This window comes from Methanomicrobium antiquum, assembly GCF_029633915.1.
In the GTDB taxonomy this organism is placed as follows: domain Archaea; phylum Halobacteriota; class Methanomicrobia; order Methanomicrobiales; family Methanomicrobiaceae; genus Methanomicrobium; species Methanomicrobium antiquum.
The window spans coordinates 920,745-978,415 of the sequence record NZ_CP091092.1 but is presented as its reverse complement, the minus strand read 5'-3'; the positions used below and the strand labels follow the sequence as shown (position 1 = coordinate 978,415).

Below are 57,671 nucleotides of genomic sequence, written 5' to 3'. Positions count from 1 at the left end.
TCGAAATTTTAATTAATTCTACTTAAACTGGAGAAATATCTGATTTGAAAAAAATAAATTCTACCAATTAGAAGTGTAAATCCAATCAGGAAATTTTTTAAAAAGTCTAAAAAAATATTCAGATAATAAATCTGAAAGCGACCCACGCAATAGCCATCATGATAATAGAATATTTCAATCCGGCAACAGCTCTGCCTTCACCCATCTGACCTGCCACAAGACCTGAGAAGAACCCCTGAATTAATGATGCATGTGTAAATATACGTCTATATAAGTCCATATCCAGATTCCCTCCAAAAGAAAGAGACTGACCTGAACTGCCTGAGCCCTGGACAGCAGAACCTGCATTTGCCATTGTTTCAAGAAAAGTGCTTGTCATAATTGCAATTACACCCATAAAGACAAGAAATGACACCAGTACAATCACCACATAAATCATCATATTGTTTCTTCGTTCATCTGCCAGATTGATGAACTCATAAGAATCGTTTGCAGCGGCTTTTAAGACTTCGCTCACATTTCCTCCGGCTAAACTTGCCTTTGCAACAAGATCAACACTCCTTTTTGCAAGAGGTGTTCCAAGACTCTCACCAAATCTGAAAATTGCCTCAATAAAAGGAATATTCCATGAAATTTCATTATTCATTTTTTTGATATATGAAGTGAGTTTTCCATAATCCCCGTTTGAGACTGTGCTGATTGCATTTGGAAGAGTCATCCCGCTCTCATTCATTCCTGCAACATCTCTGAAAAAATTTGGAAGAGCAGTCTCAATACTTCTTCTGCGCATTGCTTCTTTTAAATCCAGAATTGTGAAGGGCAAAAGTGCAATGATAAGTGCAAATACAAATAAATCATCAATAAATGTAGATTTTATTAGAGAGATTAACCCGTACTGCATTACTGTGGTTGTAACTCCTCCTAAAAAGAATAAAAGAGCAAGTGGAATTGACACGAGAAGAATATTCTCCGGTTTTTCAGTTAAAACCAAAAAAGGGTGCTCAAATATCCGGTTAAAACCTTCGCTCTTTTTTCTCCTGACTTCTATTTTCTCAAGAATTTCTTCCTGTTGCTCATCATCTTTACTTTTTATATTCTTATCTTCTCCAGTGTCTTTTTTCTTAAAAATACTCATAAAATCAGGCCTCCGGAGTCATCGAATCAATTAATATCACAAACATTATACTGCCAAGAGGAATTATCCCGTATATAACGGCATATAAGAAAACGGGATTTGAATCACCGCTGATTGATGACATAATTGACTGAAGAATTATTAAAAATAAAGTTCCTGCTACAAGTGCAGTCACATATGATTCTGAAATAAGTCCGAGAGTTTCCAGAAAAGTTTTCTGCTCAAGTCTGTTTTCACGGGTGTACTGCTCGGACTTATTTCTAAAGTATTCTGTTAGGTTACTGCCGCTTGAGATACTTGCAACACAACCCTGCAAAAAATCCCTCATCCTGTCACTGGGAGTGTATTGTCCTGCTGTTCTTAAGGCCTCAAGAAGATCTTTTCCAAATATTTCAACCTCTCTTGTGATATAGCGTGCCTCAACCGCACTTTCCCCATAAATTTCACTTTCACCAAGAAGTTTGAAAACCTCTGCCGGAGTGATTCCGGCAGTTGACATTGCAGTAATATAGTTAATTGCATACGGAAGTGTTGCATCAATATTTCGTTTTCTGTCGCTTGAAAGAATGCTCGGATAAACCAGAAATATTGCATATGTAATGCCTCCAAAGATAATCAGAGATATTATTATTGTTAAAATTGTTCCGATTATAAGACTGAACTGACTTAATTCGTAAAAAATATCAGGTAAATTTCCTCTGTAAACAATAAGTTCAGGAAGTCTGAAGATAAAAGTAATCATACCAATTATTGCCGCCATAAAAAATCCGGCAAAAACTGAACTTACATATGCTGTTGAAAGATATGCTTCAAATGAAATTTTCATTCTGGCTTTAAGCATTTCATTCCGAAGAGAACTATAGTCATCTCTTTTTTTTTGTACTCTTTCACCAAGAAGATTAAAGCAGAACCGTTCGTAACTATTCATACAAATCCTCTCTTACAAGTTTGATCACAGCCTCTGAATCGCGATAATAAGACATCAGTACTTTTCCGACATCTTTATAGTTTCTAAGCTTTTTAATTCTCATCCATTCAAGAATTTCCTGGCGTCTTTTAAGCTCTTCTACCATTCTTGTTTCATCCCAGCCGCGTGATTCCATTATATCTTCTAAAATGTATGATTTTCCTGAATACCTTATTTCATCAGTTGACTGATGCCATTTGAAAACTTCATTTGTTATAAGTTCCTTTGTCCTTGGATCGATATCCAGTATTTCAATTAACTGCTTGTTTCTTCTTATTCTCTGACCTCCTATTCTTGCCTGAACCTGAACGCTCATAAGATTTAATGAGCTTAACATATTTCTGGGAACATTAAGAGGCGGATTTTCGATTCGATGAACTGCACTTGCAACTGAATCTGCATGCATTGTTGCATATGTAACATGGCCTGTACTCATTGCCTGGAAAAGTGTCTGTGCCTCTGCACCTCTTACCTCACCGACAAGAATATACTCAGGTCTTTGACGAAGTGCGGCTCTTAAAAGTTCATACATATCAATAGAGCCTTTTCCATCCTTGTCAAATGATTCTCTGGTAACACTTGGAATCCAGTTTAAATGTGGCAGTTTTAATTCTCTGGTATCTTCAAGTGTCACAATCTTTGCAAGCGGCGGGATAAACAGGGATATTGCATTAAGCGATGTTGTTTTCCCAGACGCTGTACCACCGGCAAATATACATGACTTTCCTGCTTCTACTGCAAGCCAGATGTATGCAATAGAAAGAGGAGAAAAAGTGCCCCATTCTGTAAGATCTGTTGGAGTTATTGGCTCATCTTTAAATTTACGTATTGTAAATGTTGAACCATGAGCTGTAACTTCGGTTCCCAAAGTCATCTGGATACGTGATCCGTCAGACATTGTTGCATCAAGCATGGGTTCAGCAATTGAGATGTATTTTCCGGCTTTCTGAGCCAGTTTTGTAACAAATGAATCAAGACCTGTAGTGTCTTTGTATAATAAATTGGTCTGTAATGATTCATAATTTGAGTGGAATACAAATATAGGTGTATTTAGACCATCGCAGGATATATCTTCAATATACTTGTCATGCATGACTGCGTCAATTAATCCGTCACCTAAAAATTCCCTGTGGATATGATATACGAGTTTTGCCTTTTCAGCAGGATTTAATTTGATTCCATAATCCAAAATGATTTCATCAACAGAATCTTTCAGGATTTCGCCTGCTTTCTCTTTTGTTAATTCTTTAGTATTAACATCAAGAGTTTCAAAAAGACGCTGTTCGATTTCCCTGTAAAATTTTTTTTCTGCCGGATTTAAGACAGGCTCAAGTACTTTATAGATGTATTCGTTCGTGTTTTTGTCAAAAACTATTCTGACATATGCGTATGGTTCATTTACAGGATATAAATCAACCTCCTCAACACCTTCCGCCTCATTAAAAGTCAGATCAACTACAGGACCATGAACAGAAGGGTTATATTCAATTTTTTCAGATTTATCAGTCTTTGTTTTCTTAAAAAATCCTTTCTTTTCTTTCGGCTTTTTTTCAGTTATTTCAGTTAAATCAAGCTTATTTAATTGTTCAAGGTCAATAGGTGGAAAATATTCTGAATAAATTTTATTTATTTTTGAGAGAATCAATTCGTGATCTTCAGAATCAATTCCATCTTTTAATGTTTTTGCTCTGAACTCTTCAATTTCAAAGGTTGCACCTTCAGGGAGAATTAGTCCGGAATAGCTGTTATCAATCTCATTTACAGATTTAACTCCTGCTTGTTTTTCATCAATTTCCAAATCGCCATCAGACCAGATTGTTTTTTTGGCAGGATATGAAGGTTTAGTCTGATTGGAATTAATTTCTGGATCATCTGTTGATTCTAAAATATCATCTTCTTCTTTTTCCGGCTGTGACCATTGTGTCTTTTTGGCGTTGTATTTTTTTACAGAATATTTTTCATTTGAGGATTCGTTCTCTCTTTCTGATTCTGAAAAAGTAACTTCAGGCAAATCTTGTTCAGATTTGTTTGTTGCCGAAACATTACTTTGTCGATCTTTTTCATTTTGACCATTTTGGTCATTTGCCTCATCTAATTCTTTTGATTTCTCAAAAGTTATTGAAGATTCAAATTGTGAGCTATCATCCGGTTCTTCAGCCTGATTGTCAGATGAGTGGGTTGAATCAGTTCTTCTTGTTTGAATAATCTGCTCATCAGCATTTTTTTCCTCATTAATTTTTTCTTTCGAAATTTCAAGATTATCTTCTTTGGATTTTAAAATCTCATCTTTCCTGGGAATTTCTATATTATCAGTCTGATTATTTTTATCAGGAATAACCGAAATTTCAGGGATATTGTCTTTTCTTTTCTCAGCATTTTTTATTCTCCCTAATATTCGTTTCAGGTCTGATCCGGATTCTGTATTTTCTGTATTTTCCCCATTTTCAATATCCTCAGTGTTTTTATTGTATTGATTATATTGATCATTATGATTTATTCCATTTTTATATGAAGACATATTTTCAGGATTTTCCAGTCTATCCTCAATATTCTCAGTCTTTTTTATTCTTGACAAAATATTAGACAGGTCAGAATTTGATATTGCAGAGTGTGAAATTTCTTTATTCTTCAAATCTTTTCTTAGTTCATTTTGTTCATTATTCTTCAGCTCAGTATCAACAATATTTAGTTCAGCATCTGTTATGTTTAATTCAGTATCAGCTATAGGCTCAAATTCAGTTATTTCCTCGAAGGTTTCCGGATATTTAATTATTTTTTTAGAATCAGATTCTTCTTTTTTTATGTCCTTTTTAATATCTGATCTTATAAATTCCCCGCTTGTTTTTTGTGATTGCAGTTTATTAATGAGATCTGTTAAATCACCGTTTTGTGAATTGTTCTTATTCTTTAAAAAAAAACCTGTTTTATCTTCTAAATCATCTTTTTCATCACTAATTCTTTCATTACTTATAAGAGAATTAGTTTCAAAATTTATGAAATCCGTTTCTTTCTTATCTTTTTTTAAAAAATTTTTAAATCCTCTTTTTTTCTCCTTCAAATTAAACACACTCCGATAATTATAATTTAATTGTTATTTCTGTGCTTTTCCCTTCAAGTTTTATATGATATGAATGTTCAGTTTCCTCATTTTCAATAATAGTGCACAGGTAATCTCCGCCCTGCAAAACAAAACCACAACTTCCATCAAAAGAGGTATAATCATATGTGCCGGGGGCATTGTCTTTTTTTAATATTACTTTGACACCTGTCAGTGGTTTTTCATCCTTTATAACAATGAATTTTATTTTTGACGGTTTAGTACTAAAGCTTTTGATATCCTGTAAATCTGATGAAAATTTTTCAGGTTTGAGATACTTTTTATCAAAAATCCTTGTTCTTGCAGCAAGAGAATCAGCTAAATTTTTCTCAGTGGTATAAAGTTTAAATGTCCCTGACTTATCCAGACTATAAATTACCTTATCACCGTAAAGCATACCATAATCATCAATTTGTGCCGCACCTGCTGCTTCACCGTCAACAAAAATAAGAATTATACTTCCTTTTTTATTGTCATTTGTGGCAACAGCATTTAAATTTTTATCATCAATATAATCCAGGAGTTTGCCGTATTCAAAATCCCCTAAATATTTTGAGTTGGTTATTGCTTTTTCAAAAAGCTCTGCCATTTGCATAACTGCTCATATGTCTCCTGTGCAATTTATTAAAAATAAAAATGTATTGATGAATTTTGGAGAAATAAGATAATCATCATAAATTGTATTATTATTTCAATATGTTTTTATCCAATACATCACATTTGAAGATATCTATTCCAATAATTTTTTTCAAAAACATTCATGAAATGAATAATTCATGCACTATTTCATCCAGATCACAATCATGTTTTACATTATAAACAGAAATTCTGATAAATATACTGCAATGAGTGAACGAAAAACATCACCACCACAATCCTTTCAAACTGTCAAATCATCGTCAGACATAAAAAGTGTGGCATACAATGTTAAATATTCATGATAGAACCGCTTCTTATTTCATCCGCAGCGATAATAATCACATTATTATATGCATCATTACTTGATTTAAGAGAAAGGAGAGTTCCTTTTAAGACCTGGTACCCAATGCTTTTAATTGGTATTCCAATGTCATGCTGGGTTTATGCAGTTCTCCTTTTGGAAGATTTACGAATTGCTTTTGGATATCTGTTTCTCACGGCAATGCTGTGTGTTATGTTTTACATATCATCTGCATACCTTCATCTTTTTGGAGGTGCTGATGCATGGGCATTTATTTTTATTACAGCACTTGTCCCGTTATATCCTCTTGAACCAATATTTGGCTATCCTGTAATTGCGTTTTTTCCGCTTTCAGTTTTGATAAATGCTGTGATTTTAAATCTGGCCGCACCATTAGGGATATTTTTGTTTAATCTTTCAAAAGGAAATAAGGCTCCACTCTTCAATATGTTTGTCGGATTTCCTGTTGATGGAAAAAAAATTACCGACTCTTTCGGATTTATTATGGAAGAATTTGCAGATACAGAAAATGGTGTTCAAAGAAATTTTATTTCCTTTAAAGCATCTGTAAAGAGAATGATTTCTGGAAAAAGAAGAATGTATACGCAGGATTTAAAAAGAAATCCGGATGAATACAAAAAAGAACTGGATATATATACACGTTCAGGAAAAGTCTGGATTTCTTACGGCCTTCCCTTTATAATTCCAATAACTTTTGGTTATATTACTGCCTTATTTGCAGGAGACTTGCTATATGAAATTATGAAATTTATCATGGGAGTGATTTGAATGGATAAAAAACTGGATATAAATTACGACAAAAACGGACTTGTTACCGTTGTTGTCCAGGATAACAAAACAGGAAAGATACTGATGGTTGCATGGAGTAATAAAGAGGCCGTAGAATTAACTATCAAAACCGGATATGCGCATTATTTTTCGCGCAGTAGAAAAAAAATCTGGAAAAAAGGAGAAGAGAGCGGTCATGTCCAAAAAATAACAGAAATTTTAATAGACTGTGATTGTGATGCGCTTTTGTATAAAGTGCATCAGGAAGGCGGTGCCTGCCATACCGGATATGACAGTTGTTTTTACAGAACAGTTGATGGAAAAATTGTCGGGAACAAAATTTTTGATCCTGATAAGGTATATGCTAATTAGGTATTGAATACATTATTTTAAAGGGAGGTTTTCAATGAAACTTATACCTGATACAAGCGTCGTTATTGATGGACGCATCACCTCGATGATACAGGAATCTGGTGAATATAAAGGGGCCACAATAATTGTTCCGGAGGCCGTAATAGCAGAACTTGAAGCACAGGCCAACCAGGGACGTGAAATAGGTTTTAGCGGCCTGACAGAGCTTCAGGAGCTCTCAAAACTTGCAGACGAAGGGATAATTAAGATAGAATATGTTGGTGAAAGACCAAGTCTTGACCAGGTTAAACTTGCAAGCGGCGGAGAAATTGATGCTCTAATAAGAAGAGTTGCTCTTGATTATGATGATGCAAAATTCATAACAAGCGATGTCGTTCAATCAGAAGTTGCCAAAGCTAAAGGGCTTGACGTTATTTATTTAAAGCCACAAATAGGCGATTTCTCGCCTTTGATGATTGACAACTATTTCGATGAAAATACACTTGCAGTTTTTTTAAAAGAGCGCGCGAAACCCGTTGCCAAAAAAGGAACCTTAAAAGAGAGCAAAAATGTGGTCTTATCGGATGACTCAATATCCGAATATGAGTTAAAGCACATCGCCCAGGAGATCCTTGAACGTGCAAAACGCGATCCTGACGGATTCATCGAACTTGAAAAACGTGGAATTACAATTGTTCAGATTGGCTCTATGAGAATATCAATTGCAAGAAGACCTTTTTCAGATGGTATGGAAATTACGGCAGTAAGACCAATAGTAAACAGAAATATTGACGATTATAATAAAGCAGATGTTGTTAAAAACAGATTACTGGCCGGCAGAAAAGGCATTATAATTACCGGAACTCCGGGTATTGGAAAAACGACTCTTGCCCAGAGTATTGCAATATATCTCTCAGAAAAAGAGTATTCTGTAAAAACTATGGAAGCTCCCCGTGATATCCAGGTGCCTGATCATATAACTCAATACACAGCACTTGAGGGAAGTATGGAAAATACATCCGAAGTAATGCTTCTGATGAGACCGGACTTTGTTATCTTTGATGAACTCAGAAAATCATCAGATTTTGGTGTATTTGCAGATATGCGACTTGCAGGAATTGGCATGGTTGGCGTTGTACATGCAAATGACGCTCATGATGCACTTCAGAGATTTATTGGAAAGACAGAGTTTGGTATTATTCCACAGATTATAGACACTATCATCTCAATAAAAGACGGGGATATTTCAAAGATATATGATGTTTCATTTGAATTCAAAGTACCTGAAAGCATTCCTGATGAGGATGATGATATTGCATCAAGACCTGTCATTTCTGTTGTAAATAGCGATAACAAAGAGAGAGAATCAGAAATTTTCTGCTATGATGGTGCAACTATTGTCCTTAAATTCCCTGTTGCAGATGAACCTGAAACTTCCGAAGTATTAAGCATCACCCTTCCGGATGAAGATATCTCTTTAAAACTTGTAGAAAGAGAAATTCAAAGAGAAATTGGACGATTTACTGACGGTTCAGTTGAAGTGAAAATGCAGAATGAAAACAAGGCAGTTGTTTATATTGATGACAAGGATGTTCCTGCGGCAATTGGAAAAGGCGGCAAAAATGTTGCAGCGATTGTAAACAAATTAAGCATTGGAATAGACATCCGTCCAAGAAGCGAACTTTCAAGAACCAACAATACAGAGCAGGTTGTGGAAAAAACATCATCGCTTGAACCTGAACTTCCCTCATCCTCTGCTAACAGCAACGGAATTGAGATAAAAGTTGACAAAAAATTTTTGTCAATTATGGCAAAAGAGCATAAAGGAAAAATTGTTGATGTTTTTGGCGGAAAAGAATACCTTTTTACAGCAACAGTAAACGATCAGGGTGAAATTCATATGTCCAAAAACAACAGCATAGCGATGGAAATGATTCGCCGATATAATGATGGAGAAGAAATCAGACTCAGACCTGTCTAAAAACAATTTTTTTTTCAAAAAACTACGGAGTGATACAGATTGAGTAAATATGATATGAAAAATTATGAAAATAAATGTCTTGAATCATGGAAACAGGATTTTGAGGTCGATCCTAACGATTCAGAGAAATTTTACCTGAATGTTGCCTATCCTTATCCAAGCGGTGCTATGCATGTCGGTCACGGGCGAACATATATCGTGCCGGATGTTATTGCACGGTACAAGAGGATGCAGGGGAAACATGTTCTTTTTCCTATGGCATTTCATGTAACAGGCTCTCCTGTTATTGGAATCTCGAAAAGGATTGCAAACGGCGATGAAAAAACAACCAGGCTTTATCGGGAATTGTACCGCGTTCCTGAGGATATTTTAAATAAATTTGTTGACCCGATGGAGATTGTAAAGTACTTCAGCAATGAGTATGAAAGAGTCATGAGCTCATGCGGACTTTCAATTGACTGGAGACGCAGGTTCACAACAGTATATCCGCAGTACAGCAAATTTATTGAGTGGCAGTATCTGCATTTAATGGAGCAAAACAGGGTTATTCGAGGTGCACATCCTGTCAAGTACTGCCCCCAGTGTGATAATCCTGTAGGAGATCATGATCTTTTAGAGGGTGAAAAAGCTGAAATTGTAAAATTCACTCTTGTGATGTTTAACTGGGGAGAATACAAAATTCCATGTGCAACTCTTCGGCCTGAAACAACATATGGTGTTACAAACCTCTGGATAAATCCTGATGTCACCTATAAAAAAGTAACACTTGATGGTTTAAAATGGATTTTATCACCGGAAGCGGCATTAAAACTTTCACTTCAGGAACATGAAATAACAGAAGAAGGCGAAATATCAGGAAGAAGCCTTATTGATGAAACTGTATCACATCCGTTCTGTGGGAATGTTAAAATTCTGCCTGCTGAATTTGTTGATCCTGATATGGCAACAGGTATTGTAATGAGTGTTCCTGCCCATGCTCCTTTTGATTATATTGCACTCCGTGATCTTCAAAATCAGGGAAAATATACTGAAATTAAACCAATTTCACTTATCACTGTTCCTGGATACGGGGAATTTCCGGCAATGGATGCTGTTGAAAAATCCGGTATAACAGATCAAAATGATCCCGGAATGGAAACACTTACTCAGGAAATTTACAGTGCCGAATTTTCAGGCGGAAAAATGCTTCCACAGTACGGCGGAAAACCTGTCAAATTTGCACGTGATGAATTTGCGGCAATTATGCTGGAGCAGTACGGTTCTCTTGTTATGTATGACTTCGACAACAGAGATGTTATGTGCAGGTGCGGAAGCCGTGTTTTTGTCAGAATTTTAAAAGATCAGTGGTTCCTGCAGTACAGCGATCAGGAATGGAAAAAACAGATTCATGAACAGCTTGATAAAATAGATCTTGTTCCTTCAGAGGTCAGAACAGAGTTTGAGAGAACAATTGACTGGTTAAAAGACTGGGCATGTACAAGAAAGGTTGGCCTTGGAACACATCTTCCATGGGACAAAAACTGGCTTGTTGAACCACTCTCTGACTCTACTATTTACATGGCGTTTTATACAATCGCTCATAAGCTCCTGAAGATTGAGGCTGAAAAATTAACGCCGGAGGTATTTGATTATGTCTTTAAAGGTGAAGGAGATTCAGAATCACTACCTCTTCCAAAAGAGACAGTGGAAGACTTAAGAAAAGAATTCTTATACTGGTATCCCTACGATTTCCGCTTCTCTGCAAAAGACTTGATCTCTAATCACTTAACATTCCAGTTATTCCATCACAATGCAATTTTTTCAGAAGATTTACAGCCAAAAGGTATGGTAGTCTTTGGAATGGGTCTTTTAGAGGGAGCAAAGATGTCCTCATCCAAAGGAAACGTGATTCTTCTTGAGGATGCAGTCAATGATGTTGGCGCTGATACTGTTCGTATGTTCCTTGTCGGCAGTGCCGAACCATGGCAGGACTTTGACTGGAGAAGTGAACTTGTATCATCGACCAGAAAACAAATAGACAGATTCTGGAATACAATTCATGATTCCTTAGAATTTAAAGATGAATATCCGATTGACAACTGGCTTTTATCAAGGATGCAGGAGCGTATTACAAATACAACCGATGCACTTTCATCTTTCCAGACAAGGCAGGCTCTTCAGGAAGCATATTTTGGTGTTGAAACAGACCTGAAATGGTATCGCCGCCGCCTTCCGGAAGGTGTTAAAGGCTCATCTGTTCTTAAAGATATCAATAATATATGGATAAGGCTTCTTGCACCATTCATTCCTTTCACATGCCAGAGGCTCTGGGAGATATCCGGCAATAATGGAAATATTGCATTTGCTAACTGGCCTGTATGTGAGAGTAATAAAGTGGATGTTGGGATTGAACTTTCAGAAGAGCTTCTGACAAGAACGGTTGAAGATATTGAATCAATCCTGAAACTCATCCAGATAGATTCATCTTCAATTACTCTCTTTGTATCATCTAATTGGAAATATGATGTCTTTAAGACAATTGCACAAACTTCTGATAGAAACAGGGTCATACAGGAAATTATGAAAGATGAGTCCATGAAGAAACGCGGCAAAGAGACAACAGATGCTGTAAAGCAGATTACAAATTTAATTCACAAACTGCCGCCCAAACTTGTAACCAGAATTGTTGAATCTGGTATTGATGAAAAGGCAGTTTTTGAGTCAACAAAGGAATTTATTGAGAGAGAATACAATCTTCCTGTAAATATTGTAAATTCTGATGAAAGCACTCATCAAAAAGCGCGTATGGCACTGCCATTTAAGCCGGCAATTCTTATTGAGTAAAAACCAAAAAAAAAACTCAATTTCTTTTTTTCTGATTTTCATAAAAAATGTTCATGAAATTCTATTTCAATCAACAATTTCATGTAAATTACGAAGTAACTTTCATGTGAAACATTCATGATGAGCGTTTTTCATCACATAAAAAATGATGAAAGTCTATCAGGGATTTTTGACTTTCATAGCAAATAGTTTCTTAAAAATAAATTTTCTAAAACAGTTTTTGTAAATTAAATTCTCCAAAAAAAAGATTAATAACAAAATTTAATGCAAATCAGGGATTATTTATTTTTTACAGCATCGGCCGCTTTCTTTTTCCTTTCTTTTGTATTGTAACCTGTAACATATTCAAGGTACTTTCTGAATCTTTTGTTTGTGTCAAGAACAATTTTGTCTGCTTCTTCCTCTGAATATTTATCATAAATTTCAACGTTTGAAACAGTATCTACAATAAGAAGGTTTTCCTTGTCATTTAACCATGCCTCCAGAATATTGAATGAGCCATAGCTAATTTTACAATGCCCCTGATTTTCTTCAGGTTCTATGTCAAAATTTTTTACAAGTCCGTCTTTTAATCTTTCATAAAGACCGTCTTTAAAACCTCTTTTAATTGAATATTCCTGCATGGTTATTTATTTATTATGCCTTTGCATTAATCCTTTTTGGATTTTTAAAAAAGATCACTTTTTTTTGGTTATGTTATTTGTCACATAACTTAAAAAAATTCCATAAGTAGTAATTCAATATGTGCTATGATAAACAAAAATTCCAAAAAATTCTTTCATTGTTTTTGTTTTATGAAATATATGTGCTAAAAACCGCCTGTCATGCGGGTTTTTTATAAAAACGTTCATGAAATTATTATTTGATGCACTATTTCATGTAAGTTACGAAGTAACTTTCATGTAACATTTATGAATTAATGAATTATAATAATATAATTAATTACAACCTTATTTTCATAAATAAATCCAAATTGCAGGTCTTATTGCATCTCAAATATGAAAAAATCTTATTACTCACCGATAATACTATATGCAGAGTAAATAAATTGGTATTCTATGGCATATTTTAAAAATTATCCTGGGGATATTGGAGGTTTTTACTAAATGGGAGACATAAAGGTTATATCTGAAGCTCCAAAAGGGGAAGAGATTACCGCTTTAATGGGATTTCCGGGAAGCGGTCTTGTAGGTAGCATTTCAACACAATATCTTGTTGACAATGGAGGTTTTGAATATATTGGAAGCATTACAAGCAAATATTTTCCACCTGTTGCAATGATGGTGGATGGTGTTATAAATGCTCCAATTAGAATTTACAGTAAAGATTCATATGTAGCTTTTGTATCAGACATTCCAATTCACACCTCTATTTGCTATGAAGTAACAACAGGTATTCTTGAGTGGCTTAACGGTCATAAATTAAAGCAGGTTGTTATTCTCGCAGGAATTATTACAAATACATTTGAAAAACGTGTTTTTGGTGTTGCATCAGAGCCCGCCTATCTTGAGACATTAAAAGATAAAACAGAAATTCTTCCAATGGGAAGCATTTCAGGAATGCCTGGAAGTCTTCTTACGGAGTGCAAAACTCTTGGAATTCCTGCAATTGGCTTTTTGGGTGAAACCATAAATGCTCCAGATCCAAGATCATCTGTTTCTGTATTGAATGTATTAAATGACGTTTTCCATTTCAATGTTGATGTTGAACCTCTTCTTGAACAGGCAGAAGAGATTGAGGCATCAATGCAGAAGATGGCAGAACAGGTCCGTCAGAGTGAAAATCAGCAGGATGTTCCCAAAAAAGAGCATCTTCCTATGTACGGGTGATTCCAGTGAAGATTAATGCAATAACAGGTATATCTCATGCAATAATTGAAGAGTTGAAAAAATCAAAGCCCAGAACAATTGAACTTCAGAGCGCTCACAACATAATTACTCTGACTGATGTTCTTCCAGGGGATCACATATTCCTGACAGAAATTGATTTGGATGATCTCTCGCTTGGAGATCAGGGTATTATTGTTGAAGTACTCGGAATTACAATCAATATGAAAAGAATGGTTGAATATATTCACCCATATTACTGTGAAGAACGTGAAAGAATGTCGGCACGTCTAAAAGTAAAATACGTTGATCAGACTTTTGCAAAAAGTGTTGACGGAAAAGACTGGGTCAAACCAACAAGGGTAGATGTAATCTGTTCCTGCATGTTCAATGCAGGTTGATCCAGAATAGCTTCTCTTTTTTTTCAGGAATCATTTGCAAACAATTAATATCTAAAATGTCTAACATTATAGAGCACAATTTTAATACTGCAAAGGGATCTGTGGCTTAGCCAGGATATAGCGCCGGGCTTCTAACCCGGACGTCGGGGGTTCGAATCCCTCCAGGTCCGCTTTTTCTAAAAAACGTTCATAAAACAAATTTTCATCCTACATTTCATGTTTTATGAAAATCAGGATTTAGTTTTCATGGCAAAATGAACTAAATAAAATAATAAACTGAATGAAAATGAAAAAAAAAGTTCATGAATGTTTATTTCATCATAATTTGCATGCAAATTACTTTTCAGGTTTTTAGAGAATCTTTGTCCCCGGAGCAACCTTCAATTTTGTTGTTAAAAGCGCGGCTTCCTCTCCGGCCGCCAGAATCATACCATTTGACTCAACACCGAAAAGCTTTGCCGGCTTTAAATTTGTTACAACAACCACTTCTTCTCCTGCAAGCTCTTCATAATTATAAAACTGTGCAATACCTGAAACAATCTGTCTCTTTTCATCTCCCAGATCAACCTGTATTTTAAGAAGTTTTTTTGAGCCCTCTATTGGTTCTGCCTCAATAATCGTTGCGGTTTTAAGTTCTACTTTTGCAAATTCGTCAATTGTTATCATATTTTCTTCCTCTTTTCTTGTATTGTCTATAACTTTTGAATTTTCTTTTAATTTAGCCTCATTCACTCTCATATTCAGAGTCTGTTCATATTTTTCAACATCTTCATCCTCAATTTTCTTAAAGATTATCTCAGGTGCCAGAAGCTTAACTGACTCAAATCCTGTCAAGGCATCAGAAATTTCTCTGTCCTTTACCTTATCAGTAAATCCTAAAAGTTCCCAGGCTTTCTGGGCTTTTTCAGGTATAACTGAGTCCAGAAGAATTGTAAGTGCCTTTACAATCTGAAGACAATTTCTAATTACCTGGTTTGCCGCATCCTTATCTTCTTTTATCAGCTTCCATGGCGCATTTGTCTGTATGTATGTATTCCCATAATTTCCAAGAGCCATAATTGCTTCAATTGCTGACTTGAACTCATACTCAGATACATAGCGCGAAACTTCAGAAATTGTTCCAGAGATTTCATCAAGAATCTCCTTGTCCGGATTTAGTTGTGGGATTTCACCAAGTTTTTTGGAGGTAAAATGCATTGTTCTATAGAAAAAATTTCCAATAGTATCTACAAGTTCATTGTTTACTCTGGCCTGATACTCTTTCCATGAAAAATTCAGCTCTTTAGTATGACTTGTATATGATAAAAGGTAGTATCTGAGATAATCTGGAGATAAACCAAGATCAAGATAATCCTCATTTGTCCAGACAACATAACCTCTGCTCTTAGAAAATTTTTTATCCTCGATTTTTACCATTCCGCTTGCAACAACAGCTTCAGGGGGCATAAATCCTGATCCCTTCAAAATTGCCGGCCAGAAAACGCAATGGTGATAAATAATATCCTGACCTATAAAATGAATTACAGAAGAATCACCTTTCCAAAAACGCTCCCAGTCTCCGCCTGTTAAATCAGCCCACTCTTTTGTAAACGAGATATAACCTATTGGAGCATCAACCCAGACATATACAACAAGCTCTTCATTTCCCGGAAATTTTACACCCCAGTTGAGTGTTCTTGTAATACACCAGTCATGAAGCCCCTCTTTTACCCATCCGGCCGCATAGTTTCTGGCATTTGATGTTCCCTTAAGATTTGGCAGATAATCCTGCAGGAATTCGTTGAAATCTCCAAGTCTGAAGAAATAATGTTCCTGATCACGCAATTCTGCTTTCGCTCCGCAGATTTTACAGACTGTATCTTTTAGTTCACCAGGTTCCAGGTGTTTTCCACAGCCCTGATCGCACTCGTCTCCTCTGGCTTTTTCACCGCAGTAAGGGCATGTCCCTTCAACATATCTGTCAGGAAGAAACATTTCACAATGAGGACAGTAGCTTTGACTGATAATTTTTTTGTAGATATGTCCGTTATTAATCAGATTTTGAACAATTTCTTTGGTCATCCTGTGATTTTCAGGATCATCAGTCATTCCAAAACGATTGAACTCAATACCCATTTTTTTAAAGGTAATATCAAAGTGATCATTGTAGCGCTCTGACATCTCCCGCGGGGTTATTCCCTCTGATTCAGCGCTGATAACAATAGGTGTTCCGTGATTATCTGAACCGCAAATAAAAACCACTTCTTCACCACAGTGCCTCTTGTGCCTGACAAAAAAATCCGCAGGTACATAAGTACGCAGATGGCCAATGTGGCATGGACCGTTTGTATATGGCAGTCCGCATGTCACAAGCAATGGTGTATTACTCATGCTTATGTTTTTAGCTTTTAGAGAGTATAAATACATAATATCCAATGAAAAAAAGGCAAAATCTCACTCTTAAATCATTTGGTGCTGGCGAACCTGAAAATCCGTCACGTAAACGACTTGCAGAATGGATACTTTCTGAACATAAGACATGCTGTGATCTTTTATCTTACGAAATTGAATCTCAGATAAAGGATCAAAAAAAATACGTTGATTTTTTGTGCGCCGGAGGAGAATTTTACAGCCGGAGAATAAAAGAGTCTTTTATTGGAATTAAATCAGGATTTTTGACATCAGAGCCAGATGCATCTCTTGATTTTTTGACATATGATTCCGAAAGAATCAAAAAAATTTCAAAGAATGCATCTTTTTCCTTCCCTCCTCCATCAGGACTTGGGATTGAGGACGCATATTACAAAAAAAGAGATGATTTTATCGGTGGTCTTTGTGATGTCTATAAAAAAATTATGCGCTGTCAGCGTGACTGCGGAATAAAAGAGCATCTTTTAATCTCAGACCTATTCGATTCAACCGAACTTGAGGAGTTATCCAAAAACAGGGTATTATTCTTCTCTATGGCAGGAGAATCAAAGACTCTTGAGTCAGTCCTTGAATATCAGAATTTTATAGCAGTAAAACCCTCAAAACTTGCCGGTGTTTATGAACTGATGAATGAATATGAGATTAAGAAAATAGCTGTAATCAACGGAAATAATGATGACTTTGAAAAATGCCTTGAGTATTTTGATCCTGAAAATATTATTTCAGGAGGATTTACAAACGGTTTTGGAGAGGAATTCTGGAAGGATTTAAAAGAGAATTCTTTTGTAATGAGATAATTTTATAATAAAAATAACTTTTAAAAGACAGCTTTTTTTATAATAACAATTCATCTGAAAAAGAGATTATAGATTGAAAAAATTAAAACCTGTGATTTAGACATTCATACATTCATAATTTCATCTAATTTTTCAGTAAAATCAAAAAGCTCTTTAAAATGTTTATTTTTCTTAAAAAGGAAGAATGATATTTTATCTGAGAGAGAAAATTCAAACATTCCTCCGGCAGCCGGGGGGTGTCCTCCACCTTTGAATTTTTTAGCAATAATGTGGCTTACCGGAGGAGCAGACCTTATTGAAAACTTACCGCTTTCAGATACAATTACTTCAATATCAGTCCCCATCCTGTCTCTTATTGCATGTGCGGTTTCGCTTGGATACCCATAAAGAGGAGCAAATGCAACAATATATTTTCCTTGAAAAAGTTTGGTGTTTTTTATACTTTTTTCAATTGCACTTTCTTTTTCTTCAGATATTTCTTTGTATATTTCAAGAATAGCGGTGTTTGTTATACTTCCCTTTAAAAGACAATCTCGGACCAGATCAAGATTTTTTCTTTTTGTGCAGACCTCTCCAAGAATTTTGGAGTTTTCATCATTATGCTTCCAGAGATCATAGTCACATACAACTCTTGCAATCTCTTTTGACCAGTTGTCACCAGGCATCAAATCTCTTGCAACTATTCCTGTAGCACATACATCTGTATCAACACATAAATAATCAGCAATTTCCATCACTTTTTTTTTCTCATCGTCCGTCCATCTGTGATGATCACGCCACTCAATTATCCATCCATTATCTTTTGCGATTTTTAAGGAGTTGATAACGCTGTCATGATAGCCTAAATCTGAGATGCTTATTATATCACCTTTACCAGGAGTCTTTGAAACCGCCAGGAGATTTCCGGGAAATTTCCCTACAGATGACCATATTGTAAAAACACTTCCATATTTTATCCTGTGAACAGAGTCACACCCTGCCGCGTCCAGGTCATTGTGGGTCAAATGAACAATGCCTGTTTTTCTCTCGGTTAGTGCTTTAACAAATCCTGTGTTATCACCTTTTTTATTTTTTTTTCTGCTCATCAGTATTCCTGTACACTTATTCAACTGGATGATTTATAAGTAATGGGATTATAAAGGAATTAAATTCAGCAAATTTTTATGATTTAATCAATTCAATTGGAATACTGATTTATTTATCAGACATATGATTCATTTACCTCCATTTATTAATTAAAAATATCAAAACCTGAATCTGATGAAAATAAAAAATGATACTAAAATTTATTTTATAAACAAACCATATGAATTGACACAATAAAAACTGATTTATCTTGCGATTCGAGAATAATATTAGAGAATAATTAGAATCTAATAAATCAGCCTGATTTTGATTGAGACCAAACGGAGATAATTCTCAAAATCACTAAAAACGTCCATGAAATTATATTTCATACAACAGTTTCATGTAAGTTACGAAGTAACTTTCATGTAAAACGCACATGATGAGCTTTTTTCATCACACAAAAAGTGATGAAAGTTTATCAGAAATTTTGATTTTTATAGCAAATTATTCATATACTGAATAAATGAACTGATAAATAAACAGACCAAACAGATGAAAAATACTGAAAAATATCCTGGTGAATTAAATTGCAAATAACTGACAGATGTTTTGACTGCCTTTTAACAAGAATAGAGTACGAATGCAGAATCGCAAGTGACAATGACTCTGTAATAAATGAGATTGTCGATGTCTGCAAAAAGGAACTAACAAAAGCATTATCTGAAAAACTTCCATCTCCTGAGATTTCCAGCAGGATTCACAGAACCGCGTGTGAAATGGTTGGAAATACCGACCCTTACAAAGAGATAAAAGAAACTACCAATAATGAAGCAGAATTATTTCTCTCTGAAATCGAAGAGAGGCTTGTTACCTTCCGGGACTGCGCTCTTGCCTGTGTTATTGCAAACACTCTTGATTATGGATCAAAAGAACATAAGGTAACTGATGATTTTGTCGGATTTTTTACCGGTGAATTTGAAAAAGGCTTTAGTCATGATGATACGGATGAGATAGAAAAGTTGTGCAGAAGAGTTGTTTACCTCTGTGACAACTGCGGAGAAATTGTATTTGATAAAAAGTTCATTGAACATCTCAAAAATAATGGCTCACATGTAACAGTAGTTGTAAAAAGCAGACCAATAATTAATGATGCAACTATAAAAGATGCTCTTTTTCTTGAAATTGATAAAATCGCAGATAATCTTTATGAAAATACATCAGGTGTATCCGAATTAGGTTTAAACATGAATCTAATTCCGGAGGAAGTAGAAGACGCAATCAATTCTGCAACACTTATCATCTCAAAAGGTATGGCAAACTATGAATCACTAAGCGAATACAAAAAAACATTAAAACTACCTCCTGTTGCATACCTTATGATGGTCAAATGTGAGCCTATTGCAGACAATATTCAGATACCAAAAGGTTCAAGAATTGCGTATCTTGCCAGATAATTACTGAAACACTGAATTTTACACATTGCTCAATCTGAAAAATATCCATCCATACTAAATTCAAATTTAAAAGAACCTCATATCACTTTTATATTAAACAGGATTATATTGAACTTTTTCAATCATATATATCTATATAAAATCAAAACAATCATCTTAGACAATGGTTGCGGAAGTAATTGCCCTTGGGTGGATCCTGATAGTAATAGGTGTCATATTACTTTTACTTGAAGCATTCAATCCGGGCTTTTTCCTTGCTGTTCCCGGAACTACACTAATAATAATCGGTGCTGTCTCTTTGTTATTTCCGGAGATTTTCAGCTCAAGCTGGATTATTTTAATAGGTATTCTTACTGCACTTTCTGCCGCAGGAATTACGGTGTGGATTTACAGTAAAATAGCGTCCGGAAACACTCGTCCTTTCACGTCAAGCAGAGATTCTCTTATCGGTAAGAAAGGAATTGTAGTAATTAAAGCTGAACCGGACAACATATCCGGAAAAGTCAGGATAGACAATGTTGACTGGAGCGCCAAGACTACCGGTGGATTTATTGATGCCGGGAAAAAAGTAAAAGTTACGGATTCAGAGGGAGTTCATGTAATTGTTGAGGAGGAGTTAAATTGAGTACTTTAATAACTGTAATTTTAGTATTGGCAATCATTCTAATCTTTGCCAAAGGAGTAATAATTATTCAGCCATATGAACAGGCTTTACAGATAAGGCTTGGACAATATATCGGTAGATTAAATCCGGGTTTTAGATGGGTCATTCCATTTATCACCGAAGTTATAAAGATCGATTTGAGAACACAGGTTATGGATGTTCCAAAGCAGGAAGTAATTACAAAAGACAACTCCCCGACAAATGTTGATGCAATTGTTTATGTCAAAGTAATTGATCCTGAAAAATCCTACTTCGAAGTATCAAACTACAGACTCGCAACACTTGCACTTGCACAGACCACTCTGAGAGGGATTATCGGGGACATGGAGCTTGATGAGGTTCTTTATAACAGGGAACTTATCAACAACAAGTTAAGAGATATCCTTGACCGCGAAACAGACCAGTGGGGTGTCAAAGTAGAGCGCGTAGAAATTAAGGAAGTAGATCCTGTAGGTGCTGTGAAACAGGCAATGACAGAGCAGACTGCGGCAGAGCGTGAAAGACGTGCCGCAATTCTAAGGGCAGATGGTGAGAAGAGATCTGCGATTCTTACAGCCGAAGGAAAAAGACAGTCAATGATTCTTGAAGCAGAAGGTGACAGGCAGAGTAAAATTCTTCGTGCTGAAGGTGACAGAAAATCAAGAATCCTTCAGTCTCAGGGAGAAGCACAGGGGCTTAGAATACTTTCCCTTGGTTCAAGACCGCTTGACAAAAAGGCAATTACTGTTCTTTCACTTGATGCATTAAAACAGATGTCTAACGGACAAGCTACTAAGATAATTTTCCCCTTTGAACTTTCAGGTCTTATAAAACAAAGCGCCAGATTCTTAGGAGCCGAAGATGATGAATCTTCAGATGAAAGCTGGAAGGATGTAGAACTGGATGAGTCAATACTTGGTAAATCACTGGCTGACGAAGATATAAGCGAAGCATCAGAATATGTAAAAACTATTGAGAATAAGATAAAAAATCTTGAAGATCCAACAACTCCTGTAGATGATGCAGAAATTCCGCCGGATAAAAAAGACTAAATACACAGGGAATTACAAATAAAAAATACCAGTTAAACAAAAATATTATTTTATTTTTTTTTGGTTTTCTTCTTTTATTATTTTTTATTCTCTTCTATTCTGTTTTGTCCAGAAATTATTTCGCTTTTTTTAATCCTTTCAAAAAATTCATTCATTTGGTATGAAAGTCAAAATCCCTGATAAACTTTCATCACTTTTTGTGTGATGAAAAAAGCTCATCATTGGGCTTTTACATGAAAGTTACTTCGTAACTTACATGAAACTGTTGCATGAAATATAATTTCATGAACGCTTTTAATTAATTTTATTTCATAAACAGTTGTTATGAAAATCAAAACTGAGTATCACACAAAAATTATTAAGAAATATTTATTACTATTGAATGCAAGGATTTCAAAATAGAAAATTTATGAAACAAAAGGTTGTGAAACATAATGGAGATTGTTAAGATACCAAAGATGGAAGTTGAAGAGTATAACAGACTCATACAGGACGGCTTTATATGTCGAATTGCATTTAAAGGAGATAAGTATCCATATCTTGCTCCTTTTTTGTACATATTTGACGGAAAATTTTTGTACTTTTTATCAACTAAATATGGTCGTAAAAATGATTTGTACAAATTAAATCCTCATGTATCTGTTGAAATTGAAAGATATTCTGATGATTTGTCATTCTATAACTTTGTGACAATGCAGGGATACCTGATTGAGGAGACAGATACGATTACGAAAAAACAAATCAGACAAAAATTCATAGATATGATAAAAGAAAAAAAATTATCTCCAAATATTCTTTCTGCACTGGGTCATGAGCCGTCTGAACCTCTTGAATCCATTGCAACTGAGGAGAGATCCAATATCTGGAAGTTAACAGGAGTTACTGATATTGTTGCATTAAAAAACAAATAATTCAACATATATTTGTTAACTCATTTAAAAAAGGATTAACAAACGTGGTGATTTTTCACACATAACTGGGTGTTTTCTATGGCGGATAAAATCCTTGAACTGGAAATTAATAATTGGGAAAAGCTGGTTGAAAGAAGTACAGAACCTGTAATTGTGATGTTTTATAATGAGAATTGTCCACATTGCAAAACAATGCTTCCCTATTTTGAAAAATTATTTCATGACTTTCAAAGCAAATCAGTCTTTGGAAGAATAAATGTTCAAAACGATCCGTGGATAGCTGAGAGATATGGAATAATGTCAGTTCCGGCCTTCAAATTCTTCTGCAACGGAAAGCCTGTTGCAGAGATTGTAGGCGCTGTTTATCCTGATATGCTTGCAAAAATGGTTGATAATGTCATTATTCACGGCAAAGAATGTGCAGAAAAATCCTCATCTGTTGACTATGAAATAACAGGTTATGCATAAAAAATCGCCAATTATATTTTTGCATCAAAGAATAGGTGCTATAGAGGCTGAATAATTACTATCAACATAAATTTATAGCTTTTTCATATTTTCTTTGAAAACAGCAAATTCATATGTTTTTTAATTTTTGGTGGTGGACAGAATAGAGCTTGAATCAATTGATAACAGAAGTCTTGAATATTTTCAAAAAAAAATTGGTTATAATTTTTCAGATGAATCTCTTCTGTTAAGAGCCCTTATAAGGCATGCTTATGGAAAGGAGAATAATCTTCCAAAAGAGGACTATATGGATGCTTATGCAACGCTTGGTGATGCAGTCATTGATGTTGTTGTAATTATGCATATAATGCAGAGAGGAGAGCATGAAAAAGGTATAATTTCAATAAAAAAATCGGATCTTGTCAACATGACAAGACTCAGAAATCTTGCTGAACTTCTTGGACTTCAGAATTATGTTTTTTGGGGCAAAGGCGAAAAACAACAGCACATCTGGACTTCAGGCCGTGTGCTTGCTGAATGCATAGAAGCTGTATCCGGTGCAATTTTTTTGGATGGCGGAATTAGTGCAGTTGAAGAATTTTTAACATATGTCGGTTTTTTCTGCAAAAAAAACCTATAAATCTTAAAAAAACTAAATTTGAGAATTTATTTTGGTTTATCAAAGGATCATACTTTTTCAAAGTTCTTTTTCAAAAAATTTAACGTATATAAGACATTTAAAAATCTCCTTTTTATGCCCTAAAAAACGTCCATGAAATTATATTTCATGTAAGTTACGAAGTAATTTCATGAAAATTTAATTTATCTCAATCATCTGCCCTTTTATCATAAAATAAATCTTCTCACCCATTAGACAGGCATGATCCCCCATCCTTTCAAGAATGCGTGATGCCATAACATACTCGGTGCAGGCAGTTATTTTTGAATTGTCCTCCATCATGTATGTAATACTTTCACGAAAGATTGTTTTTTGAAGGTTATCAATGTCCTGTTCACGTCCTGAAAAAGTTTTTATAATCTCTGCATCTTCATTTTCAAATGCATAAAGACAGTCTGAGAGCATTGATAATACACAACCGGCCATATGGCATATTGAATTCATAATTCCAAGATGTGAAAATTGTGGCATAAATTCAATAAAATTTGAAATTTCTTTTGCATTTCTTCCCAGACGATAAAATGACGTGTTCATCTGACTAATGCAGGTAATTGTTCGCAAATCACCTGCCACCGGCTGAAATAATGATAAAATACGAATTGTTTCTTCTTCAATTAATTTATTGTACTCTAAGAGTTTTTCTTTTCGCAAATAGACATCTTTTGCCTTTTCCTCATCAAGATTTTTCAATGCCATTAAAGAATCGGTAAACATCTTCATTGAAAAGTGACCCATTTCTGCTGTAATTTTTTTCAGATTTTGAATTTCCAGGTGAAATTTATCTGTCATATCAATATCTCCTTTAACCAAACCTGCCGGTTATGTAATTATTTGTAAGCTCCACTTCAGGAGCTGAAAAAATTTTTTCTGTCTTTCCAAACTCAATCATCTCCCCAAGATACATAAATCCGGTGAAATCACTGACTCTTGCCGCCTGTTGCATGCTGTGTGTCACAATAATCACTGTGAAATCCTGTTTTAATGTATCAATCAGAGATTCAATCTTTGATGTTGCAATAGGATCCAATGCGGAACAGGGTTCATCCATTAGAATTATTTCGGGCTCTACAGCAAGTGTTCTTGCAATACAAAGCCTCTGTTGTTGACCGCCGGAAAGACTCATTGCATTATCAAAAAGTCTTTCATGAACTTCATCCCATAATGCCGCTTTTTTCAAAGATCTTTTTACTATTTCATCAAGTGTCTTTTTATCTTTGACTCCATGTACACGCGGACCATATGCAACATTTTCATAAATCGATTTCGGAAAAGGATTTGGGTGCTGGAAAACCATGCCTATTTTCTTTCGCATCTGTACAACATCTATGCCCTGTGAATACAGGTTTTTGTCATGGTAGAGTACCTCACCTTTAATCTGGCAGTTATCTAAAAGATCATTGAGCCTGTTAAAACATCTCAGAAGAGTAGACTTTCCACAACCGGAAGGGCCAATTAAGGCTGTAACATTGTTTTTGTAAACCTTCAGACTCACTTCTTTTAAAGCCTGCTTATCTCCATAGTTCAAAAATAAATTTTTGGTTTCAAGAATTATATCTTCGTTTTTCATTACATTCCTCCTTTTTTTATACAAATAAACCTGAAATCTACCATTTTACAGATTTCTGATAATGATTTCTGACAATTATTGCCGCAAGATAGACAAAAGAGACAAAACATACAAGAACCAGTGCTGTCCCATACTGGTTTGTCTGAGCATTCGGCACGTTCGTTGACAGAATAAAAAGATGATATGGAAGTGCCATTACAGGTTCAAATACAGATGAAGGCAAAAATTTTGAAGAGAAAACAACTGCCGTAAACATTATAGGGGCAGTCTCGCCTGCGGCTCTTCCAACAGAAAGAATTGTTCCGGTAATAATTCCCGGAAGTGCAGGAGGTATTACCACCTTTATAATTGTCTGCCATTTTGATGCTCCGAGTGCAAGGCTTCCATGTCTGATTGACTGCGGTACACTTTTTAAAGATTCTTCTGCTGTTCTGATAATTGTTGGAAGAATCATTATACCAAGTGTTATCTGCCCGGCAATAAGGGATACTCCAAAATTTAGGTATAAAACCAGAAATGAAAATCCAAAAAGACCAAAAACAATTGAGGGAGTACCATTTAAAAGGTCAACACCTGATCTGATTATTGACGTAATTTTACCCTCTTTTGTATATTCGACAAGATAAACAGCCGCTCCCACACCTGTTGGAAGAGCAAAAAGAACTGATCCAAAAACAAGATACACGGTTCCAACAATTGCCGGATATATCCCTCCATAACGTCCAAGTCCTGAAGGAGACTGTGTTAAAAATTCCCAGGAGATTGCCGGAATACCTTTTGAGAATATATCAAAAAGAATTACTGCAAGAGCCATTAGAACAATAACAGCAGATAAACGAATTAAAAAAAACACTATCTTTTGTGAATTTGCCGGAGTTAATTTTTTTGACAGATAATAAAATACAAAAGCTGTAAAACACAAAACAAAGGCAGTCAAAAACCCAAATAAATAAAATAATATTATTACAGGTATTACATAGAGTATTAGTTTTAGAACTTTGGTTATCTTTTTTGCTGAAAATTTCTTTTTTGAAAAAAGTTCTCTAAGACCTTTAAATCCTCTAATGTCTTTTTTATTGGATATGCTAAGATTTTTAATTAAATATCCCGCAAAAAAGTTTACAGTCAGAGTTATAAGTAAAAGAAGGACTGCAACACCAAATAAAGCATAGTAATGTTCACTGTTTACTGCAACTTCACCCATCTCAATACCAAGGGTACATGTAAGTGTTCTTACCGGAGACAGAACATTTGTGATAGGAGAAGGAATAATTCCTGCATTTCCAACTACCATCAAAACAGCCATTGTCTCACCAATTGCTCTTCCCATTCCAAGAATTACAGCCGCAGTTATACCTGAAAAAGATGCAGGAAGAATTACTCTGCTTATTGTCTGCCAGTGTGTTGCACCAAGACCAAATGACCCGTTTTTATAAGATACAGGCACTGCACTTATTGCATCTCCTGAGACGCTGATTATTGTTGGAAGCGCCATAATACTCAGAAGAACAGAACCTGCAAGCCAACATTCACCTGAAGGTACATCAAAAGTAATTCTAAGCCAGTTTGTAAGTACAACAAGCCCGAAGAATCCGTAAACTACTGAGGGAATTCCTGATAAAAGCTCAATTGCAGGGCGAAGAATTTTTTTCAATCTGTCAGATGCAATTTCAGAGAGATATATCGCACATCCTATTCCAAGCGGTGTTGCAATAGCCATTGCGCCGATTGTAACAAGAATAGTCCCTGTCCAGAGAGGAAGTGTTCCATACTCCGGATTTATCCCCGTAGGATTCCAAACACTTCCAAAGAGAAAATCAAAAGGATTTATTGTTGAAAATGCAAAAACCGACTCTTTAATGAGAAAAACAAGAATGAAAAAAACAGTCACAACAGCAAAAATTGCCGCTAAGAAAAGAATTGCTTTTATGATTATTTCTTCAAGATATTTTTTTGAATAAAGATTCTGCATTGTACATCCGTATAATTCAAACATTTCATTGTTCATTTTTTGGGCCAATTTGCTGTTCATTTCCCAGTTACCTTTATTAATAAGCCTCCTTTGCCTGAATTTGGCAGATTGGTTTTTTAAAGATTTGATCAAAGATTAAATCTAAAAAAAACTTCACCAAATCTTGAAAGAAAGCTGAATATTACTTATTTAGCAACTATATCAAAATTAGAGAAATTTAATAAATGAAAATCAAATCTGATTTCCATGATAACTATCGCATGAAAAATTAGTTTCATGAACAGTTTTTTTAAATTTCATCAAATTACTGAGACATATCCTTCTTTTACAACAATTGCCTGACCGGATTCTCCAAGCAGAAAGTTAAGATATTCTTTAGCAAGGCCCTGTGGTTCACCATTTGTGAACATATTAAGTCCTCTTGCAACGGGGTATCTTCCATTCAGTACATTTTCAGTAGTTGGCTCTATTACAGCACCATTCTCATTTATTTTAAGAGCTTTGACATTTTCATCAAGATATCCCATACTGATATATCCAATGCCACCAGGAGTCTGCTTTATAGTCTGAAGAACAGCGCCGTTTGAATTTTTCTCAAGCTGTGTTGATACAAAATCATCATCTCCCATTATTTTTTCAGCGAAGAATTCTCTTGTTCCGGATGAACTATCACGCCCGACAACAACAACTGCCATATCACTGCCTCCAAGTTCTTTCCAGTTTGTAATCTCACCTTTATAGATCTTTTTTACAGAATCAAGTGTGATTTCAGATATTGAATTTTCATTGCTGACAATTAGTGCAATGCCGTCTTTTGCAACAACATGCTGAACAAGATTTTGATACTTCTCCTTTTCAGAGTCTTTTAGTTCACGTGATGCCATTCCAATATCTGCTGTTCCTTCACCAACAGCCTGCACACCAACACTTGAACCACCGCCGGACAACTGAATATCAGCATTCTGATTTATTCGCATAAATTCTTCAGCAACAGCCTGGCCAACAGGAAGAACAGTTGTCGAACCTGTAACTGACAGGGTTTCAATAGATTCCTTCTCAGATAATGGATTGTTTCCGGAAGAAGAATCACTTCCCAGACATCCACAGACCATGACCATACATACTACAAATGCAGCAATTACTGCAGTTTTTAGACCAGTTAATTTCAAGCCATTCATAGGTTTTCATTCACCATTATAAAAGTTCAAATGAGAATATATAGGCGTTTTCGAAATAGAACATATATGTCATATAAACACATATTCAAATAAGGTTAGAATATTTTTTATAGGTTTGAATATAGATACCAGTATATATGGATATAAGAAAGGTTCAGATGAGCGGAGGTTCATCATATATAATTTCTCTACCAAAAGACTGGATAAAAGAGAGAAATATAAAAAAAAATGATCCTATAGGTCTTGTTATTCAAAATGACGGAAATATTCTTATAACACCAAACACAAGTGGAGAAAGCATACAAAAAACCTGGGAGTTTGAGATAAATTCCACGACTGACAGGACTTTTTTCCTAAGGTGTCTTATTGGAGCATATATCTCAGGTTATACTTCTTTGAAAATATGGGCCCAGGGACGTCTTCCCCCGTTTACAATGCATATTATAAGAGAATTTACTACAATGGCGATTGGACAGGAAGTTGTTGATGAAACAGACAACATGGTTCTGATAAAAGATCTTTTAAATCCGTCTGAAATGCCTCTTAATAAAACAATACTAAGGATGTCTGTCATTGTTGTAAAGATGCATCAGGATGCTGTTTCTGCATTAAAAGAAAATGACCTGTCTTTGGCTGAAAATATAATATTTCGTGACAATGATGTCGACAGGCTCCACTGGCTTATTGGACGGCAATCAAATCTTATCTTAAACGATCTGAATCTTTCAAAAAAGATGAAGATTTCAACTGAAGATGCTGTTGTTTTATTTCTTGCCAGCAGAATAATTGAAAGAGTAGGAGATCATGCAACTAGAATTGCCAGTAATGTAAAAAAACTTTCAGGCAAAAAGTTACCAGAAAATTTAATGATACAGATTGAAGAGGTAAACCATGAGGCCGTCAGATTATTTCAGTCAGGCATGGATGCCTTCTTTAAGAGGGATATATATTCTGCAAATGATATTATTTCAGAAACAAAATGTATTGAAAGTCAGTGCAAAAAAATCAATACTGAATCAATGAAATTTGAAGCATCTGTGGCAGTAAATATTGTAAATATTTCAGACAGTATCAAAAGGGTTGCTGATTATTCCGCAGACATCTGTGAGAATGTAATCAACGCATCTGTTTCAGCCAAAAATAAGATGTAACCTGAAAAAAAGGGTGATTAAACTCTACAAATTCTATACTAAAAACAGTTATCAGGGAGTTCTAACTCCCCATCTTCATAGAAAATATTATTCCACATAAAAAAATGAGCCAGTATCAATACTATATATCTTATCAATTCCCCCCATAGAACCATTATTTATAATTTCAACCAGTTCATCAAGATTTATTGGACGGTATGATGTCAATTCACAGCTTATATTGATTGTTCTTTTTTTGAAATTTATAAAGGGGCAGTCACACATTCTGCTGTTATGCGTATGTCCATGGACAATCCAGCCAGGATAGTTATCGGGAGAAAATTTGGGATTATGAATGAATAAAAACAAGTGATCTTTATATTTTAATTCATACTGAAACCGGCTTTCATACGAAACTGTATCATGATTTCCGTTGACAAAAATTATTTTCCCGTTTAATTGTTTTATGTAATTATCTGCTTTTGATGAATCCAGATTGTATGTGAGGTCGCCTGCATAAATAACCACACCCCCCTCAGATACCATTTTATTCCAGTTTGAGATCAGGATTTTATCCATTTCATCAGTATTTGTCGTAATAAAAGGGCGTGCAGTTGCATCAATAATATCAAAATGACCAAGATGCAGGTCTGATATTGCAAAAAAAGAGACTTTCTTATTTTCAACAATTTTTCCTGATTTATTCTCATCAGATTCTGCTAATTCATACCCTTTTAACAGTCTGTATTTCTGAAGAGTCTGCTTCACCATTTTTTTTTCAGATGCATAAACAAACCTGCCCAGGGGCAGATTGTAAGACCCGTAGTTTTTATTGTTTACTAAGATTTTAACTTCCATTATGTCAAAGGAAAAACAAAATTTTCTTGGAACATGATTTGGTTTTTGGCAGTTTTTGTAAATGGTTTTTAAAAGCAGTTCTGAAAAAAAAGTATTTTTTTCTCCTATTGCCGACCAGAAATAATTGAAATCCTCTGAATTTTTTGTTTCAGCAAATGTTATGTCAAAATAATTATTTTCATTGTTGAGCATAGGAAGATCGGATATGACTGAATTTTTTATCTCCGAAATTAATTCAAAAATTAAATCTGAATCTCTGTCAAGGAGACTTACAGGAAAACTTAAAACATATTTTTCTCCTTTTTTCTGCCTTCTCCAGCCGTCAATTTTTAAAGTCAGATATTTTTTTTGGAACAATTTTTTTCCGACAATATTCAAAAAAGTTTTTAACTCGTTTTTATCACTTAATTTTATGCTAAACAATAAAATTTCATTTTTAAAATTATAATCAAAATAGGGAGCCGCAGATTTTATTTCATCAATTCTGTCAGAGATTTTTCTGCCTGCTGAAACTATATTCAAAGACAGGGAAACTTCATAATTCAAAATTTAATATCTCCTTAAATTTTCAAGTTCTTCCTGGATTACTACCCTAATATCCTCAATATCAATACCGGACTTTTGTTTTTTCAATTGATTTTCCATTGACCTTATACCTTCGCTTACAGAATTACCATATTTTAAAGCAATTTCTATTGCATCCTCCTGCACTCTGATTACTTTTGACATGTTACATTATGAAACACCTAATAATTTAGATGTTACTTTTTGTAACAGTATTGAAGAAAAGACGTTACAAAATGTAACTTCCTAAAATATATCCATAAATCTGCCCATTATACCAATAAAAATCCATTTTTTAATATTTTTATTCCGGCCCACTTTTTTTCCAAATTTTATCTTTTCATTGTTTATTCAATCTTCACAAAATCTCTGTTCAAACTTTTTTCATTTTTGTTTACCAAAAAAAGTTCATGAAAAAAAAGTTTTCATGGACGTTTTTATGGTAAACCCATAAACGCATTTATGCAAAAACAAACAATAATACAATATTCAATATCCGGGTCTTATTATTCAAATTTTAAAATTTAGAATTTCAACAATTGAATTAATATAAAATGTGATTGAAATGCCGATATTAAAGCAACACAGCACTAAAGAATCTTCAAAGGCAGGTATGGCACCAGGAACTCTCATTGGAATAAGTGAAACTGAACCTGCAAAAACCATAGTAAACTGCATAGAATTTGATGATAGTTCATTGCAGGAATACAGCATTGTTGATATAAAAAATCTTAAAAAAATAGAAAATGACGGCAAAATAAGATGGATTGAGATAAAAGGCCTTTTAGACATTGATAAAATCGAAAATTTAGGTCAGGCATTTAATATTCATCCATTAACACTTGAAGATTCACTAAACACATATCTCAGGCCTAAATTTGAGAATTTTGATAATTATTTTTTCATATCACTGAAATATGTTTTTTTTAAAGAAGAAATAACATCAAAACAGATCAGCATAATAGTTGCTGAAAATGTAATTATTACAATTAGTGAATCTGAAGTACCCGGTTTTGAAAATATTAAACAAAGAATAAAAGATAATAAAAATAAAATTACAAAATCCGGTAAAGATTATCTTATGTATATGATTATCGACATGATTGTTGATAGTTATTTTCTTGCATTTGAATCAATCGGAGATAAAATAGAAGACATAGAAGACAATGTATTAAAAAATCCTGATTCTGAGATAATGGATCAGATTTATTCATTAAAACGGCAGATGATCTATTTAAGAAAAATAACCTGGCCTATGAGGGACATGATATCAGGCATCAGAAGAAGCGATTCTGAAATGATAAGCCAGACAACTCAGATTTACTTAAATGATGTATCAGATCATATCATCCAGATAATAGATACAGTTGAAACATACAGGGATATGATATCTGAACTGCGTGAAATTTACCTTTCAAGCATCAGCAATAAGATGAATGAGGTCATGAAAGTCTTAACAATTATTGCTACAATCTTCATCCCTCTGACATTTATTGCAGGAATATATGGAATGAACTTTCATTTTATGCCGGAACTGGGATGGGCTTTGGGATACCCGGCAACAATCATATTTATGATTGCAATATCTCTCGTTATGATATTATTTTTCAGAAAAAAAAGATGGATCTGATTTTATCTTTTTTTATTTATTTGTTCATTTATTTATGTGTACGACTTTTGCCGGCGGAAAACCATTGAAATAAGTCGATGATGCATGAGAATATGCTCCTATGTTTTCTGAATAGACCAAATCGCCAATTTCAAGTTCAGGCAGTTCTGCTGACAGGGTAATTGTATCAAATGCATCACAGGTCGGCCCGAAAACAGCTGATATCTGAGTATCTCCTTCTTTGAATGAAAGAACAGGATATATACAGTGATCAAACACCTGTCCGGAGTATGTATGGTAAACGCCATCGTTTATGTAATAGCAGGGTTTTCCATCCCGAAATGCCTTTCCAACAACCTTTGCTACAACAGTACATGCATTTGCTACCAGAAATCTTCCGGGTTCTGCCATTATCTGAATGTCTGACGGAAGCAGACGCTCAAATTCTTCATTCAAAAGCTGAGCAAGTGTTCGAATTGACTTTACACTGTGATGATACTTTACAGGGAATCCTCCGCCAATATCCAAAAGTCCAATCTTTTCGCCGGTTCTTGTTTCAACTTCAGATATAACATTCGCCGAAATTTCAAGAGCCTGTACATAATTTTCAAAATTTGTGCACTGGCTTCCTACATGAAAACTCAAACCTTCAACTGTGAGTCTCATCTCAATAGCTTTTTCGATTATATCTACAGCATCGCCTGGATCAACACCGAATTTGGATGAGAGCTCAACCATTGAACCGGTATTCGGAACCCTGAGTCTTAGAACAAGTCCTGCCTGTGGAGCAAATTTTTTTATCTTTTTCAACTCTTCAATATTATCAAATGTAACAAGAGGCCTGTAATGATTTAGTGCCTCAAGAGTCTCTTCAGGTTTAATTGTGTTTGCATAAATTATTTTATCATAAATCCATTCAAGACGCTCTTTTTCAGGAAGATGTTTGATGTTTTCATAAACAAGCATAAATTCGGGCATTGATGCGACATCAAAACTACATCCCAAATCATATAATGTCCTGATTATCTCCGGATTTGAATTGGCTTTGACTGCATAATATATCTGAACATCAGGAAGACGCTCTTTGAAATCCCTGTAATTTTTTCTTATAACTTCATGATCTATAACAAATATTGGAGTTCCATGCTCTTTTGCCAATCCCTGAAGCATTTCTTTTTTATCAATACCAATATGATGCACTTTGATACTACACCCGTTGTCATTCATTTTTTTATCCTCTTTTATCATGCCGCATTTTTTAAAATATCAGATTTGGACATCCGGTTTTTGATTATTCCATTTGAACTTTTACCTGATTTAGGTGGGATGCGGGGGAAGTAATTTTCACAAATTTACAGCACAATTTTTTCCAAATGGTTTGGCTTTTTTGATAAATTATCAAACTAATAATTCATCTCAGGGATAAAAAGATTTTGAATGAACATAAATATATCACAATACAATTATATTTTTAAAAATTTTCAAAATCTTATAAGAAAAAAATTAATACAATAAATAACAGAATAGACTTATTTAACGAAAAAAAAGAATGTGGATTTTAAAACAAATTGAATTATTCAATACAAAAAATTATAATAATTTTAATCCAAAACGTCTGTTTTGTCCTAATTTTTTAATTTTATGACCATTATTTCATTATAGACTTTTAGAGAGATGGTATTTTTTTGACAGGATTCAGTATTTTAAAATCAATAATATAATTTTATTTTATTTTTAAATAAAACTACACTTTTTAGATGCGCAGATCCTATAATAAAATTAAGCTCAATATGAAGTTCTTTTTAATGATCTTTCGATTAAAAATTGAGCCTGCCGCACTGTACCTCTATAAATTGAAATAATTAAAATCTGAAAGTTTTAATCTATTTAAAAGTAAAATTTTTTATTATTCTGACATATTAATTCAATATATATCATATATTCCTTCTACAATTGTTTTTTCAGATTTTTAAGAAGCAGTTAATTTAGCCTGAATAAAAATTCATCTTCTTAATGGAGATTTTTTTAATACTTCCCAGAAATACAGACTTTATGAAGATTATTCCACAAAATCCATAAGAAAAAAATTAGTTTTTCTGTTATTTTATCAGGTTTTTGAAATTTATCCGGCTTTTTTATGTGTCTTTTATATGATTCTATTTATCTTCTTTTATCTTTATATATCATACAGCAGACAGGTACGGAACTATGATAATTGATGCAACAACCATTATCATAAACCAGCTTATACCTGCAACAACATAATTTGCATATTTTACAGAAATCTTTCTCTTCTCAAAAAATTTTCTGACTCCTTCCTGCATAATATATCCACCGTCAAGCGGTACAAAAGGAAGAGCGTTGAATGTTGCAACAGCAAAATTCAGCCAGAATAACCAGAAAAATACCTGAACTACCGTCCAGAATCCCTCAAACGGAGTTTTCCATGCCGCTGAATCGGAAGAATCAAATGCCATAATGCCAAGACCTAAAGAATCATCCTCCATCACCGCATTAATAGGAACATAAATTAAAAGAAGCGGACCTAAAGGACTTTTAAGAATATTATCAGACACTGCCTTTATTGAATAAGAATCATAATAATAAACTCCCATAAATCCGGAATCAGCAGAACTTAATTCATCAGGCCATTTTTCAAGAGTGAGAGTATAATCTTCTAAATTATTATCATTAAAGACTGTAAGTGTTATCTCATCACCAGGTCTTGTTTTGTCAAGCACCTGAGAGAGTTGTTCACGTGAATCAACCTTCACTCCATCTATTGCAACAATTAATGAGTTTGAAGGAACACCTGCATCATAGGCAGGATAATCCTTGTATATCCCTTTCAGATACGGTGTATCAGCAGGCGCCGCAAAACTCATAAGACCAACAATTACAATAAAACTCAGAAATGCAACAAGCATGTTATTCGTAATGCCTGCGCCAAACATCCTTATCTTGGAAGAAGGTTTTGCTTTTTCAACATCCTCTTCATCAGGTTCAACAAAAGCACCAATAGGAACTACAAAAAATAAAAGACCAGTACTCTTAACTCTTATACCTTCAATGCGGGAAAGAATACCATGCCCTCCCTCATGAACTATAAGAGTAACAATAAAGGCAAACAATACTGCAAATGAGAGCGGCAGAAATTCATTTACACCAGGAATTGCAAGAATATTTTGAGGCTCATAAATCCCTGTGGGAGCAGGCGGCGACTCGATTGTCTTTTGCAGTGTAAAAATCATCATCAAAGACATCAATACTGAAACTACAACAACCATAAGTGCCCCAAGTGTCCCGTATATCTTAAAAAAACGTGAAAATGGAATGAACTTATCAAAAAATTTTACATTATCTGTTTTTATTCCAAGAATCGGCCCATAAAAAACTATATGCTTCTCCCAGAGATTATTTGCTTTTATATAACCTGTTATTAGAAAATACAGTGCAAGACAAAACAGCACAACTAACAGCAAATCCATCTGGCATAATATATTGACTGCACTACTGATGAAATTTCTCTAAGATGCAATCCTGATTATTATCCATAAATAAAAAAATTAAAAATCGAAAATACTTTTTTGGTTTATTTTTCCAGTTATGTTTGAAACAGTCTTCCAGCTTTTTCGTCCGATTACAGGACATTCTCCGTTATTAAAAATATAATTCTCCAAAAAAGATATTGTTTTGGGATCAGACGGATATCCACTCCCAATATCGCCAAAATCTTCTGATAACTTCTCTATTATTCTGTCTCTTTTTACTTTCGCCGCTATTGATGCGGCAGACACTATTGCATATTTACTGTCTGCCCTATGCTCTGAAATAACTACAGCAGGATTTTTCATATATTCACTGACACGAATTCCATAACGTACTTCATTCACATCACATGCATCAACATATGCTTTTTCAACCGAAAGCATCTCAGCCGCACGCGCATGAGATTTTGCAACAATTGTGTTCATAGAATGAGACTGTCTGAGTTTATCTATTTCCTGCGCCTCAAGAATAACAAAAGCTGTTTTAAATTCAGAAACAATTACTTCATATAGTTGTTCACGCCGGGAAGGTGAAAGTGTTTTAGAATCCTTAAAACCTTTATCTTCAAAATCAGAGAGTGATCTTCCAGCCACACCACAAATTACCATAGGTCCAAGAACAGAACCTTTCCCGGCCTCATCTATTCCACAAATCACTTAAAAGGATTATTGATTTCATAAATTATATGTATAACCATACAGGATACGTGATAAAATGTACATCATCATAATAGGTCTTGGAGGAATCGGAAAAAGTCTTGCCACCATCGCATCAGAGCACGGTGATAATGTCGTTGTTATTGATAAAGACGAGAATCGCTGTAATGAGATACTCGAACACATTGATGTAATGGCAATAACAGGAAATTCCACAGACAAATCAATTCTGGAAGATGCCGGAATAGACAGGGCAGATGCACTTATCACAACAACAAGTGACGATGCAGTGAACCTCATGACATGCTGGCTTGCAAAAAGATTTGAAGTGAAAAATCTCATATCAATAGTCAATCAAATTGAACACTCAGAGCTTTTCAAGGAAGTAGGTGTCAGAATCAGTGAAAATCCTGACGAACTTGTTGCCAACAGACTCTATTACTGGTCTGAAAATCCGAATATGGAACAGCTGGCAATGATTCCCGGCGGAACAATTTTTGAGATGACAGTTGATGAAAACGCCCCCTTCGTTGATCATGAAATAAAAGAGCTTGACGTCACTGATTTTGTATTTATTGCAATAATAAGAGTTGGAAAAGATATAATAATTCCAAATGGAACTGTCAGAATCAGGCCTAATGACAGAATAATGGTTTTTACAAAAAAGCAGGCAGAAGAAGAATGTATAAGAACATTAAATAAACAGCTTAAAAGTCCAAAATAAACAGCTTAAAAATCCAAAAAAAGTAAATCCGAAAAAGATTTAAAAAATGTTCCTAAAATATTTTTTACCCATGCAACATTTTTATAAAATATTTATTATGAAATCCGGATTTAAATCTCAAAGTGATTAATCAAAAAGTTTCATTAAAAACGTCCATGAAATTATATTTCATGCACTGATTCCGTGTAAGTTACAAAGTGATTTTCATATAAAACGCACATGATGAGCTTTTTTCATCACACAAAAAGTGATGAAAGTTTATCAGGAATTTTGACTTTCATAGCAATCAGATTTGACACTAATCATAAAAATTAAAAAAAAATGTCAGATTAAAAATTTAAAATTTAATTTATTCAAAAAATTTTCTTAATCCTGAAAGCTCCTTTACAAGCCTGGGATTGGTTTTAATTATCTCTTTTATGAGTGTAAGAGTTGAAAACTCTTTCATTACCAGATTATTTACTGAATTTAATACAGAATTTAACTGTGCATCTGATAGTTTGACAAAAATTTCTTTTATCTGATAATTCCTTTCGAGAGCCTTACCCATCCTTGAAGAACGCCAGGTTGTATCATATTTCATAAGTTTTTCTTTACTACAGTCATTTGAGCGTATGCACTCCGATGCAACCTCTCCTGCAAGACGTCCTGTATACATGGCGTTATAGATTCCGCCACCGGTAATTGGATCACTTAAGCGGGCGGCATCCCCGACAATTATCAGGTTATCAGCAACAGTGCATTCAAGTGGTTTGCAGACTGAAACTCCGCCGACAATGAGCTCTATTATTTTTCCGTCAGGGAAGTTCTTTTTGACATATTTGTCAAGATAATCCTTTGCACGGCTTGAATCTTTTGACTGTGTACCTGAAATACCTATTCCGACATTTGCCGTCCTGTCTCCTTTTGGGAATATCCAGATATATCCTTCCGGACTTACTTCACGTCCCACATAAAAAACAGTGATTCCGGGCTCAATGTCAATATCTGTCATAAGATACTGTGCACAGGTTTCAAGTTCTCTTAAAGGAACAGTTGTGTCAACACCGCAATATCTTGAAAACTTAGATTCAACACCATCTGCGGCGATTACAACCTTCGCACGAATCTCCTTTTTTTCTCCGAAATATTCTATGACAGCACCTTTTACAACCCCGTCTTCCATAATTGCATCAACAGCACGTGCTTTTACATAGCACTCGGCACCTGATTCTACAGCAAGCCAGATTAGATCACGGTCAAAGAATTTCCTGTCAAGAACATATCCTACCTCATTTCCTGCCATCTCAGGACTCAGATAAAAACTGCTGCCATCCGGAGATATTAATTTGGCTCCCTTAATCTTTTCTGATATCCACTTCGGGTTAAGTTCGTCAAAAAATTCCCCTATTAAATCTTCTCCGATTCCTTCGGCACAGCGTACAGGTACACCAATTGCAGGTCTCTTTTCAATAATGCAAACAGAAAGTCCTTTTTCTGCACATGTCTTTGCTGCAAGCGCACCTCCGGGACCACCGCCGATTATCAAAACATCATATTCATTCTTCATCTGAAACCTCCTCCAGTGCAGCAAGCGGACAAACTCTTAAACAAATTTTACAGAGTTTGCAGGTTTCATTATCAATTGAAAGGTAAGCGTCAATAAGCTCAATTGCTCCTTCAGGGCAGACAGAAACACATGCCCCGCAGTAGCCGCAGACCTCTCTACGAACTTTGATCATTCTTCATATATTTAGCTGATTCGCACTTTAACTTTTACTACTTAAAAATAAAATATCAGTCAAAAAAAGACTGGGATATATAAAAAAAACAATCCGGATATATATTATAACAATTAAAATTTATTAAAACATTTCAGGGATTTTAAATATGGAGCTAAAAGGTGGTCCCACACAGGACGAAATTATGGCAATATCTCTCTTCAAACTTGATTTAAAAAGTGATGACGTCTTAGCAGACATAGGATGCGGCACTGGGAAAATTTCTGTTCATGCGTCAAAAATATGCAAAAGTGTAATAGCAATCGATAAAAGAGCAAAAGCCATAGAGTGCGCCGAACTTGAAGCTGAAAAATCAGGACAGAAAAACATCAAAATAATTAAGGGAGAAGCATCAGAAATTCTAAAAAATATTGAAGATCTGGATTCTGCATTTCTTGGAGGGTCAACTAACATCGAAGAAATTCTGGAAATACTCTCCACCAAAGTCCGCAAAAAAATTGTTGTAAATGCAGTTCTTTTAGGAACAGTTGAAAAGACCATTGATAAAATGAAGCAGCTTGGAATTTTTAAGGAAGCAATTCACGTACAGATTTCCCGTTCGTATCCGCTTGTTGGCGATATTATGCTAAAACCAATAAATCCTGTATATATCATAGTTGGAGAAGTGAACTAGATGCTTGTCGCAGTTGGAATAGGCCCGGGAGACCCCGAACTCTTAACAGTAAAGGCAGTCAGAATGATAAAAGAAGCAGACTGTGTTTTTGTTCCCGGAAATGTAGCAAAAGAAATAATCTCTCCCTACAGAGACGACCCTGTTGTTCTTTCATTCCCAATGACTGATGATGAAGACTACATAAAGAAATGTATGTACAAAAACGCAGATCTAATAGTTCCTGTTGCAAAAAAAGGTCTTGCAGTCTTCTGTATTCTTGGAGATCCCAATTTTTATGGAACATTCAAAAGACTATGTGACATAATTGATGAAAAATATCCTTCTATAGAATACAAAACAATTCCTGGAATAAGCTCCATTACAGCATTTGCATCCGCCTCAGAGGTAAATATAAACGGAGGAATTTTAATAACAGACGGATCACCACAAGACTCAAAGATTCTTTTAAAGGTTAAAAATCCTAAAAAAATTATGAAAAATCTTAAAACAGAAGGTTACAGGGAATTTATCCTTGCAGAAAAGATGTATATGAAAGATCAAAAAATATTCCGAAACGAAGAAATTCCAGAGAAAAGCTCATATTTCAGCGTTATGTTTGCGAGGAAATAAAAAATGAATGAAGTATATATTGTCGGTGCAGGCTGTGGAGACCCTGATTTGATAACTGTCAAAGGCAAAAAACTGCTTGATATGGCAGATATTTTAATTTATGCAGGTTCGCTTGTAAACCCGGTTCTGGTTGAGAATTGTCCGGCATCTGAAAAATATGACAGCTGGGGAATGAAGCTTGAAGAAATGACAAAAATCATGTCTGAAGGTGCAAAATCAGGTAAAATTGTCGTCAGACTTCATTCAGGTGATCCATCTCTATATGGTGCAATAATTGAGCAGGTCACTCTTTTAAAACAGGATGGGATAGAGACAATAAGAGTGCCAGGCGTTTCATCAATGTTCGGCGCCGCCGCGGCACTTGGCACACAGCTTACACTAAGAGGGGTATCAGAGTCTGTAATTGTAACAAGGCCTGCAGGAACGACTCTTAAAAAGGACCAAATCGCAGAAATGTCTGAACTGGGCGAGACCATGGTCATTTTTTTGGGAACAGAACATATGGAAGAAATTTTTGCTAAAGTCAGATGTCCGCCTGATACTCCTGCGGCGGTAGTTTACAAAGCAACATGGCCTGACGAAAAAATTATCAAGGGAACAGTATCTGATGTTGCTAAAAAGGCACGATATGCAGGGATTGATAAAACTGCACTGATTATCATCGGGAAAGTAGTGGATGCAATTGATTCCGGATTTGTAAATTCATATTTATACGAATGAAAGATACTGCAGTAATTTCCTTAAAGGCGTTTGAAGAAGAGGCAGGAAAACTAGCCTGTGCTGTTGATGCGGAATATCTGGAATATAATTCTGAGATATTCAAAGAATGTTTTTCACGTTTCAAAAATATTATAGCTGTAATGTCTGCCGGCATTGCTGTCAGAGGTATTGCCGGTCTTTTAGCTGATAAATGGACAGACCCTTGTGTTGTTGTTGTAAGTCCTGATTTTAAGTATGCAATTCCTATTGCAGGAGGTCATCATGGCGGAAACGCACTTGCAAAAAAATTAGAGAGGTTTGGATTAATTTCTGTAATTACAACCGCAACTGAGACAAAAGGCCTGATGTCTGTTGAATCTGTAGCTGATATTGAGAATCTTGAAATTTTAAACAAGGACTCAACAAGGACAGTTAATGCCGCAATCATAAGTGGAAAAATTCCCCGCTATATCCTGACAGGCCCTGCAATAGCATCCGTATCACCTGCTGTGTCAATCCTTCTAAAAAGAGGTGAATACATAGTAGGGGTTGGATGCAGAAGAGGAGTTTCAAAAGATGAAGTATTAAACGCTATTTATGAGTCATTAAAAATTTCAGGAATAAAAAAAGAAGACATTTTGGCCTACACAACCACTAAATTAAAAGAGGATGAGACAGGCCTTATAGATGCAATAAATTCATTAGGTGGAAATCTTGTTTTTCTGGAGGATGAAGCAATAAACATGCAAAATCCTCCATCACCATCAAGAGCATCTGATAAAATAGGGCTTTGTGGAGTCTGTGAATCATCAGCGCTTGCGTTATCCAAGAGAAAAGAGATAATTATGAAAAAAAATGTATTTGGGAGAGTTACAATTGCAATCATCAGATAAGGGCAAACTCTATATCGTTGGAACAGGTCCCGGGAGCACATCATATCTCACAAAAAGAGCTATAGAAGCAGTAGATGAATCTGATTATGTCATCGGAAATGACTTTTACCTTAATTTGATAAAGGATCATCTTAATGGAAAAGAGATCATCTGGAGTTCAATGGGAAAGGAGGTTGAACGCGCCAGAAAATGTATTGAGCTTGCAAAAGAAAATATAGTTTCAATGGTAAGCGGCGGAGATCCGGGTGTTTATGGTATGGCAGGAATTGTTCTTGAAGTGCTGGAGCATGACGGTGCAGATATTGATTTTGAGGTGATTCCTGGCGTTACAGCTGCAACTGCCGCGGCATCAAGAATAGGATCACCTCTTTCAGGGGATTTTGCAACAATATCTTTGTCTGATCTACTAACACCCATGGAAATTATCGAAAAAAGACTTAATCTTGCATTCCAGATGGGCATTCCGGTTTCTTTATATAATCCTAAAAGCCGTGGCAGACCGGATAATCTCGGAGTTGCACTTTCATGGGCATTAAAATTCAAAAATCCTGACACACCTGTTGCAGTTGTAAAAAATGCATGCAGAGATAATGAAGAATCAAGATTTTATACTCTTCAGGAACTCTTTGATGATGACAGTTATGTTGACATGCACTCAATTGTTATAATCGGGGGAGATGAATCACGATTCATGCAGATTGGAGAGAAAAAAGGAATAATCACACCGAGGGGTTATGAGCGAAAATACATATATTGATCCGGGAGCGGATACAAAGGAAGGCTTTAAAATTTCTTCTGAAAGCCGGGCAATTGCAAAAGAAATTATCGGCAATAATACTTTGGAAGACAGAATAAAACAAAGATGTGCAATATCTGTTGGTGATTTTATTATGGCAGATCTTATGGAGTTTAGAAATGATCCCATAAATGCCGGACTTAAAGCTCTTTTAAATAAGGCTCTGATAATAACCGATATCAAAATGGTACACACAGGTATCAGAAAAAAAGAACATGAAAGTGAAGTTGTATGTGCACTTGATTACGGATCTGAAATCTCGCAAAAAAAAGGGATTACAAGAAGTTCTGCAGGATTTATTGCACTTAAAGACAGAATTGAAGGCTCAATCGTTGTTATTGGAAACGCACCATCAGCTCTTATGACTGTCTGCGATATTATTGATGAGGGAATAAAACCTGCTCTTGTAATAGGGAGTGCTGTTGGCTTTGTCAACGCCAAAGAATCAAAAGAGCTTTTAAGGACAAAAGATGTCCCGTCAATTTCAAACAGAGGCACAAGAGGGGGCACACCACCTGCAGTAGCCGCACTTAATGAAATCATTACAATGTACATTGAGAGAAAAAACTGAATCATTTTCTTTTATCTGATATGGTAACCGATCCTGTAACAGGCTATGAGTATCCGAAATCATGGATTAACGCATGCCCTGATAAAAAAAGCCTTGAGCTTGCACAAAAAGGTCTTGGTATCTTAACATCAGACGGTTCTGTTTTAAAAAGAGGGTTTACGACCGGAACAACAGCCGCGGCGGCATGCAAAGCCGCAGTTCTCTCACTTAAAAGTTCTAACAACCCGGTTGTTTCCGTAAGTATAAAATTGCCATACAATCTTATATTCGAGGTATTAGCTGAAGGAAAATACGGCACAGGTAAAAGCAGAAAATATTCAGGCGATTATAAGGATGATATAACATCTGAAATTCTTTTCTGTGCCAAAGCAATTCCAAAAAAATCCGGAGTTGAACTGATAGCCGGGGAAGGTATCGGGAGATATGAAAGAGATACACCACGCTTCAAAAAAGGTGAACCTGCGATAAGCAAAACTGCCATGGACTGTATTTTATCATCTATAAAAGAGGCTTTGAAAGATGCAGGTGTCAGTGGAGTCTTGGTTGAGCTGACAATACCCGATGGAAGAGAAACAGCTCTTAAGACACTCAATCCAAAGATTGGGATTAAAAGAGGCATTTCTGTTCTTGGTTCAACAGGCCTTGTCGAACCCTGGGATGATCATCTGACAGAGTCTGCTATTGAAAGAATAAAAGGATATGAAAAAGTTGTTCTCACAACAGGAAGAGTGGGACTTAGATATTCAAGATTAATGTTTCCAAATCATGAGGTTGTACTTGTCGGCAAATACATGGAAAAAGGAATAATCGCCGCTGAAAACTCAAAAGAAGTCATTCTCTGTGGGCTTCCTGCCCTTATAATGAAGTTCATAGATCCTGATATTCTAAAAGATACTAAATACTGCACAGTAGAGGATATGAGTGTATCGCAGGAATGGGACAGGATTGTCAGAGAAACCTTTTCAAAAAGCAAAAAAAAGTTTCCTGATTTGAGAGTTGTATTAATAGACAGAAACGGAGTAATTACAGGTGATTCAGGATGATTATTGTTGGTGCAGGATGCGGACCAGGGATGCTTACAGAAGAGGCAATAAATGCTGTAAAAAAAGCTACTCTCATCTACGGCTCAAAAAGGGCCATTGATATCTGTAGAAAATATATAAGTGCTTCATGCAGGGTTCACGAGATAACAGATTACAAAGCCCTTCATGAGCTTCCAGACGATGCTGTAGTGCTTTCAACCGGAGATCCCATGCTTGCAGGTCTTGGCTATCTTAAAGGAACAATTATTCCCGGCATTTCTTCTATGCAGTATTCTTTTGCAAAATTAAAAATTCCCTTAACTCGTGCAGTTGTTGTAAATGCGCATGGCAAGAATCATGAAAGTGCTGTTTTAAAAACTCTTGAAGAAATAAAAAGAGGCTATATTGTTTTTTTGATCGCTGATCCTGAATTTGATTTTTTAAATTTATGCAGTTTTTTAAGCACATATGATTCTGAAATTAAAATATCAGTCTGTGAAAATATGGGATATAAAGATGAAAAAATAACAACCTCATCTGTATCCAGACCCGGGGTTGCGATAAAAAGTCGTCTATTTGCCCTTATTGCAGGAAAATATTGACGAAAAATCACAAACACTAAATAAAATATTCTATAATTGTGAATTTCAAAATATTGTCATCAATAAAATCCGAAGGAAATGGTTTTTTTATTCAGCCAAAATCATTTTTTTGTTAAATCGTAATTTCATAATTGATAAATCTTATAAATCTTTTTTTGCATATTTTGTATTTTCTTAAATTCCTATATTTTATTTTTGGTTAATTCGCATATTTTGTATTTTCTTAAATTCCTATAATTTATTTTTGGTTAATTAGCATATTTTGTATTTTCTTAAATGCCTATAATTTATTTTTGGTTAATTAGCATAATTTTTAAAATCCAGAATTTCAATATCTCTAAGACTTTCCTTATTAAATTCAAAGACTCTGTCATGAACTCTTTTAATCATCCCTGCAGATGTAATAATCATTGTGTTTTTGCCGTTAATGGCTTTTAATAGACATTTGTCAATAACACCATATGTGAAATCCGGTTCAATATTTCCTATTTCTGCCATAAGTTTGGCTTTTGAACCCATTGCCCCAATTGCCAGTATCTCATTTTCAATGATTATTTTTTGAATTTCCCCGGGTTTTACCTTATCAACATCGACCAGATGAATTCTGCCGCATTTTATTTTTTCCTTTTTCTCAGCAGGATAATTGCCTATATTGTTTAAAGAGAGGATATGAACAAAATCAAGAATAGATTTTGGAAGGTTTTCAGATTTTTTCAGTCCTCTTTCAGTAAGACTCTCATAAAGCTCCAAAAGAACAGGCATTGAAAGTTTTGCATATTTGACAAGAGCCTTGTCATAAAAAACCTCATCAGGAATCCCCTGAGCGAGAATACTTCCCCTGTTTAGAAGAATAACTCTGTCTGCCCAAGGGTATGCAAGCTCAACATCATGAGTTGAAATGATAATTGTTTTTCCATCAGCGTGCATCTCATCCAAAAGCTCCATAATATCCTCTGAACCTGCCGGATCAAGTGCACTTGTTGGTTCATCAAATACTAAAACATCAGGGTTCATAGCCAAAATTCCGGCCATTGCAACTCTTTTTTTCTCACCACCACTCAGCTGATGAGGTGGTCTTTTTTCAAATCCCCTAAGTCCTACTTTTGAAAGAGATAGAAGAACTGTATTTTTTACTTCATCACCGGAGAAACCCAGATTTACCGGACCAAAAGCAACATCCTGAAAAACTGTAGGAGCAATTATTTGCGTATCAGGATTTTGGAAGACAAACCCAACTTTCCTTCTAAGTTCACGAAGGTTTTTCCGGTCATATTTTACCGGTTCTCCAAGATATGATACTTCTCCGGAATCAGGTTTTAACATCCCGTTTAACATTAACAAAAGTGTTGATTTGCCTGCCCCGTTAGGTCCGACAAGTGCAATCTTTTCACCTTTTTTTATGCTGAAATTAATATTTTTTAAAGCATCAGGACCATTTGGGTAACAGTAATTCAGTTTTTTTATTTCTATTAGTGTATTCATGAAAAAACAGCTCCAAAAATTGTGAAATCTTTTGTAAAAAATGCAATTACCCCAAGAATTACTATGAATAATCCGGCCACAAACAAAAGGGGATAAGATAATTTGTTGTTTTCATTATTTAATGCAAATTTTCCGTCATAGCATCTTGAATCCATGGCAAGAATAAGTGATTCTGCAGTATTCCAGGTATTAATAAAAAGTGCTCCTGCCATGATTCCAAAACTGTTTATACCTTCTTTTAGACTACCATAGCCAAGCCTCATTTTTTGTGCATTATAAATCTGGATGGCCTGTTCAATAAGAACAAAAATAAACCTGTATATTAACATTGAAAGATCTATTAATTCGCGTGGAATACGACATTTTACTGCAAGTAAAAACATATCTGTGACCGGTGTTGTCAGCGATATAAAAAACAAAGAGCACATGCCGGCAAAAACCCGTGAAAGAATCAATATTCCTTCATTTACACTCCCCCTTGTAATTGTTAAATTAAACCAGTCAAAAACAGGATAGCTGAAAATTACCTCGCCACTGTTTCTCATAAACATTATTACAGCTACACTTATAACCGCAAAACCAAGAGGAATAAAGAGCAGTTTTAAATAAAATTTAGGATTTATTCCTGCAATTTTAACAGTTACAATGCTAAGGACTATTATAATCAAAAGGGGTGCAATTACGCTTTTGGAGGATACAGATATTAATATACAGCCAAGACCAACTATCAGTTTTATCAGCGGATGGATATCACGAATACAATTAGTCTGGGCAATATCCTCCAAAAATTCATAATACATTTAATATGTACAAAAAAATTAGTTTGAATTTTTCTTAAATCTTCTCTCAGTGGTCCATGATCCAAATACAAAACCTATCAAAAGGCCACCAATTACACCCTGAAGCGCAAAAAGACAGGATTCAATTTCTCCTGACGGAGGTGTAAATGTATAATCAGAATTGTCAATCCAGGGCTCATATCCCTGTTCTTCAAGCATTTCTGATCCTACGCCATCTGTTCCGCCCCAGCCTTCCTCACCTGTTGCCTGAACAAGAGTATCAGTATAGAGAAATATTCCTATAAAAATTACAATTGCGATTGCTGTAATTATCTCCAGTTTATATTTCATTCTTCCAATTCTCCCTTTAATTTAATTACTTTTTCTTCAGAAAGAACTTTTAGTTTTACAAGAAGTTCCGGCTTTAACATTATGATATACTTAAAGATCACTACAAAAACTAAAGCTTCAATAATCGCAAGCGGGATTTGTGTAATTGCAAATACGCCAAAGAATGCCATGAATGATGCAATAAATCCTCCGGCCGTTGCAGGAAATGCAAGAGCCAGCTCTAAAGATGTAAAGCAGTAAGTTATTACATCACATAAAAATGCGGCTATAAAAATATTTACAAAGAAGCTTATGTTAATCCTATCAAGACATTTATAGACATAATATCCAACCAACGGACCGGCAACTGCCATAGACATTACATTTGCTCCAAGGGTTGTAAGACCTCCGTGCGCAATAAAAAGTGCCTGAAACAGAAGGACAATAAATCCTAAAACTGCAGTTATCCAGGGTCCAAATGTTACTGCTGAAAGTGCGGTTCCTGTAGGGTGTGAACAGCTTCCGGTCACTGACGGCAGTTTTAACGCTGAAAGAACAAAGATAAAACCTCCTGCCACCCCTAAAAGAGCAAGAAGTTCACGGTTTTCTTTTATCATTGCTTTCAGTTTATAGAATCCATAAATCAGGCAGGGTAGTGCAAGAATCCACCATATCTGCCACCATGGTGATGGCAGGAAACCTTCCATAATATGCATTTAATTAAAACCTCCTAAAATATCTGATAAATTTCAAACTTATCAAACAATCAACAATTTAATTTGACATAGGACTATTTATTTATAATTATTTGGATCAGAGTAATTTGAATTAATGCAAATTAATTATATATTGGAAGAATATATTGAAAGATAATCAGAGATTTTTTTAGTGTTAAAAAAAGATAATTCGATTGAATATTAAGATGATCCCTACACTGATTATTGCAGGAACACATAGCGGCTGTGGAAAAACAACAATATCAAGCGCCCTTATGGCCGCACTTGTAAAGAGGGGCTTTGTTGTACAGCCGTATAAAATCGGACCTGATTTTATTGATCCTTCTCATCACACAGCAATCTGCAAAAGAAATTCCAGAAATCTTGATCCTTATATGATGGGCGAAGATGGCGTCAGACAGACCTTTATAAACGCTTCATCAGGTGCAGACATAGCCATCATAGAGGGCGTTATGGGAATGTATGACGGTCTAGAAGGAGAAGATACCGGTAGCACGGCTCATGTGGCAAAAATTCTAAACGCCCCTGTAATACTTGTTATAGATGCCAAAGGATCTTCAAGAAGTGTAAACGCCGTTGCAAGGGGTTTTGCATCATTTGACAGAGATGTCAATATTGCCGGAGTCATGTTCAACAGAGTTGGAAGTTCAAAACACTCTGAAATGATAAAAGCTTCATTAGAAATACAGGCTTCAGGTTTTATTCCAAATCAAAAGGAAAAGTCTGTCAAAAGCCGTCACCTGGGACTTGAGATGGCTCATGAAACAAGTGCCATGGCTGAATTTGCAGAAATTCTTGAAGAAAACGCAGACATTGACGGGCTCATCCAAATTGCAGAATTCTATGCCAAAATTGAAAATACACATTTTAAAGACCCTAAAATTAACAAAATTTTTACTGAAGAAAAAAATTCTGCAAAAGAAGAGGTTACAATAGCAATAGCCTATGACAGGGCTTTTAATTTTTACTACCAGGATAACTTTGACAGACTAAAGAAGTACGGTGCAAAATTAATCTTTTTTAGTCCGATAGATGATAGTCTTCCGGATGCAGACGCTTTTTACTTTGGAGGTGGATATCCCGAACTTCATATGGAAAAGCTTGAATCTTCAAAATGTACAACACAGATAAAAATAGCCGCGAATCAGGACAAAGTCATCTATGCTGAATGCGGAGGTCTTACATATCTTTGTAGAAAAATAACATCAGATAGAAAAACTTTCAGGATGGCAGGAATCCTTCCGGCAGATGTAGTCAAAATGGACAGGTTCCAGGCACTTGGATATGTCAGTGCAAAATGCACAGCAAAAAACTGCATACTTGACCATAACATCTGTTATAACGGGCATGAATTTCACTATACAAAGCTCGATTGCGACAGAGATGTGAAATTTGCTCTTGAACTTTCCAGAGGAAAAGGTATTGATAATGGAAAAGACGGAATATATCAAAATAATCTCCTTGCTGGATATACTCATGCATATTTCACAGACAACTTTTCAAAAAATTTAGTTGAAAAAATCAGAATAGTGAAAAATAATCCCTGATTCAAAAATTAAGGAAATTATTTATTAAACCTGTTTAAAATAGAAAGATAGAATGATCTCTAAAAAGATCCTCGAAGACAGAGATACTTTTTCTCTTTTAATCCAGTTAACTGACATAGCTACAGCCGCACATGAAAGGGGAGACACAGAATCAAGAGACAATGCTCTTGAAGAAATAAGAGAGATCAAAAATCAGATAAAGGGGCAAATGACTGAAAGTTCACATAGTTCACACAAATCCGAATGATAAAATCCGAATGGAACAATTTCTTTTTTAAATTTCAAACCTGCCGTACATTCCACCGCCGCCAGGAATCAGTTTTACTTTTCCCTGACGGAATTTTTCAATGGCAATACCTGTTGATCTGTCAATTTCAGAAATCTTTTCAACCGGTGCTTCAGTAAGAATGAAAATTTCATTTCCAAATTCAGATATTAATCGTGAATAAAGACTACAGCACTTTTTTGCCATCGGAGAAGAAACGTTCAAAACTTCTTTTATAATTTCACCAAGCGGCATTATATGAAGATATGGCGGTCTCATACTTTCTGTAACACAGTCAGCCATAAGAACTGATTTGTCATGAACACCCATCTTAATCCTGCCGCCATCATGCGGGCATTTCCATTTTAACTTCTCTGCTTCATCCGGTGTAAAATGCCGGTAGCATTTTGAACAGGCGGTCCGGTTATATTTTCCTTCTTCCGGGAAAAATCCTGCATTCATCACAATATTGCCATTCAGCACCGAATCAAGTACATCTTCAGGACTTTTTGAACGGGCGTCAACTTTGTTAAACTCACGTCCTATCTTGTGAAGAAAGAAACTATGTGCATCAGAGTTGGAAAGAAACGGAATATTATCAAGTTCTGAGATTTTATTACCATAAGAGGTGTCTGCAGAGAGACCAAGTTCAAGAAAATCGGGTTTTTCTTCCCCGTAGCATTCGGCGAGGCTTCCAAACCGGCCATACATCCCCGTCCATGGTGTAAATGCATGGGCAGGTCCTATATATCCTCCACAGTCATGAACAATTTCTGAAAGTGCCTCTGCAGAAATAGAAACATTAGGCCTTCCGGACTTTTTTATATTCGGACTGTAAGGCGCGAGTTTCTCAGATATCTCCCCGGCAATTGAAAAATCCTTCATTAGTATAAGATGATGAACTTTTTTTTCTCCCTCTACTTCAGCTGAAGGAATTACAGAAAGATCAGATTCAAAAAGAAAATCATCCCAGCTTTTTCGCCAGACAGGATGGAAAGCATCACCGCTTCCCAAAACATCAATCCCTTTTATCCTGCAGGAATTTTCCAACAGTTCAGGAGTTGTGTTTTTAGATGCGGCCATTGAAAAAAGAGAATGTATATGCAAATCTGCTGTTAAAATCATAAATCAGCCGATATAGTTCAATTCTTCTTCAGAGCTTGCCTTTTCAGATGCTTTAACTTTTTCAACAAAATGCTCCATTTCATCAGCTCTTTCCTTAAGTTTAGTTGCGTCAACCTCAACTCCAATGAGATTGGAGAGAACCTTTAAAACACAGTTTGAGCTTTTTGGATCAACAAGATAACCGGAGGTTTCGCCCATAAGACAGATACCGTCAATATCTCTGTTCTTACCCATTCCAAGGAGAAGACCGGATGTTCCTATAATTCCGCCTCCGGGTTCACCGTTTGTGAAAACAGCACCTGCAGATTCAACCTCTTCTTTTAGTTTTTCATCGTTGACTGCCGCCAGAACTCTTATATCTTCTATAAGATGGCCAACTCCATAGCCACCCAGAGTATAGATTTTTTTTACTCCAAGTTTTTCGGCAATATTAAGATAAGTATCTGTAAGGAGATAATGACCTTCAGGAGATGAACTCTGGAAATCTCCTACAAGAAACATTATTTTCAGATTTTCTCCCTTATAACGATATATTTCATTATTGGGAAGCCTTGTAATGCCCAAATCATCGATCAAAACCTGTGGAGGGAAAAATATAGAATGAATTTCCGCTATTTTCTCTGCGTCAAGCTCTTCTATGATATGTTCTGCGACAAGTTTTCCCACCTGACCTACACCAGGCAGACCTTCTATTAATATATCACAGGAATAATCATCTTCTTTAAAAAAGTTTACAGTAATATCATGCATTTTTCTTAGTCACCCTGCGAAATTTCCCAAATCTGTCCTGCGGGGAATATCTGGGCGGGTGTGCAACCCCGGTTTTTCCTCCACAAACAGGACATTCAGAAGAGAGAGTATATGTGCCGTCTTTAGGACAGCTTTTTATTTTACGACTCATCTAGTTCTTACCGGCGCGCTGTTTTCTAATAAAACTTCCCTGACCCTCTGCACGTTCCATAACACCAATTGCCGCATTTGCAACTTTGTTGATGGCCTTTTCAGCAGACTTATAGTCAGGAGCAGTTACTTTAACGCGGTATTTTGGAGCGCCGACATAAACAAGCTCAATTTCAACATCATCAATATTTGGCTGAGCGCTTCTTAGTGCCCGTCTGATGACATTTACTCCGTCCGGTTTGTTAGATGTCAGAACAAGAGTTCCTGAAATTGTAACCTTTGGAAGTTTGACATTCTCATTTGCAATATTTACAAGCGCTTTTGCAACAGATTCGTCAAGCTCCAGTTTCTTAAGTGTTGCATCCTCATCTATAAGGATGTCTTCGAATACAGGAAACAATGCTCCGTATTCATCATAAAACTTAGATATCAGCGTCTCTTCTGAAATTCCGGAAGCTTCTGCAATAAAGCCTATCCATTTTTTGGCTTTCTGTTCATTCTTCCATTCATGAATTTTTTCTTTGCGCTGATGTTCATTGACATCTTTTAGAGAGAGATCAATATGACCGCGACTTGTGTTTACATGAAGAACTTTGCATACAACTTTTTGTCCTTCACGAACAAAGTCGCGAATATGTTTTATCCACCCACGCGCTATTTCGGCAATTGGAATCAGGCCTTCATGATCGTTATATTCATCCAGTGTTACAAATGCAACAAAATCCTTCACATTTGCAACAGTGCATACGACCAGTTCTCCTTCTTCCGGCCACTCTCTCTCAGTCATAACAATATATTTACTCGTGCTCGGCAATAATTTCTGCCTTTATATCTGCATTTCCGCCTTTAGGCTCTGCAAGAACTTTTCCACAAACGACACAGTTTACAACTGTACTTGCCCTCTGGAAAATTTTCTGTTCATTTTCGCAGTCAGGACACTTTACTGTATAAAATTTTGTTCTGTTTTCTCTGTTTACACGAACCATTGAAATCACTCCGTAAGTTCAAATTTACCTGCTTTGACGCCGCTTCTAAGGTGTGCCTTACCACATACTGAACAGCGGTATCTCACATTAATCCTCTTTGTTGGCTTGTCTCCACCAGGTACTTTTGAGAATTTACCCATGTTTCCGACTTTGCTTCTGCGCCCTTTCTGACGATCAATCCAGTGAAGGTGAAGATCACGGCCTTTTTTTACCTTCTCAACCTCATGAATTTCATGTTTTCTACAGTATGGACAATATGTCTTGAACTTTGTTGGCATCTTCATAAAACGTTTAGCCCCTTTAAATTGGATATTAACCGATGAAAAACATCTGTTTTTCTAGGGTCAGGAAAACAGCCCGACAGGGAAGTCTTCACAATAAATCTCATTATTATTTGCTTACCCTGATATTTAAGGCTATGTTGCGTCCACAAAGAACAGATGCATTCTGCACCGGCAATGAAACAACATCCTCAGCGGATAATGAATATATATGTCCGTCAAGACCCATAAAGGAGTCTATATTCTCTTTAATATAGACAATTTCATATTCATCACTGCTTTTCAAACTTTCCTTATCCGGGTTTTCAGGATTACCTGTACACTCAATGAATTTATTCTCTATAGGGAAGTCATCATCTGTGATGACTGGCGAAATGATTTCAGGAGAAGATACAGTTCTTTTCGGTTCGGTTTTTTTTCTGTGTTTAAAGGAACCTGCGCTTTGAGAAACATAATCTGTACAAGTACCTGTGATTTTATCCCTGCATTTCCCAATCGCCTCTAAAATCTCATCATACATCTCTCTTTCAACAGGTATGAGCATTTTTAGCTCTTCCTTATCCACCCTTCCGGTACCGGTCTGATTTTCTGCGAGTTTTATTATTTTCTTAAACCTTTGATCAATTATAGTCTGAAGTACAGACTGGACACTCTCAATTTCATCAATCAGTTCACTGCCCCTTTTGGTCATGAAGTGATCAATGGATTTGGCCTCCTCATAGAGTTCAGCAAGATATTCTCCTGCAATATCGTATGTATCAGCAGATATTGATGAAAGCTTCCCGCTTTCTCTTTCATCAAGAGAGATCAGCCGAAGATAATCAAAATCCATTGGTTTTATCGCCTCCGCCAAGATATTCCGCAATGCCTCTGGCACATAAGAAAACAGCCAGAGCCTCGGGTACAGTATTGATTCCCTTCTCTAATGAATATTTATTTCCAAGAAGCGGCATCTCAAGTTTGAATGAAAGGTCAATTTTTACAGGTTCTTCGCCAAAAATAACTGCATCATTTAATGGATCAAAATTTTCAAATTCTCTTGGAGTCAGTGTCATAACTTTAAATCCGCTTCCACCATGAAGAGAACCGGGCATTCTGATAAGTCGTTTTATGTCAGTTGTAACAGGCTCATCGGTAAGGGCGGCTTTATCTTTTATCCTTTCAGAAAAGTCACTATCCTCTCCGGTAAGCACTGCCCTTAATACGCGGCTGACCAAAACATTTCTCTCCGGTTTTTTTAAGGCCCTTAATATGCTGTCTGTTGATTTGTAAAATTCCTGCGCTGAATTTTTACTAACACCCTTTAATGAGGATAATTTTTTTACAGCTTCATCTTCTCCGGAATTTTTTAAGCCCATAAGATAAGTTATAAGAGCCTGTCTGTATCGCTGAGGCCAGCCGGCGAGAACACCTTTCTTTCTTCCTTTAAGCATAATATCAGGATCAAGGCCTGTTCCACATACATAATCAACAAGTTCACGCCTTTCCGGCCCTGTCCAGCCGCGAACTTCCAGATTTCTAATATGAACATGATAACCCCTCCCGCCGGAAAATACAATAGACATATCTTTCTGGCTGAATCCAAGCTCATCGTTAAGCATAGACAAAATTTTAATGGTCTCCTCATGGACTCTTTTTAACATTTCATCATATGCACAACGGACAATGTGATCTGCATCCAGATCGAAGATTAAATCTGCACCGGACCATATTTTATCCTGCATATTTCCGGCGGAAGGAAGAGCATAATAGGCTGTTGAATAATAAGCATGACGCGGCACCATTGTTTTCAAGTAATTTTCAACATCAGATCTTTCATTAAATCCAATATGACGCTTCATTCTCATTTCATTTGCAGAATCAAAGAAAATAAAGCCCCACTCCCTCTGTTCAAGAGCAGGTGGAAGATCAAAAACTGCTCTTTTGTAATACCGGGTAAACTGAGACTTTAGATATTCGTTTGTTGCCGCATTCATTAAAATTCCTTTACCATATACGGCCCGCGCCTTTCATATCCGCGTTTATTGTAATAAGGTCTGACACCAATACCACTCATAACGCTAACACAGCCGTAACCTTTCTCTTTTGAAATATCTTCTGCAATCTTTAAAAGGCGATCGCCATAATTCCTGTGTTGCCATCTGTTGCCCGAACCTTTCTCTGAGAGAGGTACAAGGGCTCCATATACATGAAGTTCACGCACAAGTGCAGAATTTTTCAATTCTTCCCTCCAGGGGTTTTTGGGAAGTCTTAACCTCACAAAGCCCACAAGACAGTCATCAGCAACAGCCTGAATGAAATACTCTGTACCTCCACAACATCTGTACTCAACAATTTCAATGACCGGCTCACCGGTTATTACATTCCTGCCGGCTTCGCGGCATCTTATACATCTGCACTGGCCGCCGTTTTCCAAAAGACGGTTTTTTGCAAGCTGTCTGAAATTGCTGAAATGTGAACCTGCAACAATTAATTTTGCAGGTATATCACGTTGTACTCTTTGAAGACGCACATACTCAGGCAATTTTGATTTTCCATAAGCAACAAGACTGACAAGTTCATCCTCATCATAGACTTTGTATTCTCCCCTCTTCCAGAGACTTTCAATCTCAGAACCAGGAGTTACAAGTGTAGGATAGATTTTGATGAAATCCGGACAGAATCTTTCATCAGAAAAAAGTGTGTCAAACATTTTTTTGTCATCTTCAATTGTTGCAGAGGGAAGATTTGGCATTACATGAAAACCAACTTTGATTCCTGCATCTCTTAGCGAACAGTTTGCAAGTACAGAATCCTCAACAAAGTGCCCTCTTCTGTTAAATTCAAGAATACTGTTGTCAAGACTCTGAACACCAAGCTCTACTTTTGTAACACCAAGTGAAAGCATCCTGTCAATATGCTCTTTTTTGCACCAGTCCGGTCTTGTTTCAAAAGTAACTGCTATACAGCGAACCCTTGATTTTTCATTTTCGGTGCATAATTCTTCAAATGTAAAAATATCACCGCGGTCTTCTTTACCGTATTCATTCATTGCACGAATGCACGAACGCATAAACCATTCCTGATATTCAGGATCACGCGCCGTCATGGTGCCTCCCATTACAATCAGTTCAGCCTTTTCGATATGATGACCAAGCATCTCAAACTGACTAAGTCTTGCCTGAACCTGAGCATATGGATCGTATTCAAGCTGTTTTCCCCGAAGTGCCGCAGGCTCTTCACCCGTATAACTCTGTGGAGATTTAAACAGTTCATTTTCCGGACCTCCCGGACACGGGAGGCAGATTCCATGCGGACACGGATGGGGTGATGTCATCACAGCAACAGGAGCTACTCCTGAAATTGTGCGGGACGGCTTTACCTGAACAAAATTCCTCAAATCTTCTTTTTCAGAATCAAGTGCGGCAGAAAATAGCTCTGAATTTCTTGGAAATGAATTCAGTGAATATTTTTTTGCTACAGAGGCCTTTATCTTCTGAACGTCAGATGATGATTTTGCTTCAGATAAAATGCGGGAAATAATCTCCCTTAAAATAGTGTTGTAGTCAGCCGGATTAGTTTTCAACGGCAACCTCTTCAGAACCCGCACCGGAAGCATATTCCACTGCCGGCACATGATTGTGCTGAATATATCCTACAAGCTCTTCACCAAGAGTCAGAATAGCCTCTTTATGACAGATCTTGTTTTTGTGAATATGAACAGGTGAAATGTTTAATTTGTTGTATTTCCCTGTAACAATCTCTTCATTATCAATTGATTCGTAGTACTTCTTAACCTGAATAAGAAGCATATGTAAGTGAAGTAATTCCTCCTTTTGCACTATATCACCAATCCTTAAAAAATACTAACAATCCTAACAAGATATAATTTATTGGTGATCTTTATATTTGATTATTTGCGGGGAGTAGGAACAATAATAGGACTTGCCACAGGTGATGCACTGGGCGCGCCATTAGAGGGTCTTAATGCACAAAAAATACCAGTGACGGACATTATTTCAGGAGGGCACAACAACACGCGGGCCGGAGACATAACTGATGATACTCTCCTGGCTCTTGCCATTGCCGAATCGCTA

General features: G+C 35.8%; 59 protein-coding genes and 1 tRNA gene (1 of these 60 only partly in view). 28 read left to right on the top strand and 32 right to left on the bottom strand.

From position 1 onward, the window contains the following. Positions 1-118: 118 nt before the first annotated feature. The 4 genes from L1994_RS04870 to L1994_RS04855 are packed head-to-tail and all read right to left on the bottom strand — an operon-like array spanning position 119 to position 5,788. Positions 119-1,135, bottom strand: coding sequence for a type II secretion system F family protein (locus L1994_RS04870; RefSeq protein ID WP_278100558.1), 1,017 nt, complete (start codon positions 1,133-1,135; stop codon positions 119-121). 4 nt (positions 1,136-1,139) lie between these two features. Then, positions 1,140-2,063, bottom strand: coding sequence for a type II secretion system F family protein (locus L1994_RS04865; RefSeq protein WP_278100557.1), 924 nt, complete (start codon positions 2,061-2,063; stop codon positions 1,140-1,142). After that, positions 2,056-5,160 carry an ATPase, T2SS/T4P/T4SS family gene (locus L1994_RS11900; protein ID WP_341275808.1) on the bottom strand — a complete coding sequence of 1,035 codons (3,105 nt, stop codon included), beginning with the start codon at positions 5,158-5,160 and terminating at the stop codon, positions 2,056-2,058. Before L1994_RS11900 ends, L1994_RS04865 begins: the two co-directional genes overlap by 8 nt. Before the next feature lie 19 nt (positions 5,161-5,179). After that, on the bottom strand, positions 5,180-5,788 hold the full coding sequence (locus tag L1994_RS04855; RefSeq protein WP_278100556.1) for a hypothetical protein: 609 nt from the start codon (positions 5,786-5,788) through the stop codon (positions 5,180-5,182). A gap of 348 nt (positions 5,789-6,136) precedes the next feature. On the opposite strand from L1994_RS04855, the gene L1994_RS04850 reads away from it, so the two are divergent. From L1994_RS04850 to leuS, 4 genes are read left to right on the top strand one after another with little or no spacing between them, the layout of a single operon-like run. Then, positions 6,137-6,928 (top strand): A24 family peptidase, encoded by a 792-nt coding sequence (locus L1994_RS04850; protein ID WP_278100555.1) that lies wholly within the window; start codon positions 6,137-6,139, stop codon positions 6,926-6,928. Positions 6,929-6,940: 12 nt separating this feature from the next. Continuing rightward, complete coding sequence (gene hisI / locus L1994_RS04845; protein ID WP_278100804.1) at positions 6,941-7,300, top strand: phosphoribosyl-AMP cyclohydrolase; 360 nt, start codon at positions 6,941-6,943, stop codon at positions 7,298-7,300. 34 nt (positions 7,301-7,334) lie between these two features. Further along, positions 7,335-9,260, top strand: coding sequence for a PINc/VapC family ATPase (locus tag L1994_RS04840; RefSeq protein ID WP_278100554.1), 1,926 nt, complete (start codon positions 7,335-7,337; stop codon positions 9,258-9,260). Positions 9,261-9,314: 54 nt separating this feature from the next. Continuing rightward, positions 9,315-12,083, top strand: a complete 2,769-nt coding sequence (gene leuS, locus L1994_RS04835) for a leucine--tRNA ligase (protein ID WP_422656656.1) — start codon at positions 9,315-9,317, stop codon at positions 12,081-12,083. A gap of 278 nt (positions 12,084-12,361) precedes the next feature. Here the strand turns inward: leuS and L1994_RS04830 are convergent, their stop codons facing one another. Continuing rightward, positions 12,362-12,706 carry a DUF5611 family protein gene (locus tag L1994_RS04830; RefSeq protein ID WP_278100552.1) on the bottom strand — a complete coding sequence of 115 codons (345 nt, stop codon included), beginning with the start codon at positions 12,704-12,706 and terminating at the stop codon, positions 12,362-12,364. A 483-nt stretch (positions 12,707-13,189) separates the two neighbouring features. Here L1994_RS04830 and L1994_RS04825 point away from each other — a divergent pair, with 483 nt between their 5' ends. The 3 genes from L1994_RS04825 to L1994_RS04815 all read left to right on the top strand — a co-directional run bounded on the left by L1994_RS04825 (position 13,190) and on the right by L1994_RS04815 (position 14,480). Continuing rightward, positions 13,190-13,912, top strand: coding sequence for a proteasome assembly chaperone family protein (locus L1994_RS04825; protein ID WP_278100551.1), 723 nt, complete (start codon positions 13,190-13,192; stop codon positions 13,910-13,912). A gap of 5 nt (positions 13,913-13,917) precedes the next feature. Next, positions 13,918-14,310, top strand: coding sequence for a DUF473 domain-containing protein (locus tag L1994_RS04820; protein ID WP_278100550.1), 393 nt, complete (start codon positions 13,918-13,920; stop codon positions 14,308-14,310). A gap of 95 nt (positions 14,311-14,405) precedes the next feature. Continuing rightward, positions 14,406-14,480: transfer RNA gene (locus tag L1994_RS04815), tRNA-Arg, on the top strand. 181 nt (positions 14,481-14,661) lie between these two features. Here L1994_RS04815 and metG read toward each other — a convergent pair. Continuing rightward, a complete protein-coding gene (metG, locus tag L1994_RS04810) occupies positions 14,662-16,680 on the bottom strand; it encodes a methionine--tRNA ligase (protein ID WP_278100549.1) in 2,019 nt (672 codons plus the stop codon). Between the two features lie 44 nt (positions 16,681-16,724). Between metG and L1994_RS04805 the strand changes: the two genes are divergently transcribed. After that, positions 16,725-17,516, top strand: a complete 792-nt coding sequence (locus L1994_RS04805) for a hypothetical protein (protein ID WP_278100548.1) — start codon at positions 16,725-16,727, stop codon at positions 17,514-17,516. 104 nt (positions 17,517-17,620) lie between these two features. On the opposite strand, the gene L1994_RS04800 is transcribed toward L1994_RS04805, so the two are convergent. Continuing rightward, entirely contained in the window at positions 17,621-18,601 is a 981-nt protein-coding gene (locus L1994_RS04800) for a phosphoesterase (RefSeq protein ID WP_278100547.1), read from the bottom strand. Positions 18,602-19,171: 570 nt separating this feature from the next. On the opposite strand from L1994_RS04800, the gene L1994_RS04795 reads away from it, so the two are divergent. The 6 genes from L1994_RS04795 (at position 19,172) to L1994_RS04770 (ending at position 23,731) form a co-directional block, all read left to right on the top strand. After that, complete coding sequence (locus L1994_RS04795) at positions 19,172-20,038, top strand: damage-control phosphatase ARMT1 family protein (RefSeq protein ID WP_278100546.1); 867 nt, start codon at positions 19,172-19,174, stop codon at positions 20,036-20,038. Positions 20,039-20,201: 163 nt separating this feature from the next. Then, positions 20,202-20,663, top strand: a complete 462-nt coding sequence (locus L1994_RS04790; protein ID WP_278100545.1) for an NfeD family protein — start codon at positions 20,202-20,204, stop codon at positions 20,661-20,663. Next, on the top strand, positions 20,660-21,733 hold the full coding sequence (locus tag L1994_RS04785; RefSeq protein WP_278100544.1) for an SPFH domain-containing protein: 1,074 nt from the start codon (positions 20,660-20,662) through the stop codon (positions 21,731-21,733). The genes L1994_RS04790 and L1994_RS04785 overlap by 4 nt, the downstream gene beginning before the upstream one ends. A 434-nt stretch (positions 21,734-22,167) precedes the next feature. Continuing rightward, positions 22,168-22,644, top strand: coding sequence for a pyridoxamine 5'-phosphate oxidase family protein (locus L1994_RS04780; RefSeq protein WP_278100543.1), 477 nt, complete (start codon positions 22,168-22,170; stop codon positions 22,642-22,644). A gap of 78 nt (positions 22,645-22,722) precedes the next feature. Beyond that, a complete protein-coding gene (locus L1994_RS04775; protein ID WP_278100542.1) occupies positions 22,723-23,112 on the top strand; it encodes a thioredoxin family protein in 390 nt (129 codons plus the stop codon). Positions 23,113-23,245: 133 nt separating this feature from the next. Further along, positions 23,246-23,731, top strand: coding sequence for a ribonuclease III domain-containing protein (locus L1994_RS04770; protein WP_278100541.1), 486 nt, complete (start codon positions 23,246-23,248; stop codon positions 23,729-23,731). Between the two features lie 177 nt (positions 23,732-23,908). Here the strand turns inward: L1994_RS04770 and phoU are convergent, their stop codons facing one another. From phoU to L1994_RS04750, 4 genes are all read right to left on the bottom strand, one after another. Continuing rightward, complete coding sequence (phoU, locus tag L1994_RS04765) at positions 23,909-24,559, bottom strand: phosphate signaling complex protein PhoU (protein WP_278100540.1); 651 nt, start codon at positions 24,557-24,559, stop codon at positions 23,909-23,911. Positions 24,560-24,572: 13 nt separating this feature from the next. After that, positions 24,573-25,337: a phosphate ABC transporter ATP-binding protein PstB gene (gene pstB / locus L1994_RS04760; RefSeq protein ID WP_278100539.1), complete on the bottom strand. Its 765-nt coding sequence runs from the start codon at positions 25,335-25,337 to the stop codon at positions 24,573-24,575. A 37-nt stretch (positions 25,338-25,374) separates the two neighbouring features. Beyond that, the gene (gene pstA, locus L1994_RS04755; RefSeq protein ID WP_278100803.1) at positions 25,375-27,309 is read right to left on the bottom strand and encodes a phosphate ABC transporter permease PstA; all 1,935 of its coding nucleotides are present in this window, start codon (positions 27,307-27,309) and stop codon (positions 25,375-25,377) included. 299 nt (positions 27,310-27,608) lie between these two features. Next, positions 27,609-28,487, bottom strand: coding sequence for a phosphate ABC transporter substrate-binding protein (locus tag L1994_RS04750; protein ID WP_278100538.1), 879 nt, complete (start codon positions 28,485-28,487; stop codon positions 27,609-27,611). A 137-nt stretch (positions 28,488-28,624) separates the two neighbouring features. Between L1994_RS04750 and L1994_RS04745 the strand changes: the two genes are divergently transcribed. Then, positions 28,625-29,638 (top strand): PhoU domain-containing protein, encoded by a 1,014-nt coding sequence (locus tag L1994_RS04745; RefSeq protein WP_278100537.1) that lies wholly within the window; start codon positions 28,625-28,627, stop codon positions 29,636-29,638. 87 nt (positions 29,639-29,725) lie between these two features. On the opposite strand, the gene L1994_RS04740 is transcribed toward L1994_RS04745, so the two are convergent. Together L1994_RS04740 and L1994_RS04735 are read right to left on the bottom strand one after the other, a co-directional pair. Further along, positions 29,726-31,021: a hypothetical protein gene (locus L1994_RS04740; protein WP_278100536.1), complete on the bottom strand. Its 1,296-nt coding sequence runs from the start codon at positions 31,019-31,021 to the stop codon at positions 29,726-29,728. Positions 31,022-31,024: 3 nt separating this feature from the next. Continuing rightward, positions 31,025-31,204 (bottom strand): hypothetical protein, encoded by a 180-nt coding sequence (locus tag L1994_RS04735; protein ID WP_278100535.1) that lies wholly within the window; start codon positions 31,202-31,204, stop codon positions 31,025-31,027. Between the two features lie 400 nt (positions 31,205-31,604). Between L1994_RS04735 and corA the strand changes: the two genes are divergently transcribed. Then, entirely contained in the window at positions 31,605-32,669 is a 1,065-nt protein-coding gene (corA, locus tag L1994_RS04730; protein ID WP_278100534.1) for a magnesium/cobalt transporter CorA, read from the top strand. A gap of 24 nt (positions 32,670-32,693) precedes the next feature. Here corA and L1994_RS04725 read toward each other — a convergent pair whose 3' ends face one another. The 3 genes from L1994_RS04725 to rnhB form a co-directional block, all read right to left on the bottom strand. Next, entirely contained in the window at positions 32,694-33,875 is a 1,182-nt protein-coding gene (locus L1994_RS04725) for a type III PLP-dependent enzyme (protein WP_278100533.1), read from the bottom strand. 956 nt (positions 33,876-34,831) lie between these two features. Then, a complete protein-coding gene (locus L1994_RS04720) occupies positions 34,832-36,136 on the bottom strand; it encodes a site-2 protease family protein (RefSeq protein WP_278100532.1) in 1,305 nt (434 codons plus the stop codon). A 78-nt stretch (positions 36,137-36,214) separates the two neighbouring features. Further along, positions 36,215-36,853 (bottom strand): ribonuclease HII, encoded by a 639-nt coding sequence (gene rnhB, locus L1994_RS04715; RefSeq protein ID WP_278100531.1) that lies wholly within the window; start codon positions 36,851-36,853, stop codon positions 36,215-36,217. A gap of 58 nt (positions 36,854-36,911) precedes the next feature. Here rnhB and L1994_RS04710 point away from each other — a divergent pair, with 58 nt between their 5' ends. Next, positions 36,912-37,577, top strand: coding sequence for a potassium channel family protein (locus L1994_RS04710; RefSeq protein ID WP_278100530.1), 666 nt, complete (start codon positions 36,912-36,914; stop codon positions 37,575-37,577). A 349-nt stretch (positions 37,578-37,926) separates the two neighbouring features. On the opposite strand, the gene L1994_RS04705 is transcribed toward L1994_RS04710, so the two are convergent. Both L1994_RS04705 and L1994_RS04700 read right to left on the bottom strand, forming a co-directional pair. Next, complete coding sequence (locus L1994_RS04705; RefSeq protein ID WP_278100529.1) at positions 37,927-39,126, bottom strand: NAD(P)/FAD-dependent oxidoreductase; 1,200 nt, start codon at positions 39,124-39,126, stop codon at positions 37,927-37,929. Further along, positions 39,116-39,298 carry a 4Fe-4S binding protein gene (locus tag L1994_RS04700; protein ID WP_278100528.1) on the bottom strand — a complete coding sequence of 61 codons (183 nt, stop codon included), beginning with the start codon at positions 39,296-39,298 and terminating at the stop codon, positions 39,116-39,118. The genes L1994_RS04705 and L1994_RS04700 overlap by 11 nt, the downstream gene beginning before the upstream one ends. A gap of 148 nt (positions 39,299-39,446) precedes the next feature. On the opposite strand from L1994_RS04700, the gene cbiT reads away from it, so the two are divergent. Genes cbiT through L1994_RS04660 form a run of 8 tightly spaced genes read left to right on the top strand, consistent with a single transcriptional unit; the run spans position 39,447 to position 45,163 of the window. After that, on the top strand, positions 39,447-39,971 hold the full coding sequence (gene cbiT, locus L1994_RS04695; RefSeq protein WP_278100527.1) for a precorrin-6Y C5,15-methyltransferase (decarboxylating) subunit CbiT: 525 nt from the start codon (positions 39,447-39,449) through the stop codon (positions 39,969-39,971). Continuing rightward, on the top strand, positions 39,972-40,580 hold the full coding sequence (locus tag L1994_RS04690; RefSeq protein ID WP_278100526.1) for a cobalt-factor II C(20)-methyltransferase: 609 nt from the start codon (positions 39,972-39,974) through the stop codon (positions 40,578-40,580). It begins immediately after the preceding gene. A gap of 3 nt (positions 40,581-40,583) precedes the next feature. Further along, positions 40,584-41,300, top strand: a complete 717-nt coding sequence (locus L1994_RS04685; protein ID WP_278100525.1) for a cobalt-precorrin-4/precorrin-4 C(11)-methyltransferase — start codon at positions 40,584-40,586, stop codon at positions 41,298-41,300. After that, the gene (cbiG, locus tag L1994_RS04680) at positions 41,297-42,172 is read left to right on the top strand and encodes a cobalt-precorrin 5A hydrolase (RefSeq protein WP_278100524.1); all 876 of its coding nucleotides are present in this window, start codon (positions 41,297-41,299) and stop codon (positions 42,170-42,172) included. Before L1994_RS04685 ends, cbiG begins: the two co-directional genes overlap by 4 nt. Next, the gene (gene cobJ, locus L1994_RS04675; RefSeq protein WP_278100523.1) at positions 42,156-42,929 is read left to right on the top strand and encodes a precorrin-3B C(17)-methyltransferase; all 774 of its coding nucleotides are present in this window, start codon (positions 42,156-42,158) and stop codon (positions 42,927-42,929) included. Before cbiG ends, cobJ begins: the two co-directional genes overlap by 17 nt. Next, on the top strand, positions 42,907-43,539 hold the full coding sequence (locus tag L1994_RS04670) for a precorrin-8X methylmutase (RefSeq protein ID WP_278100522.1): 633 nt from the start codon (positions 42,907-42,909) through the stop codon (positions 43,537-43,539). Before cobJ ends, L1994_RS04670 begins: the two co-directional genes overlap by 23 nt. Before the next feature lie 20 nt (positions 43,540-43,559). Beyond that, a complete protein-coding gene (locus L1994_RS04665) occupies positions 43,560-44,582 on the top strand; it encodes a cobalt-precorrin-5B (C(1))-methyltransferase (protein WP_278100521.1) in 1,023 nt (340 codons plus the stop codon). Next, on the top strand, positions 44,579-45,163 hold the full coding sequence (locus L1994_RS04660; RefSeq protein ID WP_278100520.1) for a cobalt-precorrin-7 (C(5))-methyltransferase: 585 nt from the start codon (positions 44,579-44,581) through the stop codon (positions 45,161-45,163). Before L1994_RS04665 ends, L1994_RS04660 begins: the two co-directional genes overlap by 4 nt. 297 nt (positions 45,164-45,460) lie before the next feature. Here L1994_RS04660 and L1994_RS04655 read toward each other — a convergent pair whose 3' ends face one another. Genes L1994_RS04655 through L1994_RS04640 form a run of 4 tightly spaced genes read right to left on the bottom strand, consistent with a single transcriptional unit; the run spans position 45,461 to position 48,470 of the window. Next, positions 45,461-46,645, bottom strand: a complete 1,185-nt coding sequence (locus L1994_RS04655) for an energy-coupling factor ABC transporter ATP-binding protein (RefSeq protein ID WP_278100519.1) — start codon at positions 46,643-46,645, stop codon at positions 45,461-45,463. Beyond that, positions 46,642-47,445 (bottom strand): cobalt ECF transporter T component CbiQ, encoded by an 804-nt coding sequence (cbiQ, locus tag L1994_RS04650; protein WP_278100518.1) that lies wholly within the window; start codon positions 47,443-47,445, stop codon positions 46,642-46,644. Before cbiQ ends, L1994_RS04655 begins: the two co-directional genes overlap by 4 nt. Before the next feature lie 18 nt (positions 47,446-47,463). After that, the gene (locus L1994_RS04645; RefSeq protein WP_278100517.1) at positions 47,464-47,775 is read right to left on the bottom strand and encodes an energy-coupling factor ABC transporter substrate-binding protein; all 312 of its coding nucleotides are present in this window, start codon (positions 47,773-47,775) and stop codon (positions 47,464-47,466) included. After that, positions 47,772-48,470 (bottom strand): energy-coupling factor ABC transporter permease, encoded by a 699-nt coding sequence (locus tag L1994_RS04640; RefSeq protein ID WP_278100516.1) that lies wholly within the window; start codon positions 48,468-48,470, stop codon positions 47,772-47,774. Before L1994_RS04640 ends, L1994_RS04645 begins: the two co-directional genes overlap by 4 nt. A gap of 194 nt (positions 48,471-48,664) precedes the next feature. Here L1994_RS04640 and L1994_RS04635 point away from each other — a divergent pair, with 194 nt between their 5' ends. Continuing rightward, positions 48,665-50,038: a cobyrinic acid a,c-diamide synthase CobB gene (locus tag L1994_RS04635; protein ID WP_341275807.1), complete on the top strand. Its 1,374-nt coding sequence runs from the start codon at positions 48,665-48,667 to the stop codon at positions 50,036-50,038. 52 nt (positions 50,039-50,090) lie between these two features. Beyond that, a complete protein-coding gene (locus L1994_RS04630) occupies positions 50,091-50,285 on the top strand; it encodes a hypothetical protein (protein WP_278100515.1) in 195 nt (64 codons plus the stop codon). A gap of 27 nt (positions 50,286-50,312) precedes the next feature. Here the strand turns inward: L1994_RS04630 and L1994_RS04625 are convergent, their stop codons facing one another. From L1994_RS04625 to L1994_RS04580, 10 genes are all read right to left on the bottom strand, one after another. Further along, positions 50,313-51,428 carry an endonuclease Q family protein gene (locus L1994_RS04625; RefSeq protein WP_278100514.1) on the bottom strand — a complete coding sequence of 372 codons (1,116 nt, stop codon included), beginning with the start codon at positions 51,426-51,428 and terminating at the stop codon, positions 50,313-50,315. Between the two features lie 3 nt (positions 51,429-51,431). After that, positions 51,432-52,178, bottom strand: a complete 747-nt coding sequence (locus L1994_RS04620; protein ID WP_278100513.1) for a proteasome assembly chaperone family protein — start codon at positions 52,176-52,178, stop codon at positions 51,432-51,434. Continuing rightward, positions 52,171-52,329, bottom strand: a complete 159-nt coding sequence (locus tag L1994_RS04615; protein ID WP_278100512.1) for an RNA-protein complex protein Nop10 — start codon at positions 52,327-52,329, stop codon at positions 52,171-52,173. The genes L1994_RS04620 and L1994_RS04615 overlap by 8 nt, the downstream gene beginning before the upstream one ends. Further along, positions 52,330-53,115: a translation initiation factor IF-2 subunit alpha gene (locus L1994_RS04610; RefSeq protein ID WP_278100511.1), complete on the bottom strand. Its 786-nt coding sequence runs from the start codon at positions 53,113-53,115 to the stop codon at positions 52,330-52,332. A 10-nt stretch (positions 53,116-53,125) separates the two neighbouring features. Continuing rightward, positions 53,126-53,314, bottom strand: coding sequence for a 30S ribosomal protein S27e (locus L1994_RS04605; RefSeq protein WP_278100510.1), 189 nt, complete (start codon positions 53,312-53,314; stop codon positions 53,126-53,128). A 5-nt stretch (positions 53,315-53,319) separates the two neighbouring features. Beyond that, positions 53,320-53,598: a 50S ribosomal protein L44e gene (locus L1994_RS04600; RefSeq protein WP_278100509.1), complete on the bottom strand. Its 279-nt coding sequence runs from the start codon at positions 53,596-53,598 to the stop codon at positions 53,320-53,322. 106 nt (positions 53,599-53,704) lie between these two features. Then, positions 53,705-54,427 (bottom strand): hypothetical protein, encoded by a 723-nt coding sequence (locus L1994_RS04595; protein WP_278100508.1) that lies wholly within the window; start codon positions 54,425-54,427, stop codon positions 53,705-53,707. Then, positions 54,417-55,571: a DNA primase catalytic subunit PriS gene (gene priS / locus L1994_RS04590; protein ID WP_278100507.1), complete on the bottom strand. Its 1,155-nt coding sequence runs from the start codon at positions 55,569-55,571 to the stop codon at positions 54,417-54,419. Before priS ends, L1994_RS04595 begins: the two co-directional genes overlap by 11 nt. After that, on the bottom strand, positions 55,571-57,193 hold the full coding sequence (locus L1994_RS04585; protein ID WP_278100506.1) for a tRNA uridine(34) 5-carboxymethylaminomethyl modification radical SAM/GNAT enzyme Elp3: 1,623 nt from the start codon (positions 57,191-57,193) through the stop codon (positions 55,571-55,573). Before L1994_RS04585 ends, priS begins: the two co-directional genes overlap by 1 nt. Further along, entirely contained in the window at positions 57,150-57,416 is a 267-nt protein-coding gene (locus L1994_RS04580) for a UPF0058 family protein (protein WP_278100505.1), read from the bottom strand. The genes L1994_RS04585 and L1994_RS04580 overlap by 44 nt, the downstream gene beginning before the upstream one ends. A gap of 75 nt (positions 57,417-57,491) precedes the next feature. Here L1994_RS04580 and L1994_RS04575 point away from each other — a divergent pair, with 75 nt between their 5' ends. Then, positions 57,492-57,671: the 5' portion of an ADP-ribosylglycohydrolase family protein gene (locus L1994_RS04575; RefSeq protein WP_278100504.1), read on the top strand. It continues 678 nt past the right edge of the window; the window shows 180 of its 858 coding nt (coding positions 1-180); it begins with the start codon at positions 57,492-57,494; its stop codon lies off the right edge, out of view.

Excerpts from the sequence above, each read along its gene's own strand:
- corA (WP_278100534.1), top strand. The coding sequence starts at position 31,605 with ATGCCGATATTAAAGCAACACAGCACTAAAGAATCTTCAAAGGCAGGT.
- L1994_RS04625 (WP_278100514.1), bottom strand. The coding sequence starts at position 51,428 with ATGATTTTAACAGCAGATTTGCATATACATTCTCTTTTTTCAATGGCC.
- L1994_RS04855 (WP_278100556.1), bottom strand. The coding sequence starts at position 5,788 with ATGGCAGAGCTTTTTGAAAAAGCAATAACCAACTCAAAATATTTAGGG.
- L1994_RS04805 (WP_278100548.1), top strand. The coding sequence starts at position 16,725 with ATGAAAAAAAGGCAAAATCTCACTCTTAAATCATTTGGTGCTGGCGAA.
- L1994_RS04870 (WP_278100558.1), bottom strand. The coding sequence starts at position 1,135 with ATGAGTATTTTTAAGAAAAAAGACACTGGAGAAGATAAGAATATAAAA.
- L1994_RS04780 (WP_278100543.1), top strand. The coding sequence starts at position 22,168 with ATGGAGATTGTTAAGATACCAAAGATGGAAGTTGAAGAGTATAACAGA.
- L1994_RS04850 (WP_278100555.1), top strand. The coding sequence starts at position 6,137 with ATGATAGAACCGCTTCTTATTTCATCCGCAGCGATAATAATCACATTA.
- L1994_RS04865 (WP_278100557.1), bottom strand. The coding sequence starts at position 2,063 with ATGAATAGTTACGAACGGTTCTGCTTTAATCTTCTTGGTGAAAGAGTA.
- L1994_RS04615 (WP_278100512.1), bottom strand. The coding sequence starts at position 52,329 with ATGAGTCGTAAAATAAAAAGCTGTCCTAAAGACGGCACATATACTCTC.
- cbiG (WP_278100524.1), top strand. The coding sequence starts at position 41,297 with ATGAAAGATACTGCAGTAATTTCCTTAAAGGCGTTTGAAGAAGAGGCA.
- L1994_RS04620 (WP_278100513.1), bottom strand. The coding sequence starts at position 52,178 with ATGCATGATATTACTGTAAACTTTTTTAAAGAAGATGATTATTCCTGT.
- priS (WP_278100507.1), bottom strand. The coding sequence starts at position 55,571 with ATGAATGCGGCAACAAACGAATATCTAAAGTCTCAGTTTACCCGGTAT.
- leuS (WP_422656656.1), top strand. The coding sequence starts at position 9,315 with ATGAAAAATTATGAAAATAAATGTCTTGAATCATGGAAACAGGATTTT.
- L1994_RS04645 (WP_278100517.1), bottom strand. The coding sequence starts at position 47,775 with ATGAAATATAAACTGGAGATAATTACAGCAATCGCAATTGTAATTTTT.
- L1994_RS04660 (WP_278100520.1), top strand. The coding sequence starts at position 44,579 with ATGATTATTGTTGGTGCAGGATGCGGACCAGGGATGCTTACAGAAGAG.
- phoU (WP_278100540.1), bottom strand. The coding sequence starts at position 24,559 with ATGACAGATAAATTTCACCTGGAAATTCAAAATCTGAAAAAAATTACA.
- cbiQ (WP_278100518.1), bottom strand. The coding sequence starts at position 47,445 with ATGTATTATGAATTTTTGGAGGATATTGCCCAGACTAATTGTATTCGT.
- L1994_RS04745 (WP_278100537.1), top strand. The coding sequence starts at position 28,625 with ATGGATATAAGAAAGGTTCAGATGAGCGGAGGTTCATCATATATAATT.
- L1994_RS04665 (WP_278100521.1), top strand. The coding sequence starts at position 43,560 with ATGGTAACCGATCCTGTAACAGGCTATGAGTATCCGAAATCATGGATT.
- L1994_RS04600 (WP_278100509.1), bottom strand. The coding sequence starts at position 53,598 with ATGAAGATGCCAACAAAGTTCAAGACATATTGTCCATACTGTAGAAAA.
- L1994_RS04790 (WP_278100545.1), top strand. The coding sequence starts at position 20,202 with ATGGTTGCGGAAGTAATTGCCCTTGGGTGGATCCTGATAGTAATAGGT.
- L1994_RS04585 (WP_278100506.1), bottom strand. The coding sequence starts at position 57,193 with ATGCTTCCGGTGCGGGTTCTGAAGAGGTTGCCGTTGAAAACTAATCCG.
- L1994_RS04750 (WP_278100538.1), bottom strand. The coding sequence starts at position 28,487 with ATGAATGGCTTGAAATTAACTGGTCTAAAAACTGCAGTAATTGCTGCA.
- L1994_RS04630 (WP_278100515.1), top strand. The coding sequence starts at position 50,091 with ATGATCTCTAAAAAGATCCTCGAAGACAGAGATACTTTTTCTCTTTTA.
- L1994_RS04825 (WP_278100551.1), top strand. The coding sequence starts at position 13,190 with ATGGGAGACATAAAGGTTATATCTGAAGCTCCAAAAGGGGAAGAGATT.
- L1994_RS04595 (WP_278100508.1), bottom strand. The coding sequence starts at position 54,427 with ATGGATTTTGATTATCTTCGGCTGATCTCTCTTGATGAAAGAGAAAGC.
- L1994_RS04705 (WP_278100529.1), bottom strand. The coding sequence starts at position 39,126 with ATGAAGAATGAATATGATGTTTTGATAATCGGCGGTGGTCCCGGAGGT.
- L1994_RS04840 (WP_278100554.1), top strand. The coding sequence starts at position 7,335 with ATGAAACTTATACCTGATACAAGCGTCGTTATTGATGGACGCATCACC.
- L1994_RS04655 (WP_278100519.1), bottom strand. The coding sequence starts at position 46,645 with ATGAATACACTAATAGAAATAAAAAAACTGAATTACTGTTACCCAAAT.
- L1994_RS04735 (WP_278100535.1), bottom strand. The coding sequence starts at position 31,204 with ATGTCAAAAGTAATCAGAGTGCAGGAGGATGCAATAGAAATTGCTTTA.
- pstA (WP_278100803.1), bottom strand. The coding sequence starts at position 27,309 with ATGCAGAATCTTTATTCAAAAAAATATCTTGAAGAAATAATCATAAAA.
- L1994_RS04830 (WP_278100552.1), bottom strand. The coding sequence starts at position 12,706 with ATGCAGGAATATTCAATTAAAAGAGGTTTTAAAGACGGTCTTTATGAA.
- L1994_RS04725 (WP_278100533.1), bottom strand. The coding sequence starts at position 33,875 with ATGAATGACAACGGGTGTAGTATCAAAGTGCATCATATTGGTATTGAT.
- cbiT (WP_278100527.1), top strand. The coding sequence starts at position 39,447 with ATGGAGCTAAAAGGTGGTCCCACACAGGACGAAATTATGGCAATATCT.
- L1994_RS04690 (WP_278100526.1), top strand. The coding sequence starts at position 39,972 with ATGCTTGTCGCAGTTGGAATAGGCCCGGGAGACCCCGAACTCTTAACA.
- L1994_RS04775 (WP_278100542.1), top strand. The coding sequence starts at position 22,723 with ATGGCGGATAAAATCCTTGAACTGGAAATTAATAATTGGGAAAAGCTG.
- L1994_RS04800 (WP_278100547.1), bottom strand. The coding sequence starts at position 18,601 with ATGAGCAGAAAAAAAAATAAAAAAGGTGATAACACAGGATTTGTTAAA.
- pstB (WP_278100539.1), bottom strand. The coding sequence starts at position 25,337 with ATGAAAAACGAAGATATAATTCTTGAAACCAAAAATTTATTTTTGAAC.
- L1994_RS04685 (WP_278100525.1), top strand. The coding sequence starts at position 40,584 with ATGAATGAAGTATATATTGTCGGTGCAGGCTGTGGAGACCCTGATTTG.
- L1994_RS04710 (WP_278100530.1), top strand. The coding sequence starts at position 36,912 with ATGTACATCATCATAATAGGTCTTGGAGGAATCGGAAAAAGTCTTGCC.
- L1994_RS04720 (WP_278100532.1), bottom strand. The coding sequence starts at position 36,136 with ATGGATTTGCTGTTAGTTGTGCTGTTTTGTCTTGCACTGTATTTTCTA.
- L1994_RS04700 (WP_278100528.1), bottom strand. The coding sequence starts at position 39,298 with ATGATCAAAGTTCGTAGAGAGGTCTGCGGCTACTGCGGGGCATGTGTT.
- L1994_RS04670 (WP_278100522.1), top strand. The coding sequence starts at position 42,907 with ATGAGCGAAAATACATATATTGATCCGGGAGCGGATACAAAGGAAGGC.
- L1994_RS04640 (WP_278100516.1), bottom strand. The coding sequence starts at position 48,470 with ATGCATATTATGGAAGGTTTCCTGCCATCACCATGGTGGCAGATATGG.
- L1994_RS04610 (WP_278100511.1), bottom strand. The coding sequence starts at position 53,115 with ATGACTGAGAGAGAGTGGCCGGAAGAAGGAGAACTGGTCGTATGCACT.
- L1994_RS04605 (WP_278100510.1), bottom strand. The coding sequence starts at position 53,314 with ATGGTTCGTGTAAACAGAGAAAACAGAACAAAATTTTATACAGTAAAG.
- metG (WP_278100549.1), bottom strand. The coding sequence starts at position 16,680 with ATGAGTAATACACCATTGCTTGTGACATGCGGACTGCCATATACAAAC.